The sequence below is a fragment of the Solibacillus sp. FSL R7-0668 genome, from assembly GCF_038006205.1.
In the GTDB taxonomy this organism is placed as follows: Bacteria; Bacillota; Bacilli; order Bacillales_A; family Planococcaceae; genus Solibacillus.
The window spans coordinates 115,343-173,013 of the sequence record NZ_JBBOUU010000001.1; the positions used below are offsets into that span (position 1 = coordinate 115,343).

Below are 57,671 nucleotides of genomic sequence, written 5' to 3' on the forward strand. Positions count from 1 at the left end.
TGGTCTACATGCAAACAATAACAACCCATTTTTAGCGACGAGGTATCATTCCCTTATAGTAGAGCCAACAACCTTACCAGAATGTTTAGAAGTCACAGCCTGGACGGAAGAGGGCGAAATTATGGGGCTGCGTCATAAGGAATTTGCGATTGAAGGGGTACAATATCACCCAGAGTCCATTATGACAGAGGATGGGAAGCTGCTTTTAAAAACATTTATTGAAAACTATTGCTAGGGGGATTGCTATGCTTTGTTGGATGAATGGGGAGTTTATTGAAGAACAGGATTTACGTATTTCACCGTTTGACCATGGCTTTTTATATGGACTAGGCTTTTTTGAAACCTTTCGTACCTATAAGGGGAAGGCGGTATTTTTACCGAATCATTTTGGACGCTTGCTAGAGGCGTTAAAGGAATATCGTATTCATTTTCCTTATACGATAAAGGACTTAGAGGAAATCATCGAACAATTGAATGCGCAAGACGGAAATGAAGGCTATTTTCGTTTAAATGTTTCTGCAGGAGCACATGCGATTGGATTAGCGCCTTCAGAATATTTAGAGCCGACTGTTATTCTATTTCGTAAGGAGCTACCACAAGTAAAGCGTGGTACAGAGAAAGAAGCGGTTTGGTTAAAAACGCCCCGCAATTCTCCGGAACAGAATCAGCGCTACAAAAGCCACCATTATGGAAATAATGTACGTGCGCGCCTGGAGTTGCCTAACTTGGCGAAGCAGGAGGGCTTTTTTACCGATGTACAGGGTGTTGTAGCGGAAGGGATTACGTCAAATATTTTTTGGATAAAAGATGATATACTGTATACGCCTTCTACCGAAATCGGCATTTTACCTGGTATTACACGAGCGCTCGTCATGGATGTAGCAGAGATAATCGGAATTCCTGTAAGAGAAGGTCGCTTTTTGAAGTGGGAGCTAGAGCAGGCGGATGAGTGCTTTATTACGACAGCTGTACAGGAACTTGTGCCCATTTCACATATCGGTAAGGTTCATTTTGCTGGTAGTGAGGGACGCATTTATCAACAGTTGCATAATGGCTATATTGAAAAAATTGTGACGAGCTTAGGAGAATACAATGCTAGAAAATTATAAAACGTTAACGCTAAACCAGATTGAATTAGATTTTCACCGAGAAACTTTCGTCATGGGGATTCTCAATGTGACACCAGATTCGTTTTCGGATGGTGGTCAGTTTAATTCGATTGAAAAGGCTGTCGCACAAGCGAAAAAAATGGTTGCTGATGGCGCCAAAATAATTGATGTAGGTGGCGAATCAACGCGTCCAGGTTATACACGCATTTCGGATGAAGAAGAAATTGCACGTGTCGTTCCGGTAATTGAAGCGCTAGTGAAGGAAGTGCCAGCCATTATTTCAATTGATACGTATAAATCCAATGTAGCACGCGCGGCGATTCATGCGGGTGCACATATGATTAATGATATTTGGGGGGCAAAGGCTGACCCACAAATGGCGCAAGTGGCTGCAGAGTTACAGGTACCGATTATATTAATGCATAACCGTAAGGACGATGTGTATAGCCATTATTTCACAGATTTTTTACGCGATATAAAGGAAAGTATTGAAATCGTGCAATCCGCAGGTGTCCCAGCTGAGCATATTATACTGGATCCAGGTATTGGTTTTGTCAAAAACTTAGCGCAAAGCATTGAAACGATGCAGCGTTTAGATGAACTGGTGGCACTAGGCTATCCAGTCCTGCTTGCCACGTCTCGTAAACGACTAATCGGTGCAGTGCTTGACTTGCCGGTGACTGAGCGTGTTGAAGGAACAGCGGCAACTTGTGCGTTTGGTGTACAAAAGGGCTGCCATCTGATGCGCGTGCATGACGTAAAGGAAATTGCGCGTACAGTCAAAATGATGGACGCATTAGTAGGGAAATTCGAAGTACAAGGTGAATTAGCACCAAGACATTAAGGAGTTTGTGATGGATTATATTCATTTAAAAGACATGCAGTTTTTTGGTTATCATGGGGTATTACCTGAGGAAAACGTATTAGGTCAGCGTTTTCGTGCCAATGTATCACTAGCGGTAGATATGAAACGTGCCGGAGAGACAGATGAGCTAAATGATACGGTTAGCTATGTGGGTGTGTATGATATTTGTAAAGAAATAATCGAAGGGAAGCCTTATAAATTAATCGAGGCGGTTGCGGAAACGATTGCAACACGTATTTTAGCGCAGTATGAGGGGCAAGTATATGGTTGCCGTGTGGAAGTTATTAAGCCGGACCCACCCATTCCGGGCCACTATAAGGAAGTCGCTGTTGAAATTACGCGGGGGCAATTCGTATGAAGGTAGCGTATTTATCGATTGGCACAAATATCGGTGAGCGCGAGCAAAATTTGCAAGATGCCGTGCGCATGTTATTGGCGCATGAGTCAATAACTGTAACGGCGGTGTCATCGATTTATGAAACAGCAGCAGTAGGCTTTACAGAGCAGGCTGATTTTTTAAATATTGCGTTAAGCTTAAAAACCTCACTAAGTGCGCAGGCGTTATTACTGGTGTGTCAACAAATTGAAAATGACCTCGGTCGCGTGCGTGAATTCCGATGGGGTCCTCGCATTATTGATTTGGACATTCTATTGTACAATAACGAAACATACAACACAGATACATTGATTGTCCCACACCCACGCATGTATGAACGTGCTTTCGTGCTGGTACCATTAAAAGAGATTATGGTACAAAAATGTGATATGCTTAAAGATGTGCAAAATGCATATCAGGCATTCGATATAGAGAAAGAGGGCGTCAAACTGTGGAAGATGATTACTACGGTCGACGAATTCGTGCCTTCCGAAAACTAAAGCGAATTCAGCAAACCGGATTAGCAAAACGTATTGGTATATCTGTAACGATTTTAGGGCGGATTGAGCGAGGGGAAAAGCAACCTTCACAAGCGCAACTTCAATCCATTGCAGATGTATTCGACATAGATATTCAAGAATTAAAAGGGAACTAACCTTAATGGAGGGACAAATGTTGTCAACTATCGAACAAAAGCCGTTCCAAATTGGCGACATCGTCATGGATAACCGCGTTGTACTTGCCCCGATGGCGGGTGTGTGTAACTCGGCTTTCCGTTTAACCGTCAAGGAATTTGGTGCTGGTTTAGTATACGCAGAAATGATTAGTGATAAAGCATTAAATATTCGCAATCAAAAAACGATGGACATGCTTTATATCGACGCGCGTGAAAATCCAATGACACTTCAAATTTTCGGCGGCGACAAAGAAAATTTAGTGGAAGCGGCCAAGTATGTAGATAAACATACAACAGCAGACATTATCGATATTAATATGGGCTGCCCCGTCAACAAAATCATCAAATGTGAGGCAGGCGCCAAGTGGTTACTTGATCCGAACAAAATTTATGAGATGGTATCAGCAGTAGTGGATGCAGTAGACAAGCCGGTATCCGTAAAAATGCGTATCGGCTGGGATGACGAGCATGTTTTCGCTGTAGAGAACGCACTTGCTGCTGAACGCGCGGGTGTATCGGCGATTGCAATGCATGGTCGTACACGTGTGCAAATGTATGAGGGTAAAGCCAATTGGGATGTACTTGCAGAAGTGAAAAAGCATATTTCAGTACCATTTATTGGTAACGGTGACGTAGAAACGCCTCAAGATGCCAAGCGCATGCTAGATCATACAGGAGCAGATGCTGTCATGATTGGTCGCGCGGCATTAGGAAATCCGTGGATGATGTATCAAACGGTGCGTTATTTAGAAACGGGTGAGCTATTACCAGAGCCATCTCTTCGTGAAAAGATGGACGTTTGCCTCTTACACTTTGAACGTTTAAAAACGTTAAAGGGTGAAAAGGTAGCTGTGCTAGAAATGCGGAGTCATGCTTCATGGTATTTGAAAGGTCTTCGCGGCAACGGCAAAATTCGTAATGCTATCAATACAGCGGTAACAGAAGCAGATTTACGTACCGTTATTAACGGCGTAGTAGCGGAATATGAGGCAAATGGTAGGCTATTAGAAGAAGTATAAATTATGAAAGGCATCTATTTTAAATAGATGTCTTTTATTGTATAGCAGCAATCTTTTCACAGAATTATTAAACATTTCAAATTAATTCGAAACAGATGAATCGACAAACAAAATACTGTACAATAGAAACATTATGGACTATTGTGCCAAAATTGAGCGCAAAAATAATAAGGAGTGAAACACGTGTCAAATATCGAAGAATTAAACGACCAACTTTTGGTGAGACGCCAAAAGATGACGGATATTCAAGAAAACGGTATGGACCCATTCGGTAGCCGTTTTGAACGCACACATTTATCGAACGAAGTCATTGCAGAAAACGAGCAATACGACAAAGAATACTTACATGACAACCCACGCGAAGTTGTAATCGCGGGTCGTATCATGACAAAGCGCGGAAAAGGGAAAGCTGGTTTTGCCCACATTCAAGATTTAGGCGGTCAAATTCAAATTTACGTGCGTAAAGATGCAATCGGTGAAGAAGCATATGAATTATTCAACAAAGCTGATCTTGGTGATATCGTTGGGGTAAAAGGGAATGTATTCCGTACACAAGTTGGCGAATTATCAGTAAAAGCTACTGAATTCACATTCTTAACAAAGGCATTACGCCCATTACCAGATAAATTCCACGGGTTAACAGACGTAGAACAACGCTACCGTCAACGTTATGTGGACTTAATGACAAACGATGAATCAAAAGCAACATTCATCTTACGTTCAAAAATTATCCGTGCAATCCGCAACTACTTAGATAACAACGGTTACTTAGAAGTAGAAACACCAATGCTACACACAATTGCTGGTGGTGCTGCAGCGCGTCCGTTTATTACGCACCATAATGCATTAGATATGGAATTATATATGCGTATTGCAATCGAGCTACACTTAAAACGTTTAATCGTTGGTGGCTTAGAAAAAGTATATGAAATTGGCCGTGTATTCCGTAACGAAGGTATTTCAACACGTCACAACCCAGAGTTCACAATGATTGAATTATATGAAGCGTATGCTGACTATAACGATATTATGGACTTAACAGAAGGCTTAATCGCACATGTGGCACAGGAAGTACTAGGTTCTACTTCTGTACAATACGGTGAAGATACAATTGAATTAGGTGTAGGCTGGAAACGTGTACACATGGTTGATGCAGTTAAAGAAGCAACAGGTGTAGACTTCTGGGTACCAATGACTGTAGAAGAAGCACGTAAGCACGCCGCTGACCACGGTGTAGAAATTAAAGACGCTCACGAAGTAGGACATATTATTAATGAATTCTTCGAGCAAAAAATTGAAGAAACATTAGTACAACCTACATTTGTAACAGGTCACCCAGTGGAAATCTCTCCGTTAGCGAAGAAGAACCCAGAAGACCCACGCTTCACAGATCGTTTCGAATTATTCATCGTTCGTCGTGAGCATGCAAATGCATTCACAGAATTAAATGATCCAATCGATCAACGTGAACGTTTTGAAGCGCAAATGGCTGAAAAAGCTGCCGGTAACGATGAAGCACATGAAATGGATAATGATTTCATTGAAGCATTAGAGTACGGTATGCCTCCAACAGGTGGTTTAGGAATCGGTATTGACCGTTTAGTTATGTTATTAACAAACGCACCGTCAATCCGTGATGTGTTATTATTCCCAACAATGAGACATACAGCAAAGTAAAATAAAAAACTAAGCAGGCGAGCCAATAAAAAGGTTTGCCTGTTTTTTTGAAGAGATTTTGATAAGTTGCTGATGGGTTAATAAGTGAATAATAAATAAAAATCAAAATTAATTAATATTTTTCTAGAAAAACTATTGCATTATAATTTAATAAGTGATAAATTATTACTTGTCGTTAAAACGAAACGATGATATCATAAAAAACTTTACTTACCATAACAGAAATGTTAAGGTATTAAAGTTACTGATTTTAAACTACATATCGAAAACTTTATGAAAAAAGTTGTTGACATGGAGATTTAGAAGTGATAAGATATAAAAGTTGTCACAAACGACAACGACATGAACCTTGAAAACTGAACAAGCAACGTTAATGAATATAGCTTCTTAAATGAAGCAAAAATGATTTCTAACCTAATAGTTAGAATCGCTAGCAAAGCAAATGAGCTTTCAAACTACTTTTATGGAGAGTTTGATCCTGGCTCAGGACGAACGCTGGCGGCGTGCCTAATACATGCAAGTCGAGCGAATGAATAGAGAAGCTTGCTTCTCTATGATTTAGCGGCGGACGGGTGAGTAACACGTGGGTAACCTGCCCTATAGACTGGGATAACTTCGGGAAACCGGAGCTAATACCGGATAATACTTTGAACCACATGGTTTAAAGTTGAAAGATGGTTTTGCTATCACTATAGGATGGACCCGCGGCGCATTAGCTAGTTGGTGAGGTAACGGCTCACCAAGGCAACGATGCGTAGCCGACCTGAGAGGGTGATCGGCCACACTGGGACTGAGACACGGCCCAGACTCCTACGGGAGGCAGCAGTAGGGAATCTTCCACAATGGACGAAAGTCTGATGGAGCAACGCCGCGTGAGTGAAGAAGGATTTCGGTTCGTAAAACTCTGTTGCAAGGGAAGAACAAGTAGCGTAGTAACTGGCGCTACCTTGACGGTACCTTGTTAGAAAGCCACGGCTAACTACGTGCCAGCAGCCGCGGTAATACGTAGGTGGCAAGCGTTGTCCGGAATTATTGGGCGTAAAGCGCGCGCAGGTGGTTCCTTAAGTCTGATGTGAAAGCCCCCGGCTCAACCGGGGAGGGTCATTGGAAACTGGGGAACTTGAGTGCAGAAGAGGATAGTGGAATTCCAAGTGTAGCGGTGAAATGCGTAGAGATTTGGAGGAACACCAGTGGCGAAGGCGACTGTCTGGTCTGTAACTGACACTGAGGCGCGAAAGCGTGGGGAGCAAACAGGATTAGATACCCTGGTAGTCCACGCCGTAAACGATGAGTGCTAAGTGTTGGGGGGTTTCCGCCCCTCAGTGCTGCAGCTAACGCATTAAGCACTCCGCCTGGGGAGTACGGTCGCAAGACTGAAACTCAAAGGAATTGACGGGGGCCCGCACAAGCGGTGGAGCATGTGGTTTAATTCGAAGCAACGCGAAGAACCTTACCAGGTCTTGACATCCCATTGACCACTGTAGAGATACAGTTTTCCCTTCGGGGACAACGGTGACAGGTGGTGCATGGTTGTCGTCAGCTCGTGTCGTGAGATGTTGGGTTAAGTCCCGCAACGAGCGCAACCCTTGTTCTTAGTTGCCATCATTTAGTTGGGCACTCTAAGGAGACTGCCGGTGATAAACCGGAGGAAGGTGGGGATGACGTCAAATCATCATGCCCCTTATGACCTGGGCTACACACGTGCTACAATGGACGGTACAAACGGTTGCCAACCCGCGAGGGGGAGCTAATCCGATAAAACCGTTCTCAGTTCGGATTGTAGGCTGCAACTCGCCTACATGAAGCCGGAATCGCTAGTAATCGCGGATCAGCATGCCGCGGTGAATACGTTCCCGGGCCTTGTACACACCGCCCGTCACACCACGAGAGTTTGTAACACCCGAAGTCGGTGAGGTAACCTTTTGGAGCCAGCCGCCGAAGGTGGGATAGATGATTGGGGTGAAGTCGTAACAAGGTAGCCGTATCGGAAGGTGCGGCTGGATCACCTCCTTTCTAAGGATATATTCGGAAACCTTCTCTTGGAGAAGGGGCTCATTAACGTTTGCTGTTCAGTTTTGAAGGTTCATTCTTAGTTGAATGAAATACTTCAAAACTTTGTTCTTTGAAAACTGGATAAAACGACATTGATAAGTAATAAACAAACATAGATCAAGAAATTGATCGTGCAATATCCTTAAAATCTTACTTTTTAAGTAAGTTTAACTTTTGGTTAAGTTAATAAGGGCGCACGGTGGATGCCTTGGCACTAGGAGTCGATGAAGGACGGCACTAACACCGATATGCCTCGGGGAGCTGTAAGTAAGCTTTGATCCGGGGATTTCCGAATGGGGGAACCCACTATCTTTAATCGGATAGTATCTACACGTGAATACATAGCGTGATGAGGACAGACGCAGGGAACTGAAACATCTAAGTACCTGCAGGAACAGAAAGAAAATTCGATTCCCTGAGTAGCGGCGAGCGAAACGGGAAGAGCCCAAACCAAAGAGCTTGCTCTTTGGGGTTGTAGGACACTCTATACGGAGTTACAAAAGAATGATTTAGGCGAAGCGACTTGGAAAGGTCCGCAAGAGAAGGTAACAGCCCTGTAGCCAAAAAGTCATTCCCTCCAGAGTGGATCCTGAGTACGGCGGAACACGTGAAATTCCGTCGGAATCCGGGAGGACCATCTCCCAAGGCTAAATACTACCTAGTGACCGATAGTGAACCAGTACCGTGAGGGAAAGGTGAAAAGCACCCCGGAAGGGGAGTGAAATAGAACCTGAAACCGTGTGCCTACAAGTAGTTAGAGCCCGTTAATGGGTGATAGCGTGCCTTTTGTAGAATGAACCGGCGAGTTACGATTACGTGCGAGGTTAAGTTGAGAAGACGGAGCCGCAGCGAAAGCGAGTCTGAATAGGGCGAATTAGTATGTAGTCGTAGACCCGAAACCAGGTGATCTACCCATGTCCAGGATGAAGGTGAGGTAACACTTACTGGAGGTCCGAACCCACGTACGTTGAAAAGTGCGGGGATGAGGTGTGGGTAGCGGAGAAATTCCAATCGAACTTGGAGATAGCTGGTTCTCTCCGAAATAGCTTTAGGGCTAGCCTCGTGATGAAGAATACCGGAGGTAGAGCACTGTTTGGACTAGGGGGGCATCTCGCTTTACCGAATTCAGACAAACTCCGAATGCCGGATATTTATACACGGGAGTCAGACTGCGAGTGATAAGATCCGTAGTCAAGAGGGAAACAGCCCAGACCACCAGCTAAGGTCCCAAAGTAATCGTTAAGTGGAAAAGGATGTGGCGTTGCTTAGACAACCAGGATGTTGGCTTAGAAGCAGCCATCATTTAAAGAGTGCGTAATAGCTCACTGGTCGAGTGACGCTGCGCCGAAAATGTATCGGGGCTAAACGATTCACCGAAGCTGTGGATGCATACCGTTGGTATGCGTGGTAGGAGAGCGTTCTAAGGGCGTTGAAGTCAGACCGGAAGGACTGGTGGAGCGCTTAGAAGTGAGAATGCCGGTATGAGTAGCGAAACATGGGTGAGAATCCCATGCACCGTATGACTAAGGTTTCCTGAGGAAGGCTCGTCCGCTCAGGGTTAGTCGGGACCTAAGCCGAGGCCGATAGGCGTAGGCGATGGACAACAGGTTGATATTCCTGTACTACCTCCCCACCGTTTGAGAAATGGGGGGACGCAGTAGGGTAGGGTAAGCAGAGCGTTGGTTGTCTCTGTTCAAGCAGTAAGGTGTGTGCGTAGGCAAATCCGCGTACTGTAACATTGAGCTGTGATGACGACTCCGTATGGAGGAAGTTCCTGATCTCACACTGCCAAGAAAAGCCTCTATCGAGGTGGGAGGTACCCGTACCGCAAACCGACACAGGTAGTCGAGGAGAGAATCCTAAGGTGTGCGAGAGAACTCTCGTTAAGGAACTCGGCAAAATGACCCCGTAACTTCGGGAGAAGGGGTGCTCTTGAGCGTGCAAGCGCACGAGAGCCGCAGTGAATAGGCCCAGGCGACTGTTTAGCAAAAACACAGGTCTCTGCAAAACCGTAAGGTGACGTATAGGGGCTGACGCCTGCCCGGTGCTGGAAGGTTAAGAGGAGTGGTTAGCGCAAGCGAAGCTGCGAATTGAAGCCCCAGTAAACGGCGGCCGTAACTATAACGGTCCTAAGGTAGCGAAATTCCTTGTCGGGTAAGTTCCGACCCGCACGAAAGGCGTAACGATCTGGGCACTGTCTCAACGAGAGACTCGGTGAAATTATAGTACCTGTGAAGATGCAGGTTACCCGCGACAGGACGGAAAGACCCCGTGGAGCTTTACTGTAGCTTGATATTGAATTTTGGTACAACTTGTACAGGATAGGTAGGAGCCAGAGATCTCGGAGCGCCAGCTTCGAAGGAGGCGTCGGTGGGATACTACCCTGGTTGTATTGAACTTCTAACCCATGCCCCTTAGCGGGGTAGGAGACAGTGTCAGGCGGACAGTTTGACTGGGGCGGTCGCCTCCTAAAAGGTAACGGAGGCGCCCAAAGGTTCCCTCAGAATGGTTGGAAATCATTCGCAGAGTGTAAAGGCATAAGGGAGCTTGACTGCGAGACCTACAAGTCGAGCAGGGTCGAAAGACGGGCTTAGTGATCCGGTGGTTCCGCATGGAAGGGCCATCGCTCAACGGATAAAAGCTACCCCGGGGATAACAGGCTTATCTCCCCCAAGAGTCCACATCGACGGGGAGGTTTGGCACCTCGATGTCGGCTCATCGCATCCTGGGGCTGTAGTCGGTCCCAAGGGTTGGGCTGTTCGCCCATTAAAGCGGTACGCGAGCTGGGTTCAGAACGTCGTGAGACAGTTCGGTCCCTATCCGTCGTGGGCGTAGGAAATTTGAGAGGAGCTGTCCTTAGTACGAGAGGACCGGGATGGACACACCGCTGGTGTACCAGTTGTCTTGCCAAAGGCATCGCTGGGTAGCTATGTGTGGACGGGATAAGTGCTGAAAGCATCTAAGCATGAAGCCCCCCTCAAGATGAGATTTCCCATTACGCAAGTAAGTAAGACCCCTGAAAGACGATCAGGTAGATAGGTTCGAGGTGGAAGTGTGGCGACACATGTAGCTGACGAATACTAATCGGTCGAGGACTTAACCACATGTTTACGAACATCAATGAAACGTTTATCCAGTTTTGAAAGAATGAAATTTATTAATAATACTTGACATATGAGTTTAGTATGATATAATAAAAAATGTCTTTTAATACATAGTCTAGTGATGATGGCAAAGAGGTCACACCTGTTCCCATACCGAACACAGAAGTTAAGCTCTTTAGCGCCGATGGTAGTTGGGGGTTTCCCCCTGTGAGAGTAGGACATCGCTAGGCTTTATTACCCAGGAGGATTAGCTCAGCTGGGAGAGCACCTGCCTTACAAGCAGGGGGTCGGCGGTTCGAGCCCGTCATCCTCCACCATATCTAAAATGCCGGTGTAGCTCAGTTGGTAGAGCAACTGACTTGTAATCAGTAGGTCGAGGGTTCGACTCCTTTCGCCGGCACCATTTTAGAGAGCCATTAGCTCAGTCGGTAGAGCATCTGACTTTTAATCAGAGGGTCGAAGGTTCGAGTCCTTCATGGCTCACCAGTTTTATATTGCGGGTGTGGCGGAATTGGCAGACGCACTAGACTTAGGATCTAGCGCCGCAAGGCGTGGGGGTTCGACTCCCTTCACCCGCACCATTTAATTTTATAACTGTCAGATTAAAAATATCTTATGCATTTTGCGGAAGTAGTTCAGTGGTAGAACACCACCTTGCCAAGGTGGGGGTCGCGAGTTCGAACCTCGTCTTCCGCTCCAAAATGCCGGGGTGGCGGAACTGGCAGACGCACAGGACTTAAAATCCTGCGGTGAGTGATCACCGTGCCGGTTCGATTCCGGCCCTCGGCACCATTTAATTTATTTTAATATATATTGCGCGCCCGTAGCTCAATTGGATAGAGCGTCTGACTACGGATCAGAAGGTTATGGGTTCGACTCCTGTCGGGCGCGCCAGATTATCGGAATGTAGCTCAGCTTGGTAGAGCACTTGGTTTGGGACCAAGGGGTCGTAGGTTCGAATCCTGTCATTCCGACCATTTAATGGGGCCTTAGCTCAGCTGGGAGAGCGCCTGCCTTGCACGCAGGAGGTCAGCGGTTCGATCCCGCTAGGCTCCACCATGAACCTTGAAAACTGAACAAGCAACGTTAATGAATACAGCTTCTTAAATGAAGCAAAAATGATTTCTAACCTAATAGTTAGAATCGCTAGCAAAGCAAATGAGCTTTCAAACTACTTTTATGGAGAGTTTGATCCTGGCTCAGGACGAACGCTGGCGGCGTGCCTAATACATGCAAGTCGAGCGAATGAATAGAGAAGCTTGCTTCTCTATGATTTAGCGGCGGACGGGTGAGTAACACGTGGGTAACCTGCCCTATAGACTGGGATAACTTCGGGAAACCGGAGCTAATACCGGATAATACTTTGAACCACATGGTTTAAAGTTGAAAGATGGTTTTGCTATCACTATAGGATGGACCCGCGGCGCATTAGCTAGTTGGTGAGGTAACGGCTCACCAAGGCAACGATGCGTAGCCGACCTGAGAGGGTGATCGGCCACACTGGGACTGAGACACGGCCCAGACTCCTACGGGAGGCAGCAGTAGGGAATCTTCCACAATGGACGAAAGTCTGATGGAGCAACGCCGCGTGAGTGAAGAAGGATTTCGGTTCGTAAAACTCTGTTGCAAGGGAAGAACAAGTAGCGTAGTAACTGGCGCTACCTTGACGGTACCTTGTTAGAAAGCCACGGCTAACTACGTGCCAGCAGCCGCGGTAATACGTAGGTGGCAAGCGTTGTCCGGAATTATTGGGCGTAAAGCGCGCGCAGGTGGTTCCTTAAGTCTGATGTGAAAGCCCCCGGCTCAACCGGGGAGGGTCATTGGAAACTGGGGAACTTGAGTGCAGAAGAGGATAGTGGAATTCCAAGTGTAGCGGTGAAATGCGTAGAGATTTGGAGGAACACCAGTGGCGAAGGCGACTGTCTGGTCTGTAACTGACACTGAGGCGCGAAAGCGTGGGGAGCAAACAGGATTAGATACCCTGGTAGTCCACGCCGTAAACGATGAGTGCTAAGTGTTGGGGGGTTTCCGCCCCTCAGTGCTGCAGCTAACGCATTAAGCACTCCGCCTGGGGAGTACGGTCGCAAGACTGAAACTCAAAGGAATTGACGGGGGCCCGCACAAGCGGTGGAGCATGTGGTTTAATTCGAAGCAACGCGAAGAACCTTACCAGGTCTTGACATCCCATTGACCACTGTAGAGATACAGTTTTCCCTTCGGGGACAACGGTGACAGGTGGTGCATGGTTGTCGTCAGCTCGTGTCGTGAGATGTTGGGTTAAGTCCCGCAACGAGCGCAACCCTTGTTCTTAGTTGCCATCATTTAGTTGGGCACTCTAAGGAGACTGCCGGTGATAAACCGGAGGAAGGTGGGGATGACGTCAAATCATCATGCCCCTTATGACCTGGGCTACACACGTGCTACAATGGACGGTACAAACGGTTGCCAACCCGCGAGGGGGAGCTAATCCGATAAAACCGTTCTCAGTTCGGATTGTAGGCTGCAACTCGCCTACATGAAGCCGGAATCGCTAGTAATCGCGGATCAGCATGCCGCGGTGAATACGTTCCCGGGCCTTGTACACACCGCCCGTCACACCACGAGAGTTTGTAACACCCGAAGTCGGTGAGGTAACCTTTTGGAGCCAGCCGCCGAAGGTGGGATAGATGATTGGGGTGAAGTCGTAACAAGGTAGCCGTATCGGAAGGTGCGGCTGGATCACCTCCTTTCTAAGGATATATTCGGAAACCTTCTCTTGGAGAAGGGGCTCATTAACGGTTGCTGTTCAGTTTTGAAGGTTTATGAATGAATTTTATATCTTTCTAAGAGGGCCTATAGCTCAGCTGGTTAGAGCGCACGCCTGATAAGCGTGAGGTCGATGGTTCGAGTCCATTTAGGCCCACCATATAAATTCTTTATATTACCTCTTATATATTTTTATTGGGGCCTTAGCTCAGCTGGGAGAGCGCCTGCCTTGCACGCAGGAGGTCAGCGGTTCGATCCCGCTAGGCTCCACCAAATCGTTCTTTGAAAACTGGATAAAACGACATTGATAAGTAATAAACAAACATAGATCAAGAAATTGATCGTGCAATATCCTTAAAATCTTACTTTTTAAGTAAGTTTAACTTTTGGTTAAGTTAATAAGGGCGCACGGTGGATGCCTTGGCACTAGGAGTCGATGAAGGACGGCACTAACACCGATATGCCTCGGGGAGCTGTAAGTAAGCTTTGATCCGGGGATTTCCGAATGGGGGAACCCACTATCTTTAATCGGATAGTATCTACACGTGAATACATAGCGTGATGAGGACAGACGCAGGGAACTGAAACATCTAAGTACCTGCAGGAACAGAAAGAAAATTCGATTCCCTGAGTAGCGGCGAGCGAAACGGGAAGAGCCCAAACCAAAGAGCTTGCTCTTTGGGGTTGTAGGACACTCTATACGGAGTTACAAAAGAATGATTTAGGCGAAGCGACTTGGAAAGGTCCGCAAGAGAAGGTAACAGCCCTGTAGCCAAAAAGTCATTCCCTCCAGAGTGGATCCTGAGTACGGCGGAACACGTGAAATTCCGTCGGAATCCGGGAGGACCATCTCCCAAGGCTAAATACTACCTAGTGACCGATAGTGAACCAGTACCGTGAGGGAAAGGTGAAAAGCACCCCGGAAGGGGAGTGAAATAGAACCTGAAACCGTGTGCCTACAAGTAGTTAGAGCCCGTTAATGGGTGATAGCGTGCCTTTTGTAGAATGAACCGGCGAGTTACGATTACGTGCGAGGTTAAGTTGAGAAGACGGAGCCGCAGCGAAAGCGAGTCTGAATAGGGCGAATTAGTATGTAGTCGTAGACCCGAAACCAGGTGATCTACCCATGTCCAGGATGAAGGTGAGGTAACACTTACTGGAGGTCCGAACCCACGTACGTTGAAAAGTGCGGGGATGAGGTGTGGGTAGCGGAGAAATTCCAATCGAACTTGGAGATAGCTGGTTCTCTCCGAAATAGCTTTAGGGCTAGCCTCGTGATGAAGAATACCGGAGGTAGAGCACTGTTTGGACTAGGGGGGCATCTCGCTTTACCGAATTCAGACAAACTCCGAATGCCGGATATTTATACACGGGAGTCAGACTGCGAGTGATAAGATCCGTAGTCAAGAGGGAAACAGCCCAGACCACCAGCTAAGGTCCCAAAGTAATCGTTAAGTGGAAAAGGATGTGGCGTTGCTTAGACAACCAGGATGTTGGCTTAGAAGCAGCCATCATTTAAAGAGTGCGTAATAGCTCACTGGTCGAGTGACGCTGCGCCGAAAATGTATCGGGGCTAAACGATTCACCGAAGCTGTGGATGCATACCGTTGGTATGCGTGGTAGGAGAGCGTTCTAAGGGCGTTGAAGTCAGACCGGAAGGACTGGTGGAGCGCTTAGAAGTGAGAATGCCGGTATGAGTAGCGAAACATGGGTGAGAATCCCATGCACCGTATGACTAAGGTTTCCTGAGGAAGGCTCGTCCGCTCAGGGTTAGTCGGGACCTAAGCCGAGGCCGATAGGCGTAGGCGATGGACAACAGGTTGATATTCCTGTACTACCTCCCCACCGTTTGAGAAATGGGGGGACGCAGTAGGGTAGGGTAAGCAGAGCGTTGGTTGTCTCTGTTCAAGCAGTAAGGTGTGTGCGTAGGCAAATCCGCGTACTGTAACATTGAGCTGTGATGACGACTCCGTATGGAGGAAGTTCCTGATCTCACACTGCCAAGAAAAGCCTCTATCGAGGTGGGAGGTACCCGTACCGCAAACCGACACAGGTAGTCGAGGAGAGAATCCTAAGGTGTGCGAGAGAACTCTCGTTAAGGAACTCGGCAAAATGACCCCGTAACTTCGGGAGAAGGGGTGCTCTTGAGCGTGCAAGCGCACGAGAGCCGCAGTGAATAGGCCCAGGCGACTGTTTAGCAAAAACACAGGTCTCTGCAAAACCGTAAGGTGACGTATAGGGGCTGACGCCTGCCCGGTGCTGGAAGGTTAAGAGGAGTGGTTAGCGCAAGCGAAGCTGCGAATTGAAGCCCCAGTAAACGGCGGCCGTAACTATAACGGTCCTAAGGTAGCGAAATTCCTTGTCGGGTAAGTTCCGACCCGCACGAAAGGCGTAACGATCTGGGCACTGTCTCAACGAGAGACTCGGTGAAATTATAGTACCTGTGAAGATGCAGGTTACCCGCGACAGGACGGAAAGACCCCGTGGAGCTTTACTGTAGCTTGATATTGAATTTTGGTACAACTTGTACAGGATAGGTAGGAGCCAGAGATCTCGGAGCGCCAGCTTCGAAGGAGGCGTCGGTGGGATACTACCCTGGTTGTATTGAACTTCTAACCCATGCCCCTTAGCGGGGTAGGAGACAGTGTCAGGCGGACAGTTTGACTGGGGCGGTCGCCTCCTAAAAGGTAACGGAGGCGCCCAAAGGTTCCCTCAGAATGGTTGGAAATCATTCGCAGAGTGTAAAGGCATAAGGGAGCTTGACTGCGAGACCTACAAGTCGAGCAGGGTCGAAAGACGGGCTTAGTGATCCGGTGGTTCCGCATGGAAGGGCCATCGCTCAACGGATAAAAGCTACCCCGGGGATAACAGGCTTATCTCCCCCAAGAGTCCACATCGACGGGGAGGTTTGGCACCTCGATGTCGGCTCATCGCATCCTGGGGCTGTAGTCGGTCCCAAGGGTTGGGCTGTTCGCCCATTAAAGCGGTACGCGAGCTGGGTTCAGAACGTCGTGAGACAGTTCGGTCCCTATCCGTCGTGGGCGTAGGAAATTTGAGAGGAGCTGTCCTTAGTACGAGAGGACCGGGATGGACACACCGCTGGTGTACCAGTTGTCTTGCCAAAGGCATCGCTGGGTAGCTATGTGTGGACGGGATAAGTGCTGAAAGCATCTAAGCATGAAGCCCCCCTCAAGATGAGATTTCCCATTACGCAAGTAAGTAAGACCCCTGAAAGACGATCAGGTAGATAGGTTCGAGGTGGAAGTGTGGCGACACATGTAGCTGACGAATACTAATCGGTCGAGGACTTAACCACATGTTTACGAACATCAATGAAACGTTTATCCAGTTTTGAAAGAATGAATTCTTTCAAACCAATAAGTGAAGTGATGATGGCAAAGAGGTCACACCTGTTCCCATACCGAACACAGAAGTTAAGCTCTTTAGCGTCGATGGTAGTTGGGGGTTTCCCCCTGTGAGAGTAGAACATCGCTTCGCACGAATGAAAAACCACTGAGAAATCAGTGGTTTTTTTGTGCTTTGTGCTATTAATTAAAAATATTAGAATTCTAATATGCTTCGCAACTGATTAATATAGGATTGACTAATAGGGAGTTCAGTTCCATCTTTCAGATGGATAATAAAGTTTGAAGTTAAATCACGAGTTATTTTTTTTATAAAGATAATATTAATAATATAAGAACGATGAATACGAATAAAAGTGCTAGGAAGCCTTGTTTGCAGCTCTTTTAAGGTAACGGCGGTTTTATATTGCTGCTTATTTGAATAAAACCATGTACGCTTTTGGAGGCTTTCAATATATGAAATTTGCTCAATCGGTACAGGAAACCAATCTTCTTGTTGTTTGCCAGTTAAAAATTGATATAAATTAGGTGCTTCTACTTTAAAGAGTGGTGGTAATACAACAACAAGAGCACCAAGTTGCCCATCTATTGTGATTGGATAACCAATTGCATAGTAAGGTGTATCGAATAAAGAGTTATCCATAACGGCGTCAATTTTTTTCTTCTCGTGTAGTATTTTATAGGCAATACTGTTCTTTGGTACAGGTGAGCCAATTGTTAATGAAAAGTTGTGATGGCCTGAACGGAAGTAAATAAATGTATCATTGACTGCAATGGCAATCGAGGCATCACTAGGAATCCAATCTTCTAAAATAATTTTATACTGTTCTAATACACTTTTTTCCACTTCAATTTTGTTTAAATTCAAATCGATTCCACTCCTTCTGTATTATCCAACTTTTAGTAACTTATCCTCCATATCCATTATTTCGTCCTGAAATTAACTTGTTTTATCAGAAAATAATGAAAAATTAAATTTTCTGTTATATATTATGTTACAGGAAGAACATCTGTTATGGAACAGTAAGATGATTGTTTTTTTAACAGAATTTTTATACACAAATGGGGAAGGTGGAAATTTTACATGGCAACTCGTCAAGAAAGAATCGAAGCTTTACAAAAGGATTGGGCAGAAAACACTCGTTGGAAAGGTATTGAGCGAGGTTATACAGCGGAAGAGGTTGTAAAATTACAGGGGTCATTCATTCAAGAGCAAACGTTAGCAAAACGCGGTGCTACACGCCTTTGGAAGTCGTTACATGAGCAACCATTTATCAATGCTTTAGGTGCTTTAACAGGTAACCAGGCAGTTCAACAAGTAAAAGCAGGTTTACAAGCAATCTACTTATCGGGGTGGCAAGTAGCAGCTGATGCAAACCTTTCTGGTCAAATGTATCCAGACCAATCATTATACCCAGCAAACTCTGTACCAGCAGTAGTAAAGCGTATTAACCAAGCGTTACAACGTGCAGATCAAATTGATCATTCAGAAGGTCGTGAAGATGGATTCGACTGGTTCGCGCCAATCGTAGCTGATGCTGAAGCAGGCTTCGGTGGTCCACTTAACGTCTTTGAATTAGTAAAAGGTATGGTTGAGGCAGGTGCTTCAGGCGTACACTTAGAGGACCAATTAGCTTCTGAGAAAAAATGTGGTCACTTAGGTGGTAAAGTATTATTACCTACACAAAACGCAGTACGTAACTTAATCGCGGCTCGTTTAGCAGCTGATGTAATGGGCGTTGATACAGTATTAATCGCACGTACAGATGCAGATGCTGCAGATATGGTAACTTCTGATATTGACCCACGCGATGCGGAATTCATTACTGGTGAACGTACTCCAGAAGGCTTCTACCGTACGAAACCTGGTATTAAGCAAGCAATCGCTCGTGGTTTAGCGTATGCACCGTATGCGGATTTAATTTGGTGTGAGACTTCTCATCCATCATTAGAAGAAGCGCGTGAATTTGCAGCAGCAATTCATGCTGAGTTCCCAGGGAAAATGTTAGCGTACAACTGCTCGCCATCATTTAACTGGAAAGCAAAATTATCTGATGAAGAAATCGCTGAGTACCAACGTGAATTAGGGAAGCTTGGTTATAAGTTCCAATTCATTACACTTGCTGGTTTCCACAGCTTAAACTACTCAATGTTCGAGCTTGCACATGACTACAAAGATAATGGTATGGCTGCGTATTCGAAATTACAACAAGCTGAATTTGCGGCTGAAAGTAAAGGATATACAGCAACTCGTCACCAACGTGAAGTGGGTACAGGATACTTTGATGAAGTATCACAAACAATTTCAGGTGGTCAGTCTTCTACTACTGCAATGGCTGGTTCAACTGAAACGGAGCAATTCGTGTAAGATTTACTTGGATATGAACAATGCCTAAGTTAAGTACTACAAATCATTAAATTTTAATAAGTGACGGTTCGTTTTTAGGATGCTATTGGGGGATAGTCATCTAGTAGAACTTTGTTATGCCGAAGCAGAGATCGAAGAAAAACTCACTATGTTACCTATTAAAATTTAACTTTTATGGATATAACTTTGAACAACTCTCAACTACTACATCAATGTCGAATTGGAACGCGGCGTTGATACGGGATTGCCTCCCACTATATATAAAACTTAGGGGTATTTTATAAAAGGAAATATGTCTTTCTAATCGGGATGGGGTTAGAAAGGCATTTTCTTATTTCTAAGAAAGGGGATAAAAGGAATGAAAAATCAAGAATTATTACTTGTACCGGGTCCGACACCGGTTGTTGATGAAATTTACGATGCGTTAGCAAGTGAAACGCGTGGACATACGGATCCGCGTTTTGTTGAAACGTTTAAACGAGCAATTGAAAATACGAAGCAGCTCTTTCAAACAGATGGAGAGGTGTATATTGTAGCGGGTTCAGGAACACTTGCGATGGAAATGGCTATTGTGAATACAGTAGCACGTGGGGAGCGGCTACTCGTTATTAGTCATGGTTATTTTGGAGATCGCTTTACACCGCTTGCGAAAGCTTTTGGTATGGAAGTGGACGTATTACAAGCGACATGGGGGGAACATATTGATTTAGCGCTTGTACAGCAAGCATTAAGCGATAACGTATATAAAGCGGTTACAATTACACATGCGGATACATCAACAGGCGTGTCTTCCGATTTAGACAAGCTAATTCCACTTATTAAGGCAACAGGTGCGCTTGTCATTATAGATGGTGTTGTGGCAACGGCTGCATTGCACGAAGATATGAGTAAGGCATACGGTGGGAATGAACAATATAAAATCGATATTGTATTAACAGGATCACAAAAAGCGATTGGCATTCCTCCAGGTTTGGCTATCATGGCTTTTAGCAAACAAGCATTGGCAGCGCGTGCACAAATGGAAAGTGTGCCAGCTTATTATGCAGATATTGAAAATTGGCGTCCGATTATGAACAACCCAGCACTGTATTTTGCGACGCCTCCTGTCAATTTAATTTATGCCTATGATGTAGCATTACAAATGGTATTGCAAGAAGGGATGAAACAACGTGAAGCGCGCCATATTGCGTTTGGTAAGGCCATTCGTGCAGCATTGTGTACATATGGCATGATGCCGCTAGCTAAGGAAGATGTAGCAGCACCTACATTAAGCTGTATTTTGTATCCTGAGGGTGTAGACGATGCAAAATTCCGTGCGAGTTTAGCAAATCAAGGAGTTATTGTGGCGGGGGCTTTGGCACATCTGGCAGGGAAGGCATTTCGTATTGGCCATATGGGAAATACGACGGCTTCAATGCTCGAACAAGCGGTTAGTTGCATAGGGAAATCCCTTCAAGAGCAAGGAATCCATGCAAATATTGAAGAAGCGCTACATGCATTTTCGGAGCAAATGGAGTTGTCTGTACGTAGCTAAATCGATCAAGGGTCTGTCCGAAAATTTACTTCGGTACAGACCCTTTTTTAGGAATGTTGTTCAATCGCTTGTTTTAGCCATCTTGTTGCTTCTTGATAGTCTTGTGCAACACCGAGCCCTTTTTTGTAGAGCATGCCGAGCTGGAATTTTGCTTTATTATGCCCTTGCTGTGCAGCAAGGCGATACCATTTGGCTGCTTCTTGATAGTCTTGGGCGATCCCTTCACCATTTGCATACATTTGTGCCAGTTGGAATTGAGCCTTGCTATGCTCTTTTTTTGCAGCAAGGGAAATCCATTTGAAGGCTTCGATAAAGTCTTGCTTTGTGCCAAGTCCTTTATCAAAAATATTTCCGAGTTGATATTGTGCACTGACATGTCCTTGCTCGGCAGCTAAACGATAGCAATGGCGAGCTTCATCGTAATTTGTTTTGGTGCCAAGACCTTTTTCATATAAAAGACCGAGCTGGTATTCGGCTTCTGCATCGTTTTGAGTAGTAGCCGCACGGAACCATTTAAAAGCTTCTTGGTAATTTGGCAAGTTTTGCTCATCGCCTAAAGCAAGTAATCCGAGCTGTAGCTGTGCTTGTACATGGTTGTGAATGGCCGCACGTTTGAGCCATTTACTACCGGTTTCCCTATGTCCTGTTTCGATATAGAGCATGCCTAAATCAAAATTCGCGCTAATATGTTCGTTTGCTGCTGCTTTTAACAGCCATTCGATTGCTTGTGTGTTGGCTATTTTAGAAGGTTGCTGTTTATAAATAAGACCAAGCGAATACTGCGCGTTCGTATGTCCATGATTGGCTGCGAGTGTGAGCCATTTGATCGCTTCTTCTTCATTTTGAGCAACCCCTTGGCCGGCTTTATAGAGCAGGGCGAGCTGGAATTGAGCGCTTGTATGCTGTTGCATAGCGGCTGATAAAAACCAGCAAGCTGCTTCTCCAAACGATTGCTTCACCCCTCGCCCTTTGGAATGCAGGTAGCCGAGATTGTATTGAGCGCTTGCATCCCCAGCGTTTGCCGCTTGTAAAAATAATTCTGCGGATTTTGTATAATCCTGAGCAACCCCTTGTCCATTATGATATAAAAAACCGAGATTGTTCATGGCACTCGTATTGCCCTGTGCGATGGCGAGCTCATACCATTTGGCGGCCTCCTTAAAGTTTTGGGGGACGCCCTTACCTTGATTATATAAAGAGCCAAGATTGTATTGCGCATCGGGATTGCCAGCAGTAGCGGCTAATTCGTACAGTTCTACGGCCTTTTGCTCATCCTGCTCGACCCCATTGCCAAGCTGATACAACACCCCTAGAGCATATTGCGCATTTGTATCGTGCTGATTAGCGGCCAGAGTATACCATTTAGCTGCCTCTTTATAATTACGCTTAACGCCCTTGCCATGATTGTACAAAACACCGAGATTGTATTGGGCGCTGCTATTGCCTTCTTGAGCTGCGACTAAAAACCATTTAGCGGCATCTTCATAATCCTGCGTTGCTAGATCAAATGGTTCATTGGAGCTAGTTGTTGGGAGATTTCCTACCTCTAATAGTGCATCTTTTGTTAATTTTTCGCCCTTGGATAAGTTATGAATATACCAGTCTGTGACATCAATTAAATAGTCCAATACCATTTGGGCTACTTTTGTATCGATTAATTCATTGGCATTCATGGATGACATTTTTTGAATTAAATTCATCAATAAATACATGCGACGTGGTTTTATTTTTTCAATAAAGTTTTTATTATTTAGGAGTGTGCGTAACTCACTTTTTGTGCCATCTTTGTTCATGTCTTTGGCGTATAAATCGCGTACGATAATGCTTAAGGCTAGATTTGCCTTTTTTAAAGACAGATTCGGCTTGGAAATGGTATATCGTGCAGCGCCTTGAAGTGCTTCCGTAAGTGGGCGATGTGTTTCTGGAATCGTATTGCAAATTGTTGTGAGTAAGTCGCGATCTACCATAATGGCGTCACTCCTTCCGATTTTTGTTAACTACTCTTTTTATCGGAAAGTTCTAAAAAAAGTGCAGTTTTTCTCTCAGCGGTCATGTCGGACATTGTAATTTGTTGGAATAGTCGATAAACTTTAGTAAAGAGTTCTAGTTTAAAGGAGCATAAAAATGGAGAAAGCTATTGTGTTAATCCCCGCATTGAACCCATTACCAACCATTGTGCACTTTGTAGAAAAGTTAAAAATGCTCGCAATCGAAAAAATTATTATTATCAATGATGGTAGTGATGTGAAATATAATGAGATTTTTAAGCAATTGCTCAAGCAAGATTGTATTGTTTTGACGCATGAGCGAAATATTGGAAAGGGTCAGGCGTTAAAGACAGGCATGGCTTATATTGCGAAATCGTCTTTACATGCAAAAGGGGTCATAATTGTTGGGGCGCATGGGCAGCATTCGATTTTAGATATCGAACAGATTTTGGCTAGCACAAAGATTTTTTCAGATGGTATTGTATTAGGCATTCGTGATTTTAAAGGTTCCGATTACCCACTAATTAGTCAGCTACATAATCGCGCTAGCTCCATGCTATTTGAGCTGTTTTTTCATAAGCGTTTATTAGATACACAGACTGGCTTGCGCTATATTCCGAGAGTGCATTTGTCCTGGCTTTTAAAGGTAAAGGGGGAGTCATTTCGCTATGATACGAATATGCTTGTTGAGGCCATTAAGCGAAAAATCCCTTTATACGAAGTGCCAATCGGTCATGCCAAATTGCGGAAAAACGCTATTCTTTACTATGATGAGGTAACGAATCACGCACAAGTATTGCAACAAATTTGGATTAATTTCTTTCATAAAGACGATTCAATGAATGAAACTTTTTCAAAGCGAAAACGTAAATAACTTGTACCTTACTTTGTGGAAATATTGGATGGAGGAAGCGTTATGGAACCTAATTACAATTTCGATAAAATGATTGACGGTCAGGAAAAACATTATACTGATAATAAATTTTTAAATAAATTTTCGAATTTCGGTGGAGGTTTAGGGAAAAAAGCGATGCAGGCAGCAGCAACCTTGTATGTTGCTCTGCGCAGTCCGGACATGCCAAAGACGAATAAAATAATTGTGCTTGCGGCGTTAGGCTATTTTATTTTACCGCTTGATTTAGTCGTGGACTTTTTACCTGTTGTCGGTTTGACAGATGACACATTTGTGATCTTAACGGCATTAGGAAAGGTGTATTTATCGATTACGGATGAAATGAAACTAGAGGCAAAGGAACTCGTTGAGACAAGGATTACTCAAAAACAGGAATAATAGCTAAAAAGGCTTATTTGCACGCGGATATGACGGGCAAACAAGCCTTTGAATTAATGAAGTTGAATTTGCTCAAATGCATGTAAGCCACGCTGAAAAATAGATTCTAGCGGCTTATCCTTACAAAGCTCGATGTGAATTGCTGGATACATTTGTTGAATTTCCTCTGTGACGGCCTGTAAAATAAACGGATTATGTTTGAGTACACCGCCGTTGAAAAATAATGAATGCGCTTCATTGTGATAGCCTATATTTTTTAACGAAGTGGTAATGAGCAAGACAAGTTCCTGTACCGCATCATGGGCAATTTTTTGTGCTACGGAGTCGTTTTGCTCAACCGCTTGCTGTAAAAACGAACTAAAATGGGCTAATCGACTATTTGTATAGTCCGATGAATAAATGTAATTGTATAGCTCATCGGTTGAATGGACTTGATGAGCTTGTAAAATAAACTCAGTTAATACGGTTGCTTCGTTGCGTCCATCAGCGGCGCGGAAGATAGCTTTGGCGATTTGCTTGCCAATCCAATAGCCGCCACCTTCATCTCCAATACGATGTCCCCAGCCCCCTGTACGGCTCATTTTTTCATCCATCAAGCTGTAGCAGATAGCCCCTGTTCCCGAAATAAGTAGACTAACATTGTTTTTTCCGAGTCCTTTAGCAGTTGCCTCCACATCATTTTCTAAAATGATATGACCAAATGTAAAGGGACTACGCTCAATACTTTGCTGAATCATTTCCCCAACGATTTTTTCATCCTGTAGAGTATCCACCCCGGCAATCGCAAATACCGCGACGTCGATGTGTAAGCTTGGTAAATGCGCGGCTGCACTGCGTAAAAGCCCTGTAAAGACGTGCTGTACATGCTCCACGCCAACTGCTTGGTAGTTTGAACTGGTAGATGTGGCACTAAAAAGCTCACGCCCATCTGCTGTGCGAATGGTCATAACGGTCTTCGTTGCGCCACCATCCACTGCTAGTATGTAATGATTAGTCATGCTGTCCCCACTCCTTTAAAATTTGGTTGAGCTTTTCTTCAGCTTGTAAAATCGTATCCGTTTTCTCACGTAGCCAGTTTTCAAGAGTGACGGTAGCGTTCGTAGCCTGCATTAATGATTCGCGCATCGTAGCGGGCGCAGGGCCACCTTTTAATGTTCGAATATGAACGAAGTATTCCGGCTGTATGGATTGGTAAAAGGCGATTTCGTTAATTTGTAATGCCTTTCCGGTTACTTCCATGCATTTCTCATTGGCTAATTGCCAGGTTAAGCCGCTAAGGGATTCCTGGTGCTGGGCAAGTAGCTCACGCACGCAAAGACTGACAATTTTATGTGATTGGCGGAATGAAATATTTTCAGAGCGCACGAGTGTATCGGCCAGCTCCGTTACGTTGGCAAAGCTGTTTTTCGCACGCTGCAATAGGCTCTCCTTATTAACATCCATCGTGACGATTAAGCTACCAAAAAGCTTGTAAATGCCGATTAATTTATCAATAGCGCGCCATAAGTAAGGTTGCATATCGTCTTCTGTATCGACAATATCTCCAAACGGCGTGTTGTGTACCATTTGTAAAACGGTTGAGGCATCCCCGACAACAGAAGATAATAAGGAACGCGTATGTTCGATGGATACGGGATTGCGCTTTTGCGGCATAATGGAGCTGATCTGTACATAAGGACTTGCAAGCTTAAAGGCATTGAACTCCTGTGTGGCCCATAATAAGAAATCCTGTGAAGTACGCCCTAAATTAAGTGCTGCTAGTTGGACAACACTTGCAGCCTCAGCAATATAGTCGGCCCCGGCTACAGCATCCCAGGCGTTTTCAATGAGATCGTCAAAGGCAAGAAGCTGTTGCATCCGTTCTCGACTAATTGGAAAACCTGTTGTAGTTAATGCAGCTGCCCCCATACTACTGCGGTTAATGGTTGTATAGGCGGCTTGCATTCGTTGATAATCGCGTGTTAATTGATCGATAACGGCCTTTAAATAATGGGCGAATGTCGTTGGCTGCGCTTGCTGCGTATGTGTATAGCCAATCATAATCGTTTCGACATGCTCCTCCGCAAAGGCGATGAGTGCGCTGCGTAAATTGAGAAGCTCTTGCATCAGCGTAAGCATTTTTTTTCGCAACGTCATGCGGTAAATGGCGATACCCATATCATTGCGGCTACGGCCAATGTGTAAATTACCTGAAATATCACCGCCGAGCTCAATTAATTTATTTTCAATCCGGAAAAATAAATCCTCGAATTGCGGGTTATAATCATGCGTTTTATAATAATCTAAATCTAATTGCTGGATGGCTTGCCCAATTTGTCGAGCCTGCTGAGAAGTCACTAAATGCTGTTCTTCTAGCATTTTTAAATGAGCGATATGAATTTGGACCATGGAATTTAAAAAATGTTTGCGTGCTTCGTCATAGGCGGGTTGTAGCACCATTTGACGATAGCTATTAGAAGGAAAATGAACGCCCTCTTTTTCATTCACTTGATTACGAAAATCTTGAAAAAACATGTCTTATTGCCTCCATTCAACGCACCATACTTCTAATTGTACACTTTAATTTTACAATTATTAGAATATTAAAGCAATTTAAAATGAAAAGAGCGAGCTGATTGGCTATCAGCTCGCTCTTTCGTTGTTATACCTTATGTTTTTTAGCAGCAAAATACGACGGTAATGTCATGCCGATCAGCACAAGCAGTATTCCACCGACTTGTAACACGGTTAAGCTTTCCTTTAAGACGATTACAGATACAATAATCGCTACAGGTAGCTCCATCGCACTTAAAATCGATACGAGACCACCGCCCACTTTTGGTGCAGCGATCGAAAATAATAAAATCGGTAAAATAATCCCGAAGAGTCCAAGTACTAAGCCAAACTTCCAAAGCCCCGCTGATAATTGTCCGTTCCATAAAATTTCAGGTGATAAAAATAATGAAATAACGACAAGAGAAACAATGGATAGGATGAAGGTACGCCCGATTGTCGTGACACCTTCCACAGGGCGGGAATTGACTTGTAAAAAGGCAGCAAAGCTAAAGGCAGCTGCTAAGCCAAGTGCCCATCCTTGCCAAGCAATTTGCGATAGATCCACATCTAAAATCCCGGCTGCTAAAATCGTTCCGGCAAGTAAAAAGCCGAGCGAAATCAGCTCGATGCGGCTTGGGAATCGTTTTTTTATAAAGCAGTCCATAAAAAGACCAATCCACGTAAATTGGAATAGCATAACGACTGCGAGTGATGCTGGTAAATAGTTTAAGCTTTGTCCATACACAATTCCGGTAACGGCTGTGAAGGAACCTGCTAATAAAAGGGTAATGGCACCGGATTTTGATACTTTTGGTATGGTGCGTTGTGTTGTAACAAAGAGTAAAAATGCTAAAAAGAAGCCAAAAAGATATTGGCTTGTAATTGCTTCAGCAGAGGTAAAGCCATGCTGCATTGCAACTTTTACAATGGTCGATAAAATCCCATAGCTACTAGAGGCAATGACGATTAATAATGGATAAATCCAATTTGGTTTCATAAGTACTTCTTCCTATTCTATTAGAGCGACTTCACCATATGATGAAACGGTTCGTTAATAATTGTCCACGGCTCTGTCACGACAAAGCCCATACGTTCGTAAAGCCGACGTGCATCTAGCTTTTCTAGTTCTACATTTAACGACAACTTTTGATAGCCAAGCTCTTTCGCATGTTGTTCAGAAAAATGGAGTAATTTTGTACCAATGCCGAGTCCACGGGCGTTGGGTGCAACACAAATCGTATCAATATAGTATTCATCAGGATGTGCTTCCACATCTAATGTTACGTGAATGTTTTTCTTGGCAAGCTGTTGTTCTAATTGGCGATCAAGCGCATCTCCCTGCTGCCCATCATATAAAACGACGATTCCTAAAATGTCGTTGTCCTTTACCGCTACAAATGTATTTAAATAGCTGTGACGATTTGTTGTTTCTGTAACAAATTGCTCCAAGGAATTAAAAATGCTTGATAAATCCTGCTCACCAGTTAAATTATTTGCAATGTCTCCAATCGCGTCATAAATTAAAGGAGCAATCTTTTTTGCGTCCTGTGGTGTTGCTTGTCGAATGGGAATTGTCATGTAAATCCTCTCCTTATCGAACAAAGTATAACAGAAATGTGACATATACGCGAAAAGAGTTACTGTCAGAATAGTATAAAGTTTTATGGATATATCATATTTGTGGTAAATTAATAAGAATAACAATGTCGGAGGTTAGACAACTCATGAGTCAGGTAGACAAAGAATTCGTGCTCATTTATGGAGACGCATTCGTTGATTATATTGCAAATGATACTACAAATACATCATTTACAAAGTTTTTAGGCGGTGCAACGATTAATGTTGCAGCGGGAATTAGCCGAATTGGTGCACCTTCTGCACTGATTACGATTACAGGGGATGACGAAACATCGGAATTTTGTCGTCAAGAGATTATGAATGAAGGCGTAAATTTAGACTATGCCGTATTTGATCCAACAAAACGTGTTAGCGGTGTGTATGTTCACTTAACGGAAAACTGCGAACGTGAATTTAAAGATTATGTCGATGAGACGCCACATTTACAAGTAACACCAGCGCAATTACAGGAAGAAGCATTCAAACGAGCTTCGGTATTTAATGTTTGCTCTGGGACAATGTTTGAACCTACTGCGCTTAAAACAACACGTGCAGCCGTTGATATGGCAAAGGACAAGGGTGCCATCATCGCGATTGATGCCAATATTCGACCACTGCGCTGGGAATCAGAAGAAATTTGCCGCGAAACGGTTGCCGAATTTTTTGAGGATGCGGATATTTTAAAGCTAACAGATGAAGAGCTGTTCTTCTTAACTGAAACGACAACAATTGAAGAGGGCTTAGCGAAATTAGACGAGCTATTAGTACCGATTGTGTTAATTACAGTAGGGGGCGATGGTGCCTATGCCGTATTGAATGGGGAAGTTATCCATGTTCCAGTAGAACGTATTGTACCTGTAGATACAACAGGCGCAGGAGATGCCTTTATGGCGGGTGTTTTACGCTACGTGCACTTCAACGGATTGCCAACCGTCAAAGAGGATTTAGTGAAATGTGTGGCCTTTGGCAATAAATTAGGTGCCCTTGCTGCAACAAAGGCAGGCGCATTAACTGCATTACCGAGCTATGAAGAAATTAAACATTTGATTGAACAATAAGATGATAAGGAAGCCCTAATGGATAAAAGGGGCTTCCTTATTTTATTTCGGCACTCTAAAAGCATTATGAAGTACAATCGCCCATGCAACCAATAGTTGACGAAAGTAATAAAATGTAACGTACATTCGCTATAAATTTGGCGGATTTATTTTTATAATGGACGGACAGAGGTGAAGGATGATGAATAATTTTCGATTTGCAGCTATTTTTACACAAAAGCGGAAGCAGCTGAATGTAACACAGGAAGACATCGCTCGTTATGTTGGCATATCCAGAGCGGCCGTTTCGAAGTGGGAGAAGGGGCAAAGCTATCCAGATATTTCGTTATTGCCGAGGCTTGCGGCATATTTTAATGTGTCGATTGATGATTTATTAGGCTACGAGCCACAAATGACCGAGCAACGCATTTTGACCACTTATGCGGATTTAGCAGCAAAGTTTACGAAGCTACCGTATGAAGATGTAGATCAGCAAATCGAAGCACTTGTTGAAGAATATTATTCGTGTTTTCCATTGTTATTGAAAATGGCTCAGCTGTATGTGAATTACTTTAATTTAGCGCCAAATAAAGAGGCGGCAACCCAAAAGATTCAACGCCTTTGTATTCGTGTGAAGGAATTTAGTGGGGATTATAAGCTTGTAAATGAAGCAACGATGATGGAAGCACTCAGCTATATTTTGCAGGGCGAACCGCAAAAAGTGCTGGCATTACTTGGTGAGGATGCCAAAGTACAACTTGGTGCGGAACAGCTCATCGCGACCGCGCAAACGATGCTAGGGCAAACCGATAAGGCAAAGGAAATTTATCAGGTGAACCAATACCAATATTTACTAGGTATGCTAAGCAATGCGAGTGAAATGTTGATGCTTGAAATGGCAAACCCCGCTTATTTTGAGCAAATTGTTACACGTGTGGAGACGGTATTTGATACGTTTCAGATTGAAAAGCTAAATGTGAATACGGTACTAGTATTTTATTTACGTGCGGCGAGTGGCTTTGCGGTGCAAAATCGCATAGAAGAGGCACTTCGCTGTCTAGCGCGTTATGTAAAAGTGTGCATTCAGATGGAGTTTCCAGTTCGGCTAACGGGTGATGCGTATTTTTACTTGCTAGAAGATTGGGTAAAGCGTGAAGTCACGTTAAACGCGCAATCACCACGTGACGATGAATCGATTAAAAAATCATTGTATGAAAGTGTTGCAGAAAATCCGATGTTTGAAGGTTTGAAAGAGCATGTACAGTTCAAAAGTTTAGTGAAAAATTTGCAGCATCATTTACGTGTAGGAGGTTAGAAAGATGGAAGCATTAGCGAATATTCCGTGGGGGCTTATTGCACCGTTATTAGTTTTACAATTGGTATTGGCGGTGGTCGCGATTATTGATATTGCTCGAATTCATGATACGCGTGGACCAAAATGGATGTGGATAGTCATTGCCCTGTTCGTCAATACACTTGGACCGATTGCCTATTTTATTTTTGGACGTAAACAGCAATGAAGACGTTGGAAGTAAGAAACTTAACAAAGCACTTTGGCGCGAAGCAGGTTGTGGAGGATGTGTCGTTTACTTTACAAGGCAATACCGCAACAGCATTGATTGGTCCGAACGGTGCTGGGAAAACGACAACACTTTCCATGCTCGCAGGATTACTTGAGCCGACAGGTGGTGAAATTTTAATACCAGATGTAGTGGATGTACGCACAGCGATTGGCTTTTTACCGCAATATCCACAGTTTTATTCGTGGTTGACGGCACTAGAATATATGGAAATGGTTGCAAATTTAAGCGGTGTGGAAAAACGTAGCGTCAAGGAAAAATGCAAAAAAATGCTAGCGTTTGTTGGTTTAGAACGGGCTATGCATAAAAAAACAGTTACTTTTTCGGGTGGGATGAAGCAACGTCTAGGGATTGCCCAGGCGCTTATTCATCAGCCCAAGCTTTTGTTATTGGATGAACCTGTTTCGGCACTCGATCCAGTGGGGCGCCGTGAAGTGATGAACTTATTAAAAGAAGTACAGCAGCAAACGACGATTTTGTATTCGACACATATTTTAAATGACGCCGAGGAAATGACGGATCAGCTGTTATTTTTACGAGAAGGGCGCTTAGTGGAACAGGGCTCATTAACAGAGGTGAAGGCGAAATTCGAGCAGCCACGCTTTACGATAACCTTTGCCGATGAACAGCAGGCCTTACAATTTGCAAGCCAATCAGAGCTGCAGGTGACTGTTGAAGGATATGAGGTATATGTAGATATTGCAAGCGGTTTACCGACAATGCACCAGCTGTTCAACCGATTAGCAATTGCACCCTATGAAATCGTGAAGGTTGAGCGTCAAACGGCAAGCTTAGAGGAAATCTTTATGAAGGTGGTGGGTGAGCATGCAGCAATTTAACGCATTATTGTTAAAGGAGTGGCGAGAGAGCTGGCGTAGCTTTAAGCTTTTATGGATTCCGCTTGTATTTGTATTACTGGGCGTCAGTGACCCGCTCGTCAATTACTTTATGGATGATATTTTAAAGGCGGTTGGCAATATGCCAGAAGGATTTACAATGACTATGCCTGAGTTGAAGCCAGCTGATTTACTTGCGGCTTCTACGGGTCAATTTCAATCAATAGGGATTATAGTGCTGATTGCTACTTATATTGGAGCCTTTAGTCGAGAACGCCAAAATGGGACCGCTACTTTACTCTATGTGCGCCCGGTTTCTTTTGCTGCTTTATTTTTCAGTAAATGGATGATTGCGAGTATAGTTGCGGTATTTAGCGCGGTGGCAGGTTATGCAGGGAGTATGTATTACACAGCATTATTATACGGGGCTGTGGAGTGGTCGAAGTTATTGGCGATGATTGCTACGTATAGTATGTGGTTATTATTTGTCATGGCGGTAACGATTGCCATGAGCGCGGCCTTTCAAACGTCGATTGCGGCGACCATTACAATTATTGTTTTGCCGATTGGATTGTTTATCGATGTATTGATTGGTACGTTTTGGGAATATACGCCGTGGAAGCTGGCAGGTTATGGAGTGGCGCTGCTAACGGATCATGTATTGATGAAAACCTATTGGGCTACTTTAGGGGTTGTTGGATTGCTTACAATCACCATGCTGCTATTTGGTATTTTCATGAGCAAACGCAATATGGGAAATGTAAAAATATAAAGGAATTGAAGACTTTGCAAAGTGTTTTGAACATAGAGCAAAGTCTTTTTTATATTCCTTATGTCGCAGGAGGTTGTATACTAACAGTATATTTTCCTATAATTAGTTATATAGTCATAATTAGCTCGATTTTGATGGGAGGAAAGAATTGTGCGAAATTCAGATCGTTTTTTAACGGCATTTAATCGAATTGATCATGCAATGAAGGACATTGTTGGAGCGAAGGACTTTATTGCATTTTACCGATTAATCGACCAGGCAAAAAAGAAAAGCCCACTTGTCCGAAAATATGAGGATGATTTACGTTCCTATGCGGATTTGCGTAACGCAATTGTCCATAATCGTACATCGATGGACTATGTCATTGCGGAGCCCCATTTGGAAGTGGTCGAAAAAATCGAACATATTGATAAAGTGTTAGCTAAACCAACATGTGTTGGACAATTATTCCGTAAACGTGTATTTATATTTCGGACGACGGATTCGTTAAAATATTTACTAAATGTCATACGGAAGCAAAAATACACGCAATTTCCCGTTTATAATGAACACAATCAATTTCAAGGACTGATTACGACGGTTGGTATAGCTAATTGGCTTGCGACCTCATTGACTGGTCCACAGCGTCAAAATCGCATTCCGAAATTAAAGGATATTTTACAGCATGAGAAGAAGAGAAAAAACTATCAATTTATTAGTCGGCATATGACGATTTATGAGGCAGAGGAAATCTTTAAGCAAGGTGTGGAGCGAGGGCGTCGTTTTGAAGCACTACTCATTACCGAGCATGGTCGACCTCATCAAAAGCTCATTGGCATCGTCACACCGATCGATATTATGAAGGTGGACTAGCATTTTTCACGCTAATATAGAATGATCCATTTTCTAAAATTTGTACATAATATAACGATTCAATATCATGAAAGTTTTTCTTGGCTAACTTTTTTAAGAGCCATTCTTCCGTTAGTTGTAGCTTATCCAAGTTTTCATAAATAATCTGACCATCGGAAACGAGTTCAGTTGGTAAGTATTGTGGAGCTGGAGCAGAAACATGAACGTCTTCTTTTGTAGCGGCTCGAGCAAGTGGTTTTTTCATGACGCTTAAATTTCCATTCGTTTCAAAAACAGCGTACAGTACCTCATCGAATGAAAAAATACTTTGTTCCCGCAATAGCATCGCCAATTCATCGGTGTGAAGGCGTGACTTTTTGAGATGATCATTTAAGATGACGCCGTTTTGAATAACAATCATCGGTTTGTCGTCGAATAATACACGGGCCTTTTTGGATTTTAATGAAACAAAACTCACCAATATCGTTAACACGGTCCACCAGATGAGTGAAATGAGTCCATCTAAAAACGGTGTTTCTACTTGGGCAGATATTTCAGCGGCAATGGAGCCGAATGTTATACCCGTAACATAATGGAAGAATGTAAGTTGGCTTAATTGTTTTTTTCCAATAATGCGTGCGAGGAGGAGTATCGCAAAAAACGCAAAAGTTGAACGCATTAACATTTCCCATAAATTTAATTCCATTGACATCACTCCTTATAATCGGTAGCATGGACAAAAAATAATGGAAGTATGCGACTTTCTAAATAGAAAGAATGTGATGATATGTCAACAACAGCGGTGAAACAATCGAATCCCATCTATCCAATTATGGTTGCAATTGGTGTTTGTCACTTAATTAACGATACGATGCAAGCCGTTATTCCTGCGATGTTCCCGCTATTAGAACGTGATTTAGGGCTTACATTTACACAGCTTGGGATGATTTCGTTTGTGTTAAATATGTTTGCAAGCTTACTACAGCCGGCCGTTGGATTTATAACAGATAAACGTCCATTTCCATATGCATTGCCACTTGGAATGGTCAGCTCGTTTATTGGCTTGACCTTACTCATTTTATCTACGCAGTATTGGATGATTTTAGTGTCGGTGTTATTTTTAGGGCTTGGCTCGGCGGTGTTTCATCCAGAAGGCTCGCGTGTATCCTTTATGGCAGCAGGGACTAAGCGTGGTTTAGCACAGTCCATTTATCAAGTGGGTGGCAATTCTGGGCAAGCGCTTGCTCCATTACTCAGTGCGTTTGTTATTTTACCCTTTGGTATGAAGGGTGCAGCGATGGTATTAGTATTAACGTCAATTGGGATTTTTTTATTAACGAAAATTGCTGCCTGGTATAAGCGTCAACTAGAGGCCGAAAAATTATCAAAGGTCAAAAAGGTGCTTGTGTCATCACTTCCGCCATTGACCAAAAAACAAGTAGGCTTTGCGTTGGTTGTGCTTTTATTTATCATTTTTGCCCGCTCCTTTTATGTGACGAATATGACGAGCTTTTATGTGTTTTATGTAATGGATCAGTATGGGGTATCTGTTGAGCGTGGTCAGTTATTTGTCTTTATCTTTATGGCATTTGGGGTGGTCGGGACGTTTTTTGGCGGGCCCTTGTCAGATAAATATGGTCGCAAAAATATTATCCTCTTATCGGTTATTGTGCCGATTCCATTTTGCCTAGCATTGCCGTTTGTGCCGCTGTACGTTGCCCTCGTATTGCTGATTGTGATTGGGATGCTGATTATGATTAGCTTTACCGTGACAGTGGTTTATGCACAGGAGCTTGTCCCTTCCAAAATTGGAACGATGGCGGGCTTAACGGTAGGCGTGGCGTTTGGTATGGGGGCAATTGGTTCGGTAGCGATTGGTATGGTCATGGATGCGATGGGTATTCGCTTTACGATGATTGCTGTTTCGTTTTTAACTTTATTATTATTAGTGGCGTTTTTATTGCCGAGGGATAAGGCTTCGGTTTAACGAATGAATTGGCTTAAAAAATCCCGCTATGAAACAAGGTATGTTGAAAATTCCCACTTTCAACATACCTTATTTTTATAGATCCTCTACAAGAATATACGTCATTCGGACAGGGCCATGAACGCCGACGACCAAATTCATCTCGATATCGGCAGAGTTACTGGGTCCGGTAATAAAGTTAATGCACGAAGCAACGCGTGATTCATTGCGCAGAAATTGTGCCGCCTGTGTCATTCGTGGGACGATGCTGCTTTTTGGGACAATGGCGATGGAGTTTTCCGGTAAAAAGGACAGGGTGCGTCCCACTTTTGGTGAGGCCTGAACTAAAATGGTGCCCGATTCTGCTAAAGTTCGTTCACTAAAAACGATGCCAACATCCGCTCGTTCGGCAATCTCCACGTTTTCGTGACCAAGCGCAGCATTCCATTGATGGTATGTGTAGCTGGCTAAACTAGGCAAAATATTTAATGAAGAAAAGCGTTCATCATCACTATAAATGACAGATTTCCCGTTGTAGTTTGCAATGGTATCGGCCACGGTAGTTGGTAATTGAGCTATCGTACATTGCTTGACAGCGGTGTGGATATTTTGGCATTGGTCAATAAAAATGGTAACGAGTTCATCGATAGAGGCCTGCTGTAACACGCGGTGTTGAGGCGAGTGTTTCCATTTGCGATCGGGCTTTATCGTAGAGGGGGATTTACGATAAAGCTGCTGCGCGATGGTTTGTAAGAATGCTTGTTTATTTTCAATCATTTACTGGCCTCCTTGCTACTTTGATGCTGTTCAAACCAATCGCGGAAGCGTTCTTTTTGAACAGAAGGGAAATCACGAGACGCGGTCCAGTTTTTTAATAACCCAGGACCTTTTGTAATTTTTTCGTCCTTTGTAAAAGGCTTCATGACGGTAGAGGCTACTTTTGAGCCAAATTTATAGACCGTTTGTGAGGAAGTACCCATTCCAAATGCTTGCATTAAAAGACTTTCGCTAATAGGAGCGCGGCCTTCTCGTTCTACAATTACTTCACGGTGTTTGTGAATCAGTTCGTGTAAAGGAATTTTGACGGGACATGCATCGGTACAAGCACCACATAATGTCGAAGCATACGGCAATTCCTTGTAATCGTCATAGCCCCCTAATAATGGGGATAGCACGACACCAATAGGACCCGAATAAATCGAACCATACGTATGGCCACCAACATGACGATAAACGGGGCAAGCATTAATACATGCCGCACAACGAATACATTGTAAAATCGGTCGAAATTCACTTCCTAAAATGGAAGAACGACCATTATCAACAATGACTAAATGAAATTCTTCCGGACCATCCACTTCAAGAGCTTCTTTAACACCCGTCAATACCGTAATATAACTAGTTAATTTTTGCCCAACAGCACTTCTTGTTAGCATGCCAACGAGTACTTCCATTTCTTCAAACGTTGGGACAAGACGTTCCATCCCCATCACCGATATTTGCGTTTTTGGGAGCGCGGTTACGAGGTCTGCATTCCCTTCGTTTGTGACTAAACAGACAGAGCCGGTTTCTGCCACGGCAAAATTACAGCCTGTAATGCCAATGTCTGCCGTCAAATAATGATTACGTAATACTTTGCGAGCGTGTAAGGCCAATTCTTCGGGTTGAGAAGAAGCGGTGTAGCCAATTTTTTCGGCAAAAACATCACGAATTTGCTCCTTATTTTTATGCAGAGCAGGTGTCACGATATGTGAGGGTGGGTCATGATCATCTAATTGCAAAATATATTCGCCTAAATCCGTTTCAATTACTTCACAGCCAAGCTGCTCTAGCTGACTATTTAAGTTGATTTCTTCGGTCACCATTGATTTGGCTTTTACAATTTTCTTCGCATTTTTTACTTTCGCAATAGTTGCAATATACGCGGTTGCTTCTTCGGCTGTTTGTGCAAAAAATACATGGCCACCACGTGCGGCAACGTTTTCGCTTAGTTCGTGTAAATAATAATCGAGATGTTCTAACACATGCTGGCGTATTTCCTCTCCATGATTGCGCCATTCTTCCCAATCAAGCATTTCAATGGCAGCATGACGTCTTGTTTGAAAACGTTGCTGCGCGGAAGAAACAGCACCGCGCATAAAATCATTTTCTAAATTAGTTTCAAGGCGATCATTAAAGGCATGATCGCTAATTTTCATTGGCATTTAGACCACTCCCTTTATCGGCTATTTAAAATTTCTGCGATATGCAATGTTTGAATATCAATATTTTTACGATCGATTCGTCCGCCAATATTCATTAAACACCCCGCATCCGCACCGATTAAATAATGCACGCCAATTTGTTGGGCGGAATGGATTTTTTCATCGACCATTTGCTCGGAGATTTTACCCATTTTGACAGAGAACGTTCCGCCAAAGCCACAGCAATTTTCCTTTAACGGCATTTCGATGACTTCAAGCCCCTGCACGTTTTTTAAGAGTGTCATCGGTGCTGTTTGGACTTTTAACAGACGGGTCATATGGCAAGAAGGGTGGTAAGTCGCTGTTCCGTCTAGTTTTGCTCCGACATCCTCAACACCGAGTACATCCACGATAAATTGTGTAAGCTCGTAGGTTTTATCTGCGAGGCGCTGTGCACGCTGTTGCCAACTAGGCTCGTCTTTGAATATATGAACATATTCTTTTAACATATAAGCGCAAGAACCAGAAGGACAGACTACGACTTCTGCCTCTTCAAATACTTGAATGGTACTTTTCATTGTATCTTTAGAAGCTTTGACATAGCCACTGTTGTAAGCAGGCTGACCGCAGCAAGTTTGCCCCATCGGAAAGCTCACTTCACAGCCTAAACGTTCTAATAATTCAACTGTACATTTCCCAACATTGCTTTGAAACATATCAACTAAACAGGTAGCAAATAACGAAACCTTCATATGAATTCCCCCTAATTAACTTAAATTTACAACTTTCCGAAAAATAAGTCAACAGGTCATCTGATGAGTTATGTAAAAATGGATGAAATAGAAATAAAACGATTTTTCGAGCTAATGATTAAAAAGTAAAGATTGTACAGTTTCGAGATGAGCCGACATCGCCTGCTTTGCTAAAGAAGCATCATGGATTTCGAGCGCTTTATAAATGCGTACATGCTCTTCGTGTAAACGATGGAGTGCTTCTTCGTTTGATTGTGCTAAAAAAGCTCGTGTATGCTGGATTTGTCGAGCAATTGGCTGCGAAACGCTTTGAAGCATAGAAACAAGTAATGGGTTGTGCGCTGCTTCGGCAATAATTGTGTGAAATTGGATATCCGCGTCGCTGCTTAATTGCGCGTTTGCAACATAAGCTTGCATCTTTTCAAGTGACTGGTTTAAAAGAGCTAATTGTGATTGTGTAATGCGACTTGCGGCATTTTCAATGACGCCGATTTCAAGAATTTTGCGAACTTCGAAAATTTGCTGTAAATCCTGCTGAGAGAAGCTCGCATAGTTTGGGATATTTAATGTAATATCTTCGGCGGTAATTTGTCGGATGTATGTGCCCTCGCCTTGTCGGATTTCAACGATTCCTTTTGCTTGGAGAGCCATCAGTGCTTCGCGAATGGCAGAGCGTCCTACTTCAAAATTTTTCGCCAGCTGTTCAACGGAATCTAACTTTTGTCCGGGTAAAATATCGCCATCATTAATTTTTTGTTCAATAATTGTAGCAATTTGCTCATACAATTTCTGTGGTTTTGGTTTATGAAAATTCATCATGGACATCCTTTCTAATGTATTTGAAAAAAAGCTGCTCCAATGATGTGGAAACAGCTTTTGTTATTATTCTTTTGATAGGAAACATTCTTTTGGAATAATATCAGTATGATTGACAAAGCCTTCTGTCATATCGACTTCATGAAGTTTTCCATTGTAATTAAATTTAAAAATGCCATTATCGAAGTCGGTGCCGATCTCCTTGAAGAAAATCCCTTCAAGCGATCCGACTTTTGGACAAGTGAACGCTACTTTGTACTGCTCGTTTTCTTTGACTAAGTAAGCACGCACCCCTTTTTCGTAGATGTCGATTAGCTCGTCTTCAGAAGGGCGCTTGACTGAAACGATGTGGAAGTCTACGAATGGAATCTCTTTTAATAGTACATTCAAAAAGGAACCTTTCGTAATTTCCTCCCAACGGCTTTGCGCACTTTGCCCAACGATAATTTGCGTAATATCAAAGTCCATTGCGATTTCTGTAATCACTTTATGAATCGGGCGTTTCTCGTTGTCTTTAATAATAAATTTTTCAATTTCTAATTCGTCGGCTAATTGTTGCCATTGTTCGATATAGCCAGATTTTTCAGCGTCAAATGCGTCAAGTGGCTTGGAATCCACCGTTAAAACATATAATGGGCAATCGAGTAAAGTAGCGAGTTTGTGTCCACGGCGAATTAGGCGTTCCCCATTCTGCCCGTAATACACACAAACTAAAATACTTTCATCCATTCGGCCTTTTACATATTTCATTTTAGTTCGCACCTCTTTTTCTTATTCTATAATAGTGTATTAAAATGAAGTTTTTTGAGAAATTCAGTATGAGAGAGTTAAAATTGATGCTATTGCAGTGCATTTCATACATGATTATTGTATACTAGAAACTGTGATATTTCCCGCTGTTTTGTGGTTTTTATATAATAATTCATCGTTGGATATATTTTCTTGGTGTCTGTACTTGCTGACAGAGACAGTTTCACTATATGCCACATTATTATGAAGTGAGTTAAATGGTTAGTCAAGTGTCATCATCTTACTGATGCTACGATACATAGTTTATATTGATTCTGAAGATGTAGGAGGTTTTTGCGTTTGATTGTTGCATTATCGATTTTACTCCCATTTATTGCAGCGGCTCTTATTCCGCTTTTATACAGGCGAATGAGCGGCATTCATTTAGGATGGTTTGTTTTAGCTGTGCCTGTTGTCTTATTTTCGTATTTAACTACTTATATCCCTCGAATTGCCCGTGGTGAAACCTTCATACACACGTTTGAGTGGATCCCCTCTTATGGTATTAAAATTACCACCTATTTAGACGGTTTGAGCATGATTTTTAGTTTACTTATTACCGGAGTAGGTAGTTTAGTAATCCTTTATTCAATTTTCTACTTATCATCAAAAGAATCCTTGCATCACTTTTATTGCTACCTGCTACTGTTTATGGGGGCAATGTTAGGTGTTGTATTTTCCGATAATTTAATGGTACTTTATACGTTTTGGGAATTGACGAGTGTGTCATCCTTCCTATTAATCGCCTTTTGGCATCACCGAAAAGCATCGCGTGCAGGTGCGCGGAAAGCAATGACGATCACTGTTTCGGGTGGTGTTGCGATGTTAGCGGGCTTTTTGATGCTGTATGTGGCTTCAGGGACCTTTAGCATTCGCGAAATGATTGCCAATTTAGAAGTGGTACAAGCAAGCTCTTACTTTGTACCGGCAATGTGCTTAGTGCTACTCGGTGCGTTTACGAAATCTGCCCAGTTTCCTTTCCATATTTGGTTACCGGATGCGATGGAGGCACCAACACCAGTATCCGCATATTTGCACTCGGCCACGATGGTGAAAGCGGGTATTTATCTTGTAGCACGTACGACGCCGATTTTTGGTGGGCATGAGGTATGGTTCTGGTCTGTGAGTGCTGTCGGTTTAGTGACACTGTTTTGGGGGTCCTTGAATGCGGTAAAGCAGTTTGACTTAAAGGCGCTTCTTGCTTATTCAACCATTAGTCAGCTTGGCTTGATTATGAGCTTGTTTGGGCTCGGCTCGGCGGCATTGGCATTAGGCTATTCTGCAGATTCTGTGATTTATACGCAAGCAACTTTTGCGGCATTATTCCATTTAATTAACCACTCTACATTTAAAGGTGCGCTCTTTATGATGGTGGGAATTGTGGACCATGAAGTTGGTACACGTGATATTCGTCGCTTAGGTGGCTTAATGGCACTGATGCCGTCTACCTTTACGATTGCGGTCATTGGGAGCTTCTCGATGGCTGGGTTACCGCCATTTAACGGCTTTTTAAGTAAGGAAATGTTTTTTGCGGCAACATTGAAGATTGCGCAGCTTGATCTTTTCTCCCTTGATGCGATTGGCTTAGTATTCCCGATTGTAGCATGGGTAGCGAGTATATTTACGTTTATTTACTGTGTCATCATTGTCATGCGCACATTCTTTGGGAAGCTACAGCCAGATCGATTAGAAAAGCCACCACATGAAGCGCCGATTGGTATGCTTATTTCACCATATATTTTAATCGCGCTTGTTATTGGGATTTTTATTTTCCCGAATGTGTTAGGGCATTATATTTTACGTCCTGCGATGGCGAGTATTTATCCAACCTTCCCATCCGTAGATGAGCTGACACCACATATTGCAGCATGGCATGGCTATATTAATACAGAGCTGATGATGACATTTGGTGTTATAGTAGTGGGCATTTTCCTCTATCGAACGCTGAAAAAATGGCGTCCGATGTATAAGTTAATTCCGCAAAGTTTTACACTAAATGTGATTTATGAGCGTGTGATTGGCTCAGGGGAACAGATTTCAGGTGTGCTAACGAAGCGCTATATGAATGGCAATTTGACGTATTATTTTATCTATATTTATGTGTTTTTTGTGGTGATGCTAGCGGGTTATATGATGTATGCAGATTTATTTAGCTGGAATCCGGGTAAGGACTCGGTGATTGAGCCGTATGAACTGCTACTAGTATTTGTCATGATTGCGGCAGCGGTTGCGATACTTTTTGTGAAGCAACGTATTACGACGGTGCTGCTTAATGGGGTGCTTGGTTATTCGGTAGCGTTTTTCTTTGTCGTGTTCCGCGCACCGGATTTAGCATTAACACAGCTCGTTGTAGAATCCGTAACAACAGCGCTTTTCTTGTTATCATTTAAATTTTTACCTAAATTGCAGCCAGAAAATGCATCGAAGGCGTGGAATTTTACAAAGATTACGATTTCGATTGCTGTCGGTGCAACGGTGACATTAATGGGGTTAGCGGTCATGAATTATGACAAATTTGAGCCAATTTCCGCTTACTTTGAAGACGCGTACAACTTAGCGGGCGGCAAAAATATCGTCAATACGATTTTAGGTGATTTCCGTGCGTTTGATACGATGTTAGAAGTCGTAGTGTTATTTATTGCAGGGCTTGGCGTCTATACACTCATAAAGCTCAAGGCGAAAAAGGGGGATACAGACGTTGAAAATTAATGATGTTATTTTAAAAACCGTCGTGCGTGGCGTTGTATTCATCGTTTTTACGCTTGGGCTGTACTTATTTTTCGCAGGCCATAATGCACCTGGTGGCGGCTTTATCGGGGGACTTGTCCTTGGTTCGGGCATCGTCCTGCTGTATTTGACGTATGACATTGAAACGGTGCATAAAGGGATGCCGTTTGATTTTAAAAGGGTTGCAGCATTGGGTGTCCTTCTTGCAACGGGGACGGCTGTCGGTTCCTTGTTTTTTGATGCACCGTTCTTAACGCAAACGGATGGCTATTTTGACCTTCCGTTTTTGGGCGAAAAACATTTATCGACAGTGACGATTTTTGAGGCAGGTGTAGCGCTCACAGTAGTAGGGACGCTTGTGACGATTATTTTAAATATAAGTGAGGATGAATAGTATGGAATCATTAATGATTGTGCTTGTTGGCATACTCGTGGCAGTCGCTACTTATTTAATCCTCTCTCGTAGCGTATTACGTGTCATTGTGGGAACAGCGATTTTGTCGCATGCTGTGCATCTTTTATTGCTGACGGTAGGTGGCTTAAAAAAAGGAAATGTGCCGCTACTTGGGGAGGCGGTTGCACCTTATACGGATGCGTTACCACAGGCACTTATTTTAACAGCGATTGTGATTAGCTTTGCGGTAACTGCATTTTTACTTGTGCTGGCCTATCGCATGTATTTAACGAATGGTAGCGACGACTTCCATAAGCTTGGAGGTTCGTCTGATGAGTAATATTTTGGTTTTGCCATTAATTGTGCCGATTATTACCGCGGCCTTATTAGTATTTTTGAATGAATCGATTAAGCTACAGCGTATTGTAAGCTTGTTGACGATGCTTTTTGTGACGGGCATTTCGGTAGTGCTGCTGCGGCTTATTCAAACAGAGGGCATTTTGCGTCTTGATTTTAGTGGCTGGCTGCCGCCGTTTGGAATTTTATTCGTAGGGGATTCGTTTTCGGTATTGCTTGTGCTTACGTCAAGCATTGTGACGACGCTTTGTTTAGTTTATGCGTTTTCGACAATCGGCAAAGAACAAGAAAAAATGTACTTCTATCCATTTGTCCTGTTTTTAGTAGCGGGTGTGAATGGTTCGTTTTTGACGGGGGATATTTTTAATTTATTTGTGTGCTTTGAAGTGATGCTGCTTGCTTCGTATGCATTAATTGCACTTGGTGGTAGGAAAATTCAGCTACGCGAGTCATTGAAGTATGTCCTGATTAATGTTGTGGCTTCATGGATGTTTTTAGTGGCGTTAGCGTATTTGTACGGCACAGTGAAGACATTGAATATGGCGCATATTGCACAGCGTGTTGCAGAGGTGGGACAAGAGCCGATGCTAACGCTTGTATCGCTCGTTTTCTTAGTCGTTTTTGCGCTAAAAGGAGGCTTACTGCTATTCTTTTGGCTACCGGGTTCGTATAGTGTGCCATCGACCGCTGTGCAGGCATTGTTTGCTGCATTATTAACAAAGGTCGGGATTTATGCATTGTTCCGTACATTTACACTCATGTTTCCACTACAGCCTGAAATTACGCATACGATTTTAGGTGTGATGGCGGGGCTAACGATTATTGCTGGCTGTATGGGCGCGTTGTCGGGGAAAGATGTGCGAACAATTGCGTCATATAACGTCATTATCGGGGTTGGCTTTATACTAATGGCGCTCGCAATTGGCAATGAACAGGCATTTGCAGGGGCTGTGTATTATTTAATTCATGACATGATTGCTAAAGCTTTATTATTCCTCTTAATTGGGACGATGGTACTGTTAACAGGTGAAATTGTCGTAAAAAATATGAACGGGCTTATACGAAACTATCCGTTGTTTGGCTGGATTTACTTTATCACGATGTGTGCATTAATTGGGATTCCGCCGTTAAGTGGATTTGTTGGGAAAGTATTAATTGGGCAGGGTGCTGTTGAACAAGGTGCATATGTATTACTCGCATTAGGCTTTGGTTCGAGTATTATTGTGATGTACTCGCTTCTTCGCATTTTCCTCGCTTCATTTTTCGGTGAAACGTCCATTAGTGAAGAGGATAAAAAACCTATGCCAAAGGGTGCCTATGTATCATTTGTGGCACTAGCAATCTGCATGATTGGACTGGGTGTCGGCGCGGAAGGAATTGCTGTCTATGTCAACGATGCAGCTCATACATTGGCGAATCCAGCGGTGTATATCGAGGCAATTTTGAACACGAATAAGTAAAGGAGGGTGAGCGCATGTTAGGTCAATTTATTCTTAATATTTTTATTGCGGCGTTGTGGTTTCTCTTAAAGGACGATCCGAATGCTGATTTTACAACATTTATGTCAGGTTTCTTTATAGGGATGCTGATTTTATATGCGATGCACCGATTTTTCGGTACACAATTTTACTTGCGCCGTGTAGTAAAGATTTTGAAGCTCATCCTATTATTTATTCGAGAGCTACTCATGTCGAGCATGGAAGTGTTAAAGCAAGTGCTCGATCCTCAGCTGAAAATTACACCGGGCATTTTTACATATGAAACATGTCTTGAGGGGGATTGGCAGATTACGGTTTTAGCATTGCTCCTCACGTTGACGCCTGGCTCTGTCGTAATGGAAGTATCGGAGGACGGCAAGACGTTTTACATTCACGCGATGGACATTGTCGAATCGAAGGAAACGGTGCTGCGTTCAATTGGCAAGTTTGAAACAGCCATCTGGGAGGTGACACAATGATTGATTTGATTTTAAAGGCGTCCTTACTGTTATTTATGGTGGCCATTGCACTGTCATTAGTACGTGTCATTAAAGGGCCATCCTTGCCAGATCGTGCGATTGCGCTCGATACAATTGGCGTGAATTTAATATCGGCGATTGCCATTATTTCTATTGTGCTAAAGACGAAAGCTTTTTTAGAGGCGATTTTGATTTTAGGGATTTTAGCCTTTATCGGGACGATTGCCTTCTCGAAATATATTGAAAGAGGTGTCATCGTTGAGCGTAAATCAGCTGATTGAGTTAATGGCGGCTCTGTTCATTTTATTTGGCGCGATTGTGAGTGTCATTAGTGCATTCGGCATGATTCGCTTACCGGATGTTTATACACGTTCCCATGCAGCAACGAAAAGTGCGACATTATCGGTATTGCTTTGCTTATTTGGGGCGTTCGTGTATTTTTGGATTCATGATGGCTATGTGAGTATTCGTTTAATATTAGGAATTGTGTTTGTCTTTATTACCGCACCCGTGGCAGGGCATTTAGTCGTTCGCGCGGCCTATCGTTCACGCGTACCACTTGCAGCCGGTTCGGGTGAGGATGCATTAAAGCCAGTGCTATTCGGTGATGAGGATTTGCACGTAAAATCAGAGGTAGAGCAAATAAAATAATGGCTTTGAAGTGCTCCACAAGTTATGAACAAAACTTGTGGAGTATTTTTTTCGTTTTTTAGGTATATTTCATGTTCAACCTATTTTTTGTGGACAAATGTGGATAACTCTGTGAATAACATATATTTAGCACGCAAGTATGAGCGAGAAAAGTAGGAAAAAAAGAGAATTGATATGTTTAATAGCGAGCCTTTTGAAGAAAAAACGACGAAACAATAAAAAGAATTCACGAATTGTAACAACGGATTGCACTTATTTTATTAAATTTGTGGATAACTATAGGGAAAACTGTTGAAAAAAGAGGTCGAAATGTGGGTAACTAAAGAAAAAGTGGATAACTCTGTGGATAAAAAGAATATGTGGACAGTTTTTCTTGAAAAATTGACAAATTTGCTTATTTAAATTATAGTACATTACATCACTAATGTACTAACTGACGGAAAGGAGGGTTCATTTGGATTTCAATGCGCAAAGTACGACGCCCATTTATCTACAAATTGCTGATTGGCTGGAGCAGGAAATATTGGCCGATCGCTTGCTGCCGGATGGTAAAGTGTATTCGCAATATCAGCTCGCAGAAATTTTTAATATTAATCCGGCTACAGCAGGAAAAGGGTTAACCATTTTAGTAGAAAAAGAAATTCTCTATAAAAAAAGGGGACTGGGGATGTTTGTGAAAACGGATGCCAAACAACGAATTTTAGCAACACGTCGGAGTGAAACATTGACACGAATGGCGAAGGAAATCGTGCAAGAGGCCCAACGTTTAGCTGTTTCGGATGAAGATTTAATCGCGTTAATTAAATATATTCAACAGGAGGGATGAGGCGAGTGATTGTATGTGAGCAACTGCAAAAGCATTATGGGAAAAAAGTGATTTTAGCAAATATTTCGTTTCAAATTGAGGAACCGAAAATTATAGGACTGATTGGGCGCAATGGTGTGGGAAAGTCGACACTATTAAAGTTATTGGCTGGGCATTTGAAGCCTTCTCATGGCACAGTGGAGGTCGTGGGGAAAAAAGCTTTTCAAAATTTAACGGTGGCAGCGAATACGATTTTAATAGAGGATGCAATGACATTTCCAGCGGTGCTGACGTTAAAGGAAATTTTGCAAACAGCACCGAGGTTTTACGTTAATTTTGCACTGGATTTAGCGTTGGAGCTTTTAAATTTTAGCGGTATTTCGGAAAAGGCGTATCATTATCAGCTGTCAAAGGGGCAAAAAGCGGCCTTTAACTTAATTTATGGCATTGCTAGTCGCAGCGCAGTGACCTTGCTGGATGAGCCGATGAATGGCATGGACGAAACGATTCGCGATGACATGTATCGTGTGATTTTGAAGGATTTTTTAGCGTATCCACGCGTCATCCTGATGTCGAGCCATTATTTAAATGAGATGGAGCATTTGATTGAGGACATTTTGCTCTTGCATGAAGGTCAGGTTGAGCTATTTGCACCGGTCGATGAAGTGCAAAATTTGGCGGTGAAGCTTGTTGGCCAAAAGGAAAATATCGAAGCACATTTAGTTGATTATGAAGTGTTGGCTACGCGTAATAATGGACCGATTTTTGAGGCGATTGTAAAAAATAATGAACGACCGCTACCAGAGCAGGTGCGCATGCAAAATCTTTCGGCGAGTGATGTGTGTAAAGTGTTAACTGCAACGAAGGGAGGTTCTATTGATGACATCTATCGTAACAGTGAGTCCGGCGCGTAATGTTTGGGAGCAGGTAAAGTGGAAGTGTAAGGCTTATAGCTCCATGTTTAGTACCGTTATCTTAGTGCATCTGATTATTGGGTTTTTAACATCAGAGGGTACGGGTTCCTTTTATATTGGGGGGAACTTTGAAGGACGCACCTATACATTAGATGCCCTATTTATTTTTAGTGTGATTTTAATGCTGGGGCTTGGCTGGATGCTTGCGTCAAATACATTAGCACAAGATCAACGCTCGATTGTGACTACTAATCAAACAGAGGTTTTATCGATGTTTATATTTACGATAATCCTCGCTATTTTTACAGTTATGTCAGCGTTAAGCGTACATTGCATTACGATTGCGCTTGAAATTTTGAAAACCGATGCACCATTTATATTAGAAAATCCATTCTTTTCATCGAATACGATTCTTGCCTTTGCTGTATGTATTACATTAGCTTGCGCAGTTGGTTATTTTGTGCGCGCCGTATTTCAGTTCTCGAAAATCGTACTGGTACTGCTTGCAATCGCTTTATTTTTTGTGATACGTGCAAATGGCATGAGTTTTTGGGGTGTGATTTTTGGGGTAAATGTATGGGAGATTATCGGGTACAGCAGCTTATACATTCTGCTAGTATGGACCATTATTTTTGTTATTCGTCAGTTTAGAGAGGTGCATCGATCATGAATATGCTAGTGTGGATGACAATTATTCAGGCTGCTGTAGTAATAGTACTCGCGATTTTGATGACAAGGTTTCGTATTTGGCGGCCGAAGCGTACGTTTTATTTCGCGCTTGTTTATATGGCTTGTGGACTTGTGGCATTCGTCTACTTGGCCTTTGTCTCACAGAAGATTGATCGGGCGGAATCAACTGAATTTTTAAAGCAGCAGCGTGAGGAAAATATAAAGCAATCCGAGCGTTTGCAGCACCGTGATTTTAGTGTGTTAAAAGAGGAGCATCTAAAGTTTACGAAAACATTTGAAGCTACAGCAGAGGATGTAATGATATCGCGTAGGCAACTGAATTATTCTATTCAAACCGTGATTAATTGGACGGACGCAACGGATCATAAAATTACGGTTAGCTATTATGAAACGCCTTTTTATATGAAGGGAATAAATGTAACACCGTATAGTAAGCAGCCTAAAATTACCTTTAGCAATAATACAATCTCTATTCAAGACCAAGATGCGAAGGTGTCGATGAAAACGATGGATATGTCTGTACAGATGCTAGAAAATATAGAAACGAACGGCTATGCGATTGATTCGGTGGATGGATTAATTGGAAATCGGATTTTATACTTGAATGTTCCGAAGCACTTCAATATCATTGATAATGGTATATAAATTCAATAAGTACCTAAAAACTTTCAATGAATTGAGCGAATACGTTGAAAAAATTAATCAAATTGCTGATAGGAATCGCCGTTATTTATGCATTTTTTTATGTAAATAATCATTGGCTTGTTGTAACTGAGCATACGTATGAATCTGAAAAAATTCCGAAGAGCTTTGACGGCTTTCGCATTACGCAAGTGACGGATTTACATGATGCAACGTTTGGAAAAAATCAATCACGGTTAGTAGAAAAAGTACGGGCAACGAAGCCAGATGCCATTTTTCTTACAGGTGATTTAGTCGATAGTAGACGCTATGATTTGGAAAATAGCTTGCAGGCGGTTGCAGAGTTTGTGGACATTGCGGATGTTTATTATGTGCTGGGTAATCATGAGGTGGCGCTTAATTTGACAGATGAAATTTATGCGGCACTGATGGATTTAGGTGTGCACGTCTTACCAAATGACGCAGTAACGATTGAGCGTGACGGGGAACGCATCGTTATTGCCGGTATTGAGGATCCGTTAATGGGGCAAAACGTGGAGATGTCGATTGAGGCAGCACGACAACAGGTAGGGACCGATTCCTTTACGATGCTGTTATCTCATCGGCCGGAGCAATTCGCAGCCTATGTCGATAAGGAAATAGATTTAGTATTCACTGGTCATGCACATGGTGGTCAAATTCGCTTGCCATTTATTGGGGGTATTGTGGCGCCAGCGCAAGGGTTATTTCCAACTTATACAGCCGGTGTTTTTGAAGAACGTGATACAACAATGATTGTGAGTAGAGGGCTAGGTAATAGCCTTTTCCCATTCCGTATTTTTAATTTACCTGAGATTATTACAGTACAATTGAATCGTTAAGAGAAACAGCAGCATAGAGAAAACTTTATGCTGCTGTTTTATTATAGAAAGGTAGAGTGGTCGCGTCGATGTGAGGGCGTATCGTAAAAAAAAGAAAATCGTTTTAAGGGGTTTATAGAATATGGAACAATGGATAACATTGATTGCACTTGTGTTAATTATAGTGATGATTTTTCGCTTTATGCCGAAAAAGGGTGTGAAGTATATAACAACGAAGGAATTACAGCCGCTGCTTGAGCAGGAGGGCATCGTATTTGTGGATGTGCGTTCTGCGAATGAATATAAAGAGGCTCATATTCCGCAATTTTTAAATCGCCCCCTTGGTACGTATTTAGGGGATTTACCAAAGGACAAGCCGATTGTCGTCATTTGCCAGAGCGGTGTGCGCAGCAATAAGGCGTGCAAGGAGCTTGTGAAGCTTGGTTATACGGATGTGACGAATGTTCGGCGCGGGATGAATGGGTTAAGGGCGGGGTAAAAAGGAAGCAGTTTTTTCTACCTGAAGGAGTAGTGACTTTCTCTTGTATTGACAATATAATACATTTAACTTAATATTATTAAAATTCTAAAAATAAAGCGTTGATTGGAAGTAGTAGGGGACACTTATTGTTGAGAGAGCTGTTGGGTGGTGCAAAACAGTCAGTAAATTCTTGAACTCGTCCATGAGTATTTATGCTGAACTAATGTAAGCATAAACGGCAGCTACCGTTATAGCTTAAGTGGATTAATGGTGAATTAATCAATTAGAGTGGTACCGCGAATTAAACTTCGTCTCTTTGTTGAGGCGGAGTTTTTTTATTTTTAAGGAGGGAAAAAGTAATGGAAACTACACAATGGCAAAGACAAGATGTTACAAAGCACTATTTAGAACAAGTAAGAGGCGGTATACCATTTGGGGCAGAGCAAATCCAGGTCATGCTTCAGGTAATTCAACATTTCACACCAAATGTACAAAAAATAATGGATTTAGGGTGTGGGAATGGTTTTTTAGGTAAAGTGCTTTTGGATACTTACCCAGCTGCACAGGCACTATTTATTGATCATTCTGAGCCAATGGTTGAGCAGGCCAAGGAATATTTGGCTGCTTATCAACATCAAAGTACAGTGGTGCAAGGTGATTTTAGCGAATCATTAAGTGCATTTACTGAACCGAATTCAGTGGATTGTATTGTCTCTGGCTTTGCTATCCACCACTTACCTCATGATAAAAAGAAGAAACTTTACGCTGAAATTTACACATTATTAAAAGACGGTGGTATTTTTATAAATGTCGAGCATACAGCCTCGGCCACAACTAAATTAGAAAACTTATATGACGAACAGTTCGTCCAACATCTAGCTAATTATAATGAAAGATCAATAGAGGAAGTAGCCAAAGAATATTACAGTCGTCCAGATAAAGAAGATAATATTTTAGAGCGTGTAGATATTCAAGTGAATTGGCTAAGAGAACTGGGCTATCAACATGCAGATTGTTATTTTAAATGGTTTGAGTTGGCCGTTTTCGGTGGTGTGAAATAATTACTGTCGTATAAATAGGGGGATTCACTCGTATGCCGGGGAGAGTATGTGTTTTTATTAAAAAATGACTTCAGTTGGAGAAAATAATGGGGATTTTTGGATGTTCGCAAATATATGATGGATATCGCAAATAAAATCCAAAAATCGCAAATACCCCAGAAATTTCGCAAATAAAACTCAAAAGTCGCAAATATCTCAGCAATTTCGCAAATAAAACCAAAAAGGTCGCAAATATCCCCCGCACATCAAGAGAAATAACCCCCATATCTCGGTGATATCCGATAAATCGCAATCCCAACGAAAGAAACGTACGTAAAAGCCATAAACGCTGAGTTATCAACTGCGTTTATGGCTTTAGTTACGATTTTTACGCATACATTTTCTGAGCTTTTCCGTTGCTCAAAGAAATTAAAGTATGTCCTTCATTGCTTCCAGTAGCGCTTCGACAGTCAGTAATTTTTCGCCACCGCCTTGTACAAGTGTGTCATTTCCGCCACCTTTACCGTTGATCATTGGTAATACAGCAGTAGAAATGGCTTTCATTGAAGTCGCTTGTGCTTTGCCGCGTGCTGCTACGAATTGGAGCTTGTCTTCATTGGATGCGACAAGCAGTGCAATGGCTTGGTCATTTTGCTCGGTGATGAAACGTGCAAGCTTTTGTAGGTCTTGAATGGAACGATTTTCGAAAGTACGGGCCGAAATCTTTTCGCCTGCGAGTTCTTTTGCTTCGAATTGTAAAAGCGCGTCCTGTGCGTCCTTTAAGTTTTTTTCCGTTTGTTTTGTTGTGGCAGCGAATTTACGCATGGCCTCGGCAGCTTGCTCTTCCGGTGCGCTTAATTGGCGTGCGACATCGGCTAAGACCGTTTTGCGCATCGCAAGCTGGTCCAGTACACGGTTGCCACATACAAAGTGGATGCGAATTTGCTGCTTCATTTTTTCAGTAGCTAAAATTTTAAGTAAGCCGACTTGTCCGGTAGAGGTTGGATGTGTGCCACCGCAGCCGTTGTAATCATAGTCTGGGATAATAACTAAGCGGATGTCCTCATCGACTTTTACGTCTTTTCGTAAGTTATAGCTTGCCAAATCATCTTTTGTGACCCATTTTGTTTCGATTGGGCGGTTTTCTAAAATAATTTCATTGGCGCGTTTTTCCGCAGCGGCTAGCTGTTCTTCTGTTATCTCGCCAACATTTAAATCAATCGTTACAAGCTCTGTCCCTAAATGGAAGCTCGTTGTTGCGAATTCAAATAATTCGACAAAGGCTGCCGTTAAAATATGCTGACCTGTATGCTGCTGCATATGATCGAAGCGACGTGCCCAATTGAGTTTTGCGAAAATTTCCCCGGAAATAGTTGAAGCATCCTTTGTTGTATAATGGCGAATTTCTTCTTCCACTTTTTTGACATTACTAATTTTAATCTCTTGTATCCACCCGGTATCATGCGGTTGACCACCACCAGTTGGGTAAAAGGCTGTATTATCTAATACGATATAATTTCCATTTTCATCGCTGCCTGTTTTGACGACGTTTGCATGGAATTCTGAAATCATGGCGTCTTGGTAATATAGTAAATCCTTCATGTTGTAATCACTCCTTAAATTCTAGTTTGGCATATGAAAAACGACCTGTCACGCGCTAATTTAGCTGTGTGATTTGACGCGCTCCAAATTTCGTTTATCATATAGAAGAGAGATTTCCAAAAAGGGAGCCATTTACATGAACATTACACAATATTCAATTGATGAAATTTTAGATCCTACAAACATTATCGAGGGCAAGCGCTTTGAGTTTTTATTAGATGTAGAGGTAGATGAGGACGATGAGCTGTATTCGGCAGCGGGGCTAGAAATCCGTGCCATCGTTGGGCTAATTAACGAAGAGGTACGCATCATGAACTACTTCATTACCGATAAATCAAACAATGAACTATTAGATTTTGCATTAGAAGATGACGAAGAGGCGATGATTTTAGCGTTCTGCAAGGAAGAGCTTTTAGCACCACCCGCTTCAGAGGATGTAGAGTAAACAACTAAGGCAGCACGAAAAATCGTGTTGTCTTTTTTCGGATTTTTATAAGTAAGGGACGAGGTTTGACCCGAAGTAGGGAAGATTATTTTCAACTTTAGGGAGAATCTATCTGTTTAGATTTTGTTCAACGATATGGGCTAAAATTTGGATAATTAAAAGGAATTCTAAAAAATATGAGCTAATAAAAGATTTATTATCAACAGAAGGGTGAATTTATGAGGAATCTATCGTTTAAATTGTGGTCCCTTTTAATATTATTTGCTGTAATGATTATTTCAATTATGTCCTTTACTACACATACTTTACTTACAAAGGATGTTGCGGAATATCAAACTTCTGTGAGAGCAGATATTGAAAATAATATTGTTGCCAATTTACAAACAATGGACAAGGCACATCAAATTTTCCAAAAAAGCGAGACAGATGAAATGAAAAGTGTGCTCTATTTGCTACGTGACTACTACGAAGAAAATCCAGCTATTCATACATGGGATTTGGATGCCATTAAAAAAACGTATGAGCACTTCGATTTTTATATACTCAATGACAAGGGGCAAGTCGAAATAACGACGCATGAGCCAAGTAGAGGGATAGATTTTAATGACTGCTGTTCCGATTTTGTTAAGTTAATTCAAGAGCGCATAAAGACAGATCAATTTTATTTTGATGGGCTGGAAATATCAGTAGCAGCCAATGATCAGCGTATGTATGGATATTTGCCAACAAAGGACCATAACTATTTACTGGAGCTGGGGATTGCTTTTGAAGATACCCATGTGGCGAAGGAATTTAATTATGAAAAAACCGTGCATTCATTACTGGAAAATCATGAGAGCTTAGAGGATTTACGCATTTTTACTTATAACGGATTTGTTTTGAATCATCAGCAGGACTTATTAACATATGAAGATTTAGAGCCGAAGTTGCAGCAGGCTTTTTTAGAGGCATCTAAATTGGAGAAAGACACGGAAGTAGTAAAAAAATATAAGGATGGCGTGACGGAAACACATCGTTTTATTTCGTATCAACCAGAAGAGACGAATGGCACGATCTCGAAGCGCATTATTTATGTGAAATATAATAATAAGAGCGAGTTAGCACTTGCCAAACAAAATTCTGTTCAATTTTTGATCATGTTAGTTGTGGCCATTACAACATCGATCTTGCTATTATTAATCATTTTGAGAATATTGCATAATACGATCCGCTTGGCGACATACGATTCGTTAACAGGTGCCTATAATCGTGCTTCCTATTTGCAGCATATGGATGCACTCATTAATAAGCGTAAGGTTTTTCCGATTGGATTGATGCTTGTTGATTTAGATAATTTTAAACAAGTAAATGATCTGTATGGTCATGCTGAAGGGGATGCCATTTTATGTGAGGTTGCGAAAATCCTGAAGGAGGTTACAGGTCCAGCGGGTTATGTTGTTCGTTTTGGTGGGGATGAGTTTGCCATTATTATTGAAAACGCTCATGTAGATAAAATGAAGCATTATGCAACGCTGTTATTGGCCGAAATGCAAAATCGTCGAATTGTTTCTGCGGATCATTCTTGGGGACATCTGTCTTTTAGTATTGGCGCAACGATTCAGCAGGAGCCAAGAGAAGAGGAAAAAAATCTATTCGAACGAGCGGATCAAGCACTCTATATGTCAAAGGAGCGTGGGAAAGATGGCTACACGTATCTTTCACCAAATTCATTGGATGATTCGAATGTTATGCAAGTAGACCTCGGCGTAATGGATAACTAGAAGCCTCGGTATCACCATTTTCGTGTGATACCGAGGTTTATTTTGTTTACCAAGCGGCGATTGTGCCATCCGTACGAGGTTCAGTGCCGCCGTATAAGACACCTGTTTTTTGGTCACGCCAAATAATTTGCCCACGTCCGAAAATGCCGCCATCGACTGCAACATGAATGTCATGCCCTTTTCGCTGCAGCGCTTGCACTAAATAATTCGGGAAATGGGGCTCGACTTCAATTCGTTTGTCCCCCATCCATTGCCAGCGCGGCATATCGAGCGCCGCCTGAGGATTTAACGCAAAATCCACTGTATGCGTGACTACTTGGAAATGCCCTTGAGGCTGCATATAGCCACCCATGACGCCAAATGGTCCAACTGCTTCGTTATCCTTCGTTAGGAAGCCCGGAATGATGGTGTGATACGTCCGTTTTCCGGGCTTTAAAAAGTTCGGATGCTTTTCATCAAGTGAAAAATCATAGCCACGGTTTTGCAGAGAGATCCCTGTACCTGGAATGACAATGCCCGAACCAAAGCCCATATAGTTACTTTGAATGAACGATACCATATTGCCCTCTGCATCCGCCGTTGCTAAATATACCGTACCGCCCTTTGGAATGTCATAAGGTGTTGGCGTCAGCGCTGTATCCGTAATTTCCGCATAGCGTGTTTCACCATAAGTCTTTGAAAGTAATATATCCGTATCAACAGGCATTTCTGCGCGTTCTGTAACAAACGCTTTGCCATCCGTATAGGCAAGCTTCATCGCTTCAATTTGCTTATGTAATGTATCCGCGTCCTGCCATTTCGGCTCGGCATGTTGGAAAATATTGAGTGCCATTTGTGCAACGATGCCTTGTCCATTTGGTGGGATTTCCCATACATCGTAGCCTTTGTAATGCACGCCAATCGGTTGTACCCATTCCGGCTCGTAGCTTGCTAAATCGTCCTTTGTAATAAAGCCATCGTGCTGCTTCATGAATGCCTCGATTTTGTCGGCAATTTCGCCTTGATAAAACGCCTCGGCATTGGTTGCAGCGATTTTGCGTAAGCTGTCGGCATGACCTGGAGAGCGCCATACTTCTCCGATTTCCGGCATGCGCCCATCGATTGAGAAGGTATCAAACCAAGCGCTAAATTCTTCGGTTAAAAGTGACGCTTTAAATTTTTTATAGGCGTTCTGCCAGTTTTGCCCAAGTGTCACTGAAATCGGATAGCCGTCCTCTGCATAGGAAATCGCAGGTGCTAATACTTCGGTTAAGGGTAATTTCCCGAAGCGCTTGGATAATGCCGCCCATGCAGCAGGAGCTCCTGGAACCGTTACCGGAATGACGCCGTGCATCGGGATTTTATCGAGTCCCCATGCGGTTAAGGCCACTTTTGAAATGCTTTTGGCAGAAGGACCTGAAGCATTTAATCCATATAATTGCTGATCCTCCTTCATCCATACAAGCGCAAAGGCATCACTGCCAATGCCATTTGATGTGGGTTCGACAACGGTAAGGGCTGCGGCAGTTGCGATGGCTGCATCTACTGCATTGCCGCCCTTTTTCAAAATATCGAGCCCTGCCTGTGCAGCAAGTGGCTGTGAAGTGGCCACCATTCCACGATTTGAGATGACCGTATTGCGCTTACTCGCAAACGGGTAATGTGATAAATCCATCAAAAAAATTCCCCCTTCGTGTACTCATTATTTCAATAATTCATCAATCCAGCGTTGAACCTTTAAGCCATCCTCAAAAGGTACGATAAACGCTTCTTCGCGTAGTAGTACTTTTCGGCAAGCGTCTAGTAGTGTTTCAGGTGTTTCAGTTGCCGTCATTTCTACTTCGGTCTCATAGGCTTTTGTTGTGAATACTTGTGACCAGTTGCGTAATGTCACGGTTTTATTTGTGCCGAACACTTTATAATCAATGCGCTCTTCTTGGCCAATTCCAGCAAGCCCGTTTATGACCATCGGAATACCGCTTGTAGTTTTTGCTAATGCTGATACACCAGTTTCACAAAGTGCCTCGTTTTCAGGGTAGGTCGTTTCGTGAGCAGAAATTTCGATATCCCCGAATAAATGATGTGTGAGCTGTAAGTAATGCGGGAAAATCTCGCGAGTGAAGCCGCCTTGCTCACGGGAAGCAATCCACGGGTTTTGCTGCCATTTGCGCGGCCATTCTGGGAAATACGTATGGAGCTCAATGCGCACGATTTCGCCCATATCCTGTGCTAATTCTTTTTTGAATTGGTGCACCGCTGCTCCGTACATGAGTGGGAAGTGCATTGCGGTTTTGACGTTTGCATGTTGCGCGACCTGTACCATAATTTCACCATCTGCTGCATCGTGCGCTAATGGCTTTTCGGATAAAATATGCAAGCCGTGCTTCGCGATTTCCTGTGCTAACATGGCGTGGCTAACGGGTGGTGTGCCGATATATACCCAGTCAGGCTTTAAGTTTAAGAGTGCTTGTAGGTCATTTGTTGTGTGGACGTTGTATTTTTCTT

The 57,671-nt window shown here is 42.9% G+C and carries 50 protein-coding genes, 11 tRNA genes, 6 rRNA genes and 1 other annotated feature (2 of these 68 running past the window's edge); of the genes, 52 read left to right on the forward strand and 15 right to left on the reverse strand.

Going from position 1 to position 57,671, the window contains the following annotated elements; all coding sequences use genetic code 11:
- The 25 genes from pabA to rrf (MKX47_RS00670) all read left to right on the forward strand — a co-directional run.
- Nucleotides 1-235, forward strand: the final stretch of a protein-coding gene (gene pabA / locus MKX47_RS00550; protein WP_340770023.1) for an aminodeoxychorismate/anthranilate synthase component II. It extends 335 nt beyond the left edge of the window; 235 of the gene's 570 nt are visible here — the last part of the coding sequence; its start codon lies off the left edge, out of view; its stop codon occupies nt 233-235.
- Nucleotides 236-245: 10 nt separating this feature from the next.
- Complete coding sequence (gene pabC, locus MKX47_RS00555; protein WP_340770025.1) at nt 246-1,109, forward strand: aminodeoxychorismate lyase; 864 nt, start codon at nt 246-248, stop codon at nt 1,107-1,109.
- Nucleotides 1,093-1,953 (forward strand): dihydropteroate synthase, encoded by an 861-nt coding sequence (folP, locus tag MKX47_RS00560; RefSeq protein WP_340770027.1) that lies wholly within the window; start codon nt 1,093-1,095, stop codon nt 1,951-1,953. The genes pabC and folP overlap by 17 nt, the downstream gene beginning before the upstream one ends.
- A gap of 10 nt (nt 1,954-1,963) precedes the next feature.
- A complete protein-coding gene (gene folB, locus MKX47_RS00565; RefSeq protein WP_340770029.1) occupies nt 1,964-2,332 on the forward strand; it encodes a dihydroneopterin aldolase in 369 nt (122 codons plus the stop codon).
- The gene (gene folK, locus MKX47_RS00570) at nt 2,329-2,850 is read left to right on the forward strand and encodes a 2-amino-4-hydroxy-6-hydroxymethyldihydropteridine diphosphokinase (protein ID WP_340770030.1); all 522 of its coding nucleotides are present in this window, start codon (nt 2,329-2,331) and stop codon (nt 2,848-2,850) included. Before folB ends, folK begins: the two co-directional genes overlap by 4 nt.
- Nucleotides 2,802-3,005, forward strand: a complete 204-nt coding sequence (locus MKX47_RS00575; RefSeq protein WP_340770033.1) for a helix-turn-helix domain-containing protein — start codon at nt 2,802-2,804, stop codon at nt 3,003-3,005. Before folK ends, MKX47_RS00575 begins: the two co-directional genes overlap by 49 nt.
- A gap of 20 nt (nt 3,006-3,025) precedes the next feature.
- Nucleotides 3,026-4,045, forward strand: coding sequence for a tRNA dihydrouridine synthase DusB (gene dusB, locus MKX47_RS00580; RefSeq protein WP_340770035.1), 1,020 nt, complete (start codon nt 3,026-3,028; stop codon nt 4,043-4,045).
- Nucleotides 4,046-4,219: 174 nt separating this feature from the next.
- Nucleotides 4,220-5,722: a lysine--tRNA ligase gene (gene lysS / locus MKX47_RS00585; RefSeq protein ID WP_340770037.1), complete on the forward strand. Its 1,503-nt coding sequence runs from the start codon at nt 4,220-4,222 to the stop codon at nt 5,720-5,722.
- 460 nt (nt 5,723-6,182) lie between these two features.
- Nucleotides 6,183-7,735, forward strand: a 16S ribosomal RNA gene (locus MKX47_RS00590).
- Nucleotides 7,736-7,950: 215 nt separating this feature from the next.
- A 23S ribosomal RNA gene (locus MKX47_RS00595) occupies nt 7,951-10,878 on the forward strand.
- A 114-nt stretch (nt 10,879-10,992) separates the two neighbouring features.
- Nucleotides 10,993-11,108, forward strand: a 5S ribosomal RNA gene (gene rrf / locus MKX47_RS00600).
- Nucleotides 11,109-11,119: 11 nt separating this feature from the next.
- Nucleotides 11,120-11,195, forward strand: a tRNA-Val gene (locus MKX47_RS00605).
- Between the two features lie 10 nt (nt 11,196-11,205).
- Nucleotides 11,206-11,281: transfer RNA gene (locus MKX47_RS00610), tRNA-Thr, on the forward strand.
- 7 nt (nt 11,282-11,288) lie between these two features.
- A tRNA-Lys gene (locus tag MKX47_RS00615) sits at nt 11,289-11,364 on the forward strand.
- 10 nt (nt 11,365-11,374) lie between these two features.
- A tRNA-Leu gene (locus MKX47_RS00620) sits at nt 11,375-11,459 on the forward strand.
- Between the two features lie 43 nt (nt 11,460-11,502).
- Nucleotides 11,503-11,577, forward strand: a tRNA-Gly gene (locus tag MKX47_RS00625).
- A 4-nt stretch (nt 11,578-11,581) separates the two neighbouring features.
- A tRNA-Leu gene (locus MKX47_RS00630) sits at nt 11,582-11,670 on the forward strand.
- Between the two features lie 25 nt (nt 11,671-11,695).
- A tRNA-Arg gene (locus tag MKX47_RS00635) sits at nt 11,696-11,772 on the forward strand.
- 6 nt (nt 11,773-11,778) lie between these two features.
- A tRNA-Pro gene (locus MKX47_RS00640) sits at nt 11,779-11,855 on the forward strand.
- A 6-nt stretch (nt 11,856-11,861) separates the two neighbouring features.
- Nucleotides 11,862-11,937: transfer RNA gene (locus MKX47_RS00645), tRNA-Ala, on the forward strand.
- A 117-nt stretch (nt 11,938-12,054) separates the two neighbouring features.
- Nucleotides 12,055-13,607: ribosomal RNA gene (locus MKX47_RS00650) — 16S ribosomal RNA — on the forward strand.
- 99 nt (nt 13,608-13,706) lie between these two features.
- Nucleotides 13,707-13,783: transfer RNA gene (locus tag MKX47_RS00655), tRNA-Ile, on the forward strand.
- A gap of 37 nt (nt 13,784-13,820) precedes the next feature.
- Nucleotides 13,821-13,896 (forward strand) — tRNA-Ala (locus MKX47_RS00660).
- Between the two features lie 115 nt (nt 13,897-14,011).
- A 23S ribosomal RNA gene (locus MKX47_RS00665) occupies nt 14,012-16,939 on the forward strand.
- 66 nt (nt 16,940-17,005) lie between these two features.
- Nucleotides 17,006-17,121 (forward strand): 5S ribosomal RNA (rrf, locus tag MKX47_RS00670).
- Together the 16S, 23S and 5S rRNA genes with 11 tRNA genes alongside form the textbook arrangement of a ribosomal RNA operon.
- 63 nt (nt 17,122-17,184) lie before the next feature.
- On the opposite strand, the gene MKX47_RS00675 is transcribed toward rrf (MKX47_RS00670), so the two are convergent.
- Nucleotides 17,185-17,856 carry a LytTR family DNA-binding domain-containing protein gene (locus MKX47_RS00675; RefSeq protein WP_340770039.1) on the reverse strand — a complete coding sequence of 224 codons (672 nt, stop codon included), beginning with the start codon at nt 17,854-17,856 and terminating at the stop codon, nt 17,185-17,187.
- Nucleotides 17,857-18,072: 216 nt separating this feature from the next.
- Between MKX47_RS00675 and aceA the strand changes: the two genes are divergently transcribed.
- Nucleotides 18,073-19,356: an isocitrate lyase gene (gene aceA, locus MKX47_RS00680; RefSeq protein ID WP_340770042.1), complete on the forward strand. Its 1,284-nt coding sequence runs from the start codon at nt 18,073-18,075 to the stop codon at nt 19,354-19,356.
- A gap of 358 nt (nt 19,357-19,714) precedes the next feature.
- The gene (locus tag MKX47_RS00685; RefSeq protein ID WP_340770044.1) at nt 19,715-20,890 is read left to right on the forward strand and encodes a pyridoxal-phosphate-dependent aminotransferase family protein; all 1,176 of its coding nucleotides are present in this window, start codon (nt 19,715-19,717) and stop codon (nt 20,888-20,890) included.
- Nucleotides 20,891-20,937: 47 nt separating this feature from the next.
- On the opposite strand, the gene MKX47_RS00690 is transcribed toward MKX47_RS00685, so the two are convergent.
- On the reverse strand, nt 20,938-22,857 hold the full coding sequence (locus MKX47_RS00690) for an SEL1-like repeat protein (protein ID WP_340770046.1): 1,920 nt from the start codon (nt 22,855-22,857) through the stop codon (nt 20,938-20,940).
- 157 nt (nt 22,858-23,014) lie between these two features.
- On the opposite strand from MKX47_RS00690, the gene MKX47_RS00695 reads away from it, so the two are divergent.
- Both MKX47_RS00695 and MKX47_RS00700 read left to right on the forward strand, forming a co-directional pair.
- Entirely contained in the window at nt 23,015-23,752 is a 738-nt protein-coding gene (locus MKX47_RS00695) for a glycosyltransferase family 2 protein (protein ID WP_340770048.1), read from the forward strand.
- Nucleotides 23,753-23,794: 42 nt separating this feature from the next.
- Nucleotides 23,795-24,169 carry a YkvA family protein gene (locus MKX47_RS00700; RefSeq protein WP_340770050.1) on the forward strand — a complete coding sequence of 125 codons (375 nt, stop codon included), beginning with the start codon at nt 23,795-23,797 and terminating at the stop codon, nt 24,167-24,169.
- 53 nt (nt 24,170-24,222) lie between these two features.
- Here the strand turns inward: MKX47_RS00700 and MKX47_RS00705 are convergent, their stop codons facing one another.
- The 4 genes from MKX47_RS00705 to MKX47_RS00720 all read right to left on the reverse strand — a co-directional run bounded on the left by MKX47_RS00705 (nt 24,223) and on the right by MKX47_RS00720 (nt 28,282).
- Nucleotides 24,223-25,167 (reverse strand): N-acetylglucosamine kinase, encoded by a 945-nt coding sequence (locus tag MKX47_RS00705; RefSeq protein WP_340770052.1) that lies wholly within the window; start codon nt 25,165-25,167, stop codon nt 24,223-24,225.
- Nucleotides 25,160-26,683, reverse strand: a complete 1,524-nt coding sequence (argH, locus tag MKX47_RS00710) for an argininosuccinate lyase (RefSeq protein WP_340770054.1) — start codon at nt 26,681-26,683, stop codon at nt 25,160-25,162. The genes MKX47_RS00705 and argH overlap by 8 nt, the downstream gene beginning before the upstream one ends.
- Before the next feature lie 127 nt (nt 26,684-26,810).
- Nucleotides 26,811-27,701, reverse strand: coding sequence for a DMT family transporter (locus MKX47_RS00715; protein WP_340770056.1), 891 nt, complete (start codon nt 27,699-27,701; stop codon nt 26,811-26,813).
- 20 nt (nt 27,702-27,721) lie between these two features.
- Nucleotides 27,722-28,282, reverse strand: coding sequence for a GNAT family N-acetyltransferase (locus MKX47_RS00720; protein ID WP_340770058.1), 561 nt, complete (start codon nt 28,280-28,282; stop codon nt 27,722-27,724).
- Between the two features lie 146 nt (nt 28,283-28,428).
- Between MKX47_RS00720 and MKX47_RS00725 the strand changes: the two genes are divergently transcribed.
- The 6 genes from MKX47_RS00725 (at nt 28,429) to MKX47_RS00750 (ending at nt 33,398) form a co-directional block, all read left to right on the forward strand.
- Nucleotides 28,429-29,379, forward strand: coding sequence for a carbohydrate kinase family protein (locus MKX47_RS00725; protein WP_340770060.1), 951 nt, complete (start codon nt 28,429-28,431; stop codon nt 29,377-29,379).
- A gap of 181 nt (nt 29,380-29,560) precedes the next feature.
- Nucleotides 29,561-30,673 carry a helix-turn-helix domain-containing protein gene (locus MKX47_RS00730; protein ID WP_340770062.1) on the forward strand — a complete coding sequence of 371 codons (1,113 nt, stop codon included), beginning with the start codon at nt 29,561-29,563 and terminating at the stop codon, nt 30,671-30,673.
- Between the two features lie 4 nt (nt 30,674-30,677).
- Nucleotides 30,678-30,878 (forward strand): PLD nuclease N-terminal domain-containing protein, encoded by a 201-nt coding sequence (locus MKX47_RS00735; protein WP_340770063.1) that lies wholly within the window; start codon nt 30,678-30,680, stop codon nt 30,876-30,878.
- A complete protein-coding gene (locus tag MKX47_RS00740) occupies nt 30,875-31,777 on the forward strand; it encodes an ABC transporter ATP-binding protein (protein WP_340770065.1) in 903 nt (300 codons plus the stop codon). The genes MKX47_RS00735 and MKX47_RS00740 overlap by 4 nt, the downstream gene beginning before the upstream one ends.
- Complete coding sequence (locus MKX47_RS00745) at nt 31,764-32,546, forward strand: ABC transporter permease (RefSeq protein ID WP_340770067.1); 783 nt, start codon at nt 31,764-31,766, stop codon at nt 32,544-32,546. The genes MKX47_RS00740 and MKX47_RS00745 overlap by 14 nt, the downstream gene beginning before the upstream one ends.
- Before the next feature lie 150 nt (nt 32,547-32,696).
- Nucleotides 32,697-33,398 (forward strand): CBS domain-containing protein, encoded by a 702-nt coding sequence (locus MKX47_RS00750; protein WP_340770068.1) that lies wholly within the window; start codon nt 32,697-32,699, stop codon nt 33,396-33,398.
- Here the strand turns inward: MKX47_RS00750 and MKX47_RS00755 are convergent.
- Nucleotides 33,382-34,083, reverse strand: coding sequence for a DUF421 domain-containing protein (locus MKX47_RS00755; RefSeq protein ID WP_340770069.1), 702 nt, complete (start codon nt 34,081-34,083; stop codon nt 33,382-33,384). The genes MKX47_RS00750 and MKX47_RS00755 overlap by 17 nt on opposite strands.
- 81 nt (nt 34,084-34,164) lie before the next feature.
- On the opposite strand from MKX47_RS00755, the gene MKX47_RS00760 reads away from it, so the two are divergent.
- Entirely contained in the window at nt 34,165-35,364 is a 1,200-nt protein-coding gene (locus MKX47_RS00760; protein ID WP_340770071.1) for an MFS transporter, read from the forward strand.
- A 75-nt stretch (nt 35,365-35,439) separates the two neighbouring features.
- On the opposite strand, the gene MKX47_RS00765 is transcribed toward MKX47_RS00760, so the two are convergent.
- The 5 genes from MKX47_RS00765 to MKX47_RS00785 form a co-directional block, all read right to left on the reverse strand.
- Nucleotides 35,440-36,120, reverse strand: a complete 681-nt coding sequence (locus MKX47_RS00765) for a LutC/YkgG family protein (RefSeq protein ID WP_340770073.1) — start codon at nt 36,118-36,120, stop codon at nt 35,440-35,442.
- The gene (locus tag MKX47_RS00770) at nt 36,117-37,547 is read right to left on the reverse strand and encodes a LutB/LldF family L-lactate oxidation iron-sulfur protein (protein WP_340770075.1); all 1,431 of its coding nucleotides are present in this window, start codon (nt 37,545-37,547) and stop codon (nt 36,117-36,119) included. Before MKX47_RS00770 ends, MKX47_RS00765 begins: the two co-directional genes overlap by 4 nt.
- A gap of 14 nt (nt 37,548-37,561) precedes the next feature.
- Nucleotides 37,562-38,278 (reverse strand): (Fe-S)-binding protein, encoded by a 717-nt coding sequence (locus MKX47_RS00775; protein ID WP_340770077.1) that lies wholly within the window; start codon nt 38,276-38,278, stop codon nt 37,562-37,564.
- A 111-nt stretch (nt 38,279-38,389) separates the two neighbouring features.
- The gene (locus MKX47_RS00780; protein WP_340770078.1) at nt 38,390-39,094 is read right to left on the reverse strand and encodes a FadR/GntR family transcriptional regulator; all 705 of its coding nucleotides are present in this window, start codon (nt 39,092-39,094) and stop codon (nt 38,390-38,392) included.
- 66 nt (nt 39,095-39,160) lie between these two features.
- The gene (locus tag MKX47_RS00785; RefSeq protein ID WP_340770080.1) at nt 39,161-39,844 is read right to left on the reverse strand and encodes a histidine kinase; all 684 of its coding nucleotides are present in this window, start codon (nt 39,842-39,844) and stop codon (nt 39,161-39,163) included.
- 339 nt (nt 39,845-40,183) lie between these two features.
- Here MKX47_RS00785 and MKX47_RS00790 point away from each other — a divergent pair, with 339 nt between their 5' ends.
- The 14 genes from MKX47_RS00790 (at nt 40,184) to MKX47_RS00855 (ending at nt 51,401) form a co-directional block, all read left to right on the forward strand.
- Complete coding sequence (locus MKX47_RS00790; protein ID WP_340770081.1) at nt 40,184-42,592, forward strand: Na+/H+ antiporter subunit A; 2,409 nt, start codon at nt 40,184-40,186, stop codon at nt 42,590-42,592.
- Nucleotides 42,582-43,004 carry a Na(+)/H(+) antiporter subunit B gene (locus tag MKX47_RS00795; RefSeq protein WP_340770082.1) on the forward strand — a complete coding sequence of 141 codons (423 nt, stop codon included), beginning with the start codon at nt 42,582-42,584 and terminating at the stop codon, nt 43,002-43,004. The genes MKX47_RS00790 and MKX47_RS00795 overlap by 11 nt, the downstream gene beginning before the upstream one ends.
- Nucleotide 43,005: 1 nt before the next feature.
- Nucleotides 43,006-43,344: a Na(+)/H(+) antiporter subunit C gene (locus tag MKX47_RS00800; protein ID WP_340770083.1), complete on the forward strand. Its 339-nt coding sequence runs from the start codon at nt 43,006-43,008 to the stop codon at nt 43,342-43,344.
- Complete coding sequence (locus MKX47_RS00805; RefSeq protein ID WP_340770085.1) at nt 43,337-44,821, forward strand: Na+/H+ antiporter subunit D; 1,485 nt, start codon at nt 43,337-43,339, stop codon at nt 44,819-44,821. Before MKX47_RS00800 ends, MKX47_RS00805 begins: the two co-directional genes overlap by 8 nt.
- 14 nt (nt 44,822-44,835) lie before the next feature.
- Nucleotides 44,836-45,318, forward strand: a complete 483-nt coding sequence (locus tag MKX47_RS00810; protein WP_340770087.1) for a Na+/H+ antiporter subunit E — start codon at nt 44,836-44,838, stop codon at nt 45,316-45,318.
- Nucleotides 45,315-45,599, forward strand: a complete 285-nt coding sequence (locus MKX47_RS00815) for a Na(+)/H(+) antiporter subunit F1 (RefSeq protein WP_340770089.1) — start codon at nt 45,315-45,317, stop codon at nt 45,597-45,599. Before MKX47_RS00810 ends, MKX47_RS00815 begins: the two co-directional genes overlap by 4 nt.
- A complete protein-coding gene (locus MKX47_RS00820) occupies nt 45,577-45,969 on the forward strand; it encodes a Na+/H+ antiporter subunit G (protein ID WP_340770091.1) in 393 nt (130 codons plus the stop codon). The genes MKX47_RS00815 and MKX47_RS00820 overlap by 23 nt, the downstream gene beginning before the upstream one ends.
- A 454-nt stretch (nt 45,970-46,423) precedes the next feature.
- Nucleotides 46,424-46,795, forward strand: a complete 372-nt coding sequence (locus MKX47_RS00825; protein WP_340770094.1) for a GntR family transcriptional regulator — start codon at nt 46,424-46,426, stop codon at nt 46,793-46,795.
- 5 nt (nt 46,796-46,800) lie between these two features.
- Entirely contained in the window at nt 46,801-47,688 is an 888-nt protein-coding gene (locus MKX47_RS00830) for an ABC transporter ATP-binding protein (protein ID WP_340770097.1), read from the forward strand.
- Nucleotides 47,654-48,358 carry a silver transporter gene (locus MKX47_RS00835; RefSeq protein ID WP_340770099.1) on the forward strand — a complete coding sequence of 235 codons (705 nt, stop codon included), beginning with the start codon at nt 47,654-47,656 and terminating at the stop codon, nt 48,356-48,358. The genes MKX47_RS00830 and MKX47_RS00835 overlap by 35 nt, the downstream gene beginning before the upstream one ends.
- Nucleotides 48,355-49,023 carry a glucose-6-phosphate isomerase gene (locus MKX47_RS00840; RefSeq protein WP_340770100.1) on the forward strand — a complete coding sequence of 223 codons (669 nt, stop codon included), beginning with the start codon at nt 48,355-48,357 and terminating at the stop codon, nt 49,021-49,023. Before MKX47_RS00835 ends, MKX47_RS00840 begins: the two co-directional genes overlap by 4 nt.
- 44 nt (nt 49,024-49,067) lie before the next feature.
- Complete coding sequence (locus MKX47_RS00845) at nt 49,068-49,880, forward strand: metallophosphoesterase (RefSeq protein WP_340770102.1); 813 nt, start codon at nt 49,068-49,070, stop codon at nt 49,878-49,880.
- Nucleotides 49,881-50,001: 121 nt separating this feature from the next.
- Entirely contained in the window at nt 50,002-50,358 is a 357-nt protein-coding gene (locus tag MKX47_RS00850; RefSeq protein WP_340770103.1) for a rhodanese-like domain-containing protein, read from the forward strand.
- A 92-nt stretch (nt 50,359-50,450) separates the two neighbouring features.
- Nucleotides 50,451-50,659 (forward strand) — a binding site (T-box leader).
- A gap of 40 nt (nt 50,660-50,699) precedes the next feature.
- On the forward strand, nt 50,700-51,401 hold the full coding sequence (locus MKX47_RS00855) for a class I SAM-dependent methyltransferase (protein ID WP_340770105.1): 702 nt from the start codon (nt 50,700-50,702) through the stop codon (nt 51,399-51,401).
- 408 nt (nt 51,402-51,809) lie between these two features.
- On the opposite strand, the gene MKX47_RS00860 is transcribed toward MKX47_RS00855, so the two are convergent.
- Complete coding sequence (locus MKX47_RS00860; RefSeq protein WP_340770108.1) at nt 51,810-52,982, reverse strand: alanyl-tRNA editing protein; 1,173 nt, start codon at nt 52,980-52,982, stop codon at nt 51,810-51,812.
- A gap of 136 nt (nt 52,983-53,118) precedes the next feature.
- Between MKX47_RS00860 and MKX47_RS00865 the strand changes: the two genes are divergently transcribed.
- Entirely contained in the window at nt 53,119-53,427 is a 309-nt protein-coding gene (locus MKX47_RS00865; protein WP_340770109.1) for a DUF6509 family protein, read from the forward strand.
- A 218-nt stretch (nt 53,428-53,645) separates the two neighbouring features.
- A complete protein-coding gene (locus MKX47_RS00870) occupies nt 53,646-55,187 on the forward strand; it encodes a GGDEF domain-containing protein (protein WP_340770112.1) in 1,542 nt (513 codons plus the stop codon).
- A 46-nt stretch (nt 55,188-55,233) separates the two neighbouring features.
- On the opposite strand, the gene MKX47_RS00875 is transcribed toward MKX47_RS00870, so the two are convergent.
- Both MKX47_RS00875 and MKX47_RS00880 read right to left on the reverse strand, forming a co-directional pair.
- Nucleotides 55,234-56,841 (reverse strand): gamma-glutamyltransferase family protein, encoded by a 1,608-nt coding sequence (locus tag MKX47_RS00875; RefSeq protein WP_340777673.1) that lies wholly within the window; start codon nt 56,839-56,841, stop codon nt 55,234-55,236.
- A gap of 27 nt (nt 56,842-56,868) precedes the next feature.
- Nucleotides 56,869-57,671, reverse strand: the 3' portion of a protein-coding gene (locus MKX47_RS00880; protein ID WP_340770114.1) for a Gfo/Idh/MocA family protein. It continues 133 nt past the right edge of the window; the window shows 803 of its 936 coding nt (coding positions 134-936); its start codon lies beyond the right edge, outside the window — the gene reads right to left on this strand; its stop codon occupies nt 56,869-56,871.

Coding starts and splice junctions, on each gene's coding strand:
- MKX47_RS00720 (WP_340770058.1), bottom strand. CDS start 28,282: ATGACAATTCCCATTCGACAAGCAACACCACAGGACGCAAAAAAGATT.
- MKX47_RS00865 (WP_340770109.1), top strand. CDS start 53,119: ATGAACATTACACAATATTCAATTGATGAAATTTTAGATCCTACAAAC.
- MKX47_RS00810 (WP_340770087.1), top strand. CDS start 44,836: ATGTTAGGTCAATTTATTCTTAATATTTTTATTGCGGCGTTGTGGTTT.
- MKX47_RS00800 (WP_340770083.1), top strand. CDS start 43,006: ATGGAATCATTAATGATTGTGCTTGTTGGCATACTCGTGGCAGTCGCT.
- argH (WP_340770054.1), bottom strand. CDS start 26,683: ATGTTTTTTCAAGATTTTCGTAATCAAGTGAATGAAAAAGAGGGCGTT.
- MKX47_RS00760 (WP_340770071.1), top strand. CDS start 34,165: ATGTCAACAACAGCGGTGAAACAATCGAATCCCATCTATCCAATTATG.
- MKX47_RS00725 (WP_340770060.1), top strand. CDS start 28,429: ATGAGTCAGGTAGACAAAGAATTCGTGCTCATTTATGGAGACGCATTC.
- MKX47_RS00785 (WP_340770080.1), bottom strand. CDS start 39,844: ATGAAATATGTAAAAGGCCGAATGGATGAAAGTATTTTAGTTTGTGTG.
- MKX47_RS00685 (WP_340770044.1), top strand. CDS start 19,715: ATGAAAAATCAAGAATTATTACTTGTACCGGGTCCGACACCGGTTGTT.
- folB (WP_340770029.1), top strand. CDS start 1,964: ATGGATTATATTCATTTAAAAGACATGCAGTTTTTTGGTTATCATGGG.
- MKX47_RS00780 (WP_340770078.1), bottom strand. CDS start 39,094: ATGAATTTTCATAAACCAAAACCACAGAAATTGTATGAGCAAATTGCT.
- MKX47_RS00835 (WP_340770099.1), top strand. CDS start 47,654: ATGACATCTATCGTAACAGTGAGTCCGGCGCGTAATGTTTGGGAGCAG.
- MKX47_RS00815 (WP_340770089.1), top strand. CDS start 45,315: ATGATTGATTTGATTTTAAAGGCGTCCTTACTGTTATTTATGGTGGCC.
- MKX47_RS00715 (WP_340770056.1), bottom strand. CDS start 27,701: ATGAAACCAAATTGGATTTATCCATTATTAATCGTCATTGCCTCTAGT.
- folK (WP_340770030.1), top strand. CDS start 2,329: ATGAAGGTAGCGTATTTATCGATTGGCACAAATATCGGTGAGCGCGAG.
- folP (WP_340770027.1), top strand. CDS start 1,093: ATGCTAGAAAATTATAAAACGTTAACGCTAAACCAGATTGAATTAGAT.
- MKX47_RS00860 (WP_340770108.1), bottom strand. CDS start 52,982: ATGAAGGATTTACTATATTACCAAGACGCCATGATTTCAGAATTCCAT.
- MKX47_RS00695 (WP_340770048.1), top strand. CDS start 23,015: ATGGAGAAAGCTATTGTGTTAATCCCCGCATTGAACCCATTACCAACC.
- MKX47_RS00870 (WP_340770112.1), top strand. CDS start 53,646: ATGAGGAATCTATCGTTTAAATTGTGGTCCCTTTTAATATTATTTGCT.
- aceA (WP_340770042.1), top strand. CDS start 18,073: ATGGCAACTCGTCAAGAAAGAATCGAAGCTTTACAAAAGGATTGGGCA.
- MKX47_RS00805 (WP_340770085.1), top strand. CDS start 43,337: ATGAGTAATATTTTGGTTTTGCCATTAATTGTGCCGATTATTACCGCG.
- MKX47_RS00740 (WP_340770065.1), top strand. CDS start 30,875: ATGAAGACGTTGGAAGTAAGAAACTTAACAAAGCACTTTGGCGCGAAG.
- MKX47_RS00840 (WP_340770100.1), top strand. CDS start 48,355: ATGAATATGCTAGTGTGGATGACAATTATTCAGGCTGCTGTAGTAATA.
- MKX47_RS00735 (WP_340770063.1), top strand. CDS start 30,678: ATGGAAGCATTAGCGAATATTCCGTGGGGGCTTATTGCACCGTTATTA.
- MKX47_RS00705 (WP_340770052.1), bottom strand. CDS start 25,167: ATGACTAATCATTACATACTAGCAGTGGATGGTGGCGCAACGAAGACC.
- MKX47_RS00700 (WP_340770050.1), top strand. CDS start 23,795: ATGGAACCTAATTACAATTTCGATAAAATGATTGACGGTCAGGAAAAA.
- MKX47_RS00730 (WP_340770062.1), top strand. CDS start 29,561: ATGAATAATTTTCGATTTGCAGCTATTTTTACACAAAAGCGGAAGCAG.
- MKX47_RS00690 (WP_340770046.1), bottom strand. CDS start 22,857: ATGGTAGATCGCGACTTACTCACAACAATTTGCAATACGATTCCAGAA.
- MKX47_RS00775 (WP_340770077.1), bottom strand. CDS start 38,278: ATGAAGGTTTCGTTATTTGCTACCTGTTTAGTTGATATGTTTCAAAGC.
- MKX47_RS00745 (WP_340770067.1), top strand. CDS start 31,764: ATGCAGCAATTTAACGCATTATTGTTAAAGGAGTGGCGAGAGAGCTGG.
- MKX47_RS00855 (WP_340770105.1), top strand. CDS start 50,700: ATGGAAACTACACAATGGCAAAGACAAGATGTTACAAAGCACTATTTA.
- pabC (WP_340770025.1), top strand. CDS start 246: ATGCTTTGTTGGATGAATGGGGAGTTTATTGAAGAACAGGATTTACGT.
- MKX47_RS00850 (WP_340770103.1), top strand. CDS start 50,002: ATGGAACAATGGATAACATTGATTGCACTTGTGTTAATTATAGTGATG.
- MKX47_RS00755 (WP_340770069.1), bottom strand. CDS start 34,083: ATGGAATTAAATTTATGGGAAATGTTAATGCGTTCAACTTTTGCGTTT.
- MKX47_RS00765 (WP_340770073.1), bottom strand. CDS start 36,120: ATGATTGAAAATAAACAAGCATTCTTACAAACCATCGCGCAGCAGCTT.
- MKX47_RS00770 (WP_340770075.1), bottom strand. CDS start 37,547: ATGCCAATGAAAATTAGCGATCATGCCTTTAATGATCGCCTTGAAACT.
- MKX47_RS00875 (WP_340777673.1), bottom strand. CDS start 56,841: ATGGATTTATCACATTACCCGTTTGCGAGTAAGCGCAATACGGTCATC.